The following is a 55,092-nucleotide window of genomic DNA, read 5'->3' on the forward strand; positions in this document are numbered from 1 at the left end:
CCTCATAGGTGAAGCGCATGACCAAACCAGTCCCCGACCCACCCGAAGAAACCTCAACCCCCCTTGAAGCCGCGCTGCGCGCCGACGATCTCGCGAAGAACCGCGAAGCCATCAAGCGTGCCCTCGATTTCTATCTCTGCCCGCCACCCGGCAAACCCCATCCGCCCAGCACGATATTTCTGATCCGGCCCGACATCGACACCGAAAGCCTGCTGGCTCACGCCTGTGAATCCCTTGCTTCAGCCAATACGCTGGCCAGCGATTTCGCCGATCAGCTCGGTCGTCCGCAGCGCAATACAGCGCTGGCGATTCAGCAGATCATCATGCTGGCGGAGCTGGCGGTGAATCGGGCGCTGGATCGGGTTGATCCGCACGCTTGAGATCGCGTTATCGTTCTTCGCGAGCAGGCTCGCTCCCACATTCAAATGCGTTCAACCTGTGGGAGCGAGCCTGCTCGCGAAAGCGGTGGATCATTCACTACAAAACCCGGACACAAAAAAACCGGCAACCATTTACTGATTGCCGGTCTTTCATTCAGCCAAGCTCAAATCACTGCATCAACACTTCAATCGAGCCATCGGCGGTCATGCTGACCTGGCTGGTGCCGGCTTCAACTTCAGGCGTCACCGGCGCGGAATCCATGGCCGCGGCTTTCATCATCATCGGCGCGCGCAGGTACGGTTGTGGATAACCGTTGCTGTTGAGGTTCAGGTTGACGATTTTGTAGCCCTTGCCGCCGAGTGCATCGGTGGCCAGTTGGGCGCGGGTCTTGAAGGCGGTGACCGCTTCTTTGAGCAACTGGTCTTCGCTGGCCTTGCGGGTCGGGTCGGCGATGGCGAAGTCCATGCCGCCCATTTTCAGCTCGGTCAGCAACTCGCCGGTGAGTTTGGACAGGGCGGCGAAGTCGGTGCTTTCCAGGCGCAGTTCGGCGCGTTCGCGCCAGCCAGTGATCTTCTGGCCTTTGGTGTCGTAGATCGGATAGCTGTTGCGGCTGCCCGTGCGCAAGGTGATGTCTTTGACTTGTTTGGCCTGGGCGGTGGCCTTGTTCATGGTGGTGCTGATGGCGGCGGCGAGTTTGGCCGGGTCGGTGTTCTGCTCTTCGGTATAGAGCGTCACGATCATCTGGTCGCGGGCCACTTCCTGGCTGACTTCGGCGCGCAGGGAAATCTGGTTGTAGTGCAGCTCATCGGCGGCGAGGGCCGGGAGGCTGGCGACGCTGCCGACGGTCAGGGCGAGGAGGGCGGCGCTGCGGCGAAATGTGTGCATGAAGGCTCCTTGAATGAGGCGCAGAGGGCGCTGCGTGAACCATCAGACTCTATAAAGCAGCTGCAAGTTGCAAGCTTCAAGCTGCAAGTAAAGGCAAGAGCAAGAACTGCGGCGCTTTTGATCTTGCTTGCCGCTTGAAGCTTGCAACTTGCAGCTGCCTTCCTTTCAAGCTTCAGCATCAAGCTGCAAGCTACATCAAAAGCGCCGCAGCTCTTGCTCTTGCTTTTGATCTTGCTTGCCGCTTGAAGCTTGCAACTTGCAGCTGCCTTCCTTTCAAGCTTCAGCATCAAGCTGCAAGCTACATCAAAAGCGCCGCAGCTCTTGCTCTTGCTTTTGATCTTGCTTGCCGCTTGAAGCTTGCAACTTGCAGCTGCTCTCCTGTGGTCGTTTGCCGCACTTTCGCCTCTCATGCCCGCGCCTTGGTTATACTCCGTGCGATCCGCCTGGAGCGCTCATCAGGAGAGCTCATGCTCGCCCCCGTACAACTGACTTCCGCCACTCGCCAGAACCTCTGGCGGCTGACTTTCATCCGCACCCTGGTGCTCGCCGCGCAGGCCGGGTCCGTGGGCCTGGCCTACTGGCTGCAATTGTTGCCGTTGCCGTGGGTGCAATTGGCGATGACCCTGGGCTGCTCGATTCTGCTCTGCGTGTTCACTGCCGTGCGTCTGCGCACATCGTGGCCGGTGACCGAGCTCGAATACGCGCTGCAACTGGCCTGCGATCTGGTGATCCACAGTGCGCTGCTGTATTTCTCCGGCGGTTCGACCAACCCCTTCGTTTCTTATTATCTGGTGCCGCTGACCATCGCGGCGGTGACCTTGCCGTGGCGTTATTCGGTGATTCTGTCCGGTATCGCGCTGGCGCTGTACACGCTGATGCTGACGCGTTTCTATCCGCTGGAAACCCTGCCGGTCGCCCGTGAGAATCTGCAGATCTACGGCATGTGGCTGAGCTTTGCCCTGGCTGCTGCGGTCATCACGTTCTTCGCCGCGCGGATGGCTGAAGAGTTGCGCCGGCAGGAAGAGTTGCGCGCGATTCGCCGGGAGGAGGGGCTGCGTGATCAGCAGTTGCTCGCCGTCGCGACCCAGGCCGCCGGTGCTGCGCATGAATTGGGCACACCGCTGGCGACCATGAGCGTGCTGCTCAAGGAAATGCAGCAGGATCACCCCGATGCGTTGCTGCAGGACGATCTGAAAGTGCTGCAGGATCAGGTCAAGCTGTGCAAGGAAACCTTGCAGCAACTGGTCCGCGCCGCCGAGGCCAACCGGCGTCTGGCGGTGGAGATGCAGGACGTCACCGACTGGCTCGACGAGGCGTTGAACCGTTGGCACCTGATGCGCCCGGAAGCCAGTTACCGCTTCCAGCGTCTCGGCCAGGGTGCGGTGCCGCGCATGGCGCCGCCGCCGGATCTGACCCAGGCTTTGCTGAATCTGCTCAACAACGCAGCCGACGCCTGCCCGGAAAATCTCCAGGTGACGCTGGACTGGGACGCAGAGACTTTGACCATCAGCATTCGCGACCACGGCGCCGGTGTGCCGCTGGCCATCGCCGAGCAGATCGGCAAACCGTTTTTTACCACCAAGGGCAAAGGTTTCGGCCTGGGCCTGTTTTTGAGCAAGGCCAGCGTGACACGCGCCGGCGGCTCAGTGAAACTCTATAGTCATGAGGAAGGCGGCACGCTCACCGAGCTGCGCCTGCCCCACGGCGCCCGAGGAGACCAACATGAGTGACGAAATCCAAGTCGAAGGCGAAGAACTGCCGCATCTGCTGCTGGTCGACGACGACGCGACCTTCACCCGCGTCATGGCCCGCGCCATGGCCCGCCGCGGCTTTCGCGTCAGCACTGCCGGTTCTGCGGAAGAAGGCCTGACCATCGCCCAGGCCGATCTGCCTGATTACGCCGCGCTGGACCTGAAAATGGACGGCGATTCCGGTCTGGTCCTGCTGCCCAAGCTGCTGGAGCTCGATCCGGAAATGCGCGTGGTGATCCTCACCGGTTATTCGAGCATTGCCACAGCGGTGGAGGCGATCAAGCGTGGCGCCTGCAACTACCTGTGCAAACCCGCTGATGCCGACGACGTGCTGGCCGCGCTGCTGTCCGAGCATGCCGACCTCGACAGTCTGGTGCCGGAAAACCCGATGTCGGTCGATCGTCTGCAATGGGAGCACATCCAGCGCGTGCTCACCGAGCACGAAGGCAACATTTCCGCCACGGCCCGCGCGCTGGGCATGCACCGCCGCACCTTGCAGCGCAAATTGCAGAAGCGTCCGGTTCGTCGCTGAACCTGCGCTGAACGACTATCGCCAGCCCTCGCGATAAAACGCGCCGATCATCTATGATCGGCGCGTGTCCGTTCTTTTTACTATCGAGCCTTATCCATGAATCAGAACGCTGAATATTCCGCGGTCAACGATGCTGTGCGCGGGCAGTTTTTTCGCAAAGTCTGGGCGATGACCACGCCTTACTGGCGCAGCGAAGAGAAGGGCAAGGCCTGGACGTTGCTGATTGCCGTGATCGCGCTGACGTTGTTCAGCGTATGGATCGCGGTGTGGCTGAACAGTTGGTACAAGGATTTCTACAACGCCTTGCAGAAAAAGGATGAGGCGGCGTTCTGGCAGTTGATCCTGTACTTCTGCGGTATTGCCGCTGTGGCGATTCTCGGCGCGGTGTATCGCTTGTATCTGACGCAGATGCTGACGATCCGCTGGCGGGCGTGGCTTACCGAAAAGCACTTCAAGCGCTGGCTAGACCACAAGAATTACTATCAGCTGGAGCAGGGCGGTTATACCGATAACCCCGACCAGCGGATTTCCGAAGACCTCAACACTTACACCGCCAACACCCTGAGCCTGGGCCTCGGGCTGCTGCGCACGATTGTCAGTCTGGTGTCGTTCTCGATCATTCTGTGGGGCGTGTCGGGCAGTATCGAAGTGTTCGGCATCGAAATTCCCGGCTACATGTTCTGGTGTGCGCTGTTGTATGCAGCGGTCGGCAGTTGGCTGACGCATTTGATCGGTCGCCGTCTGATCGGTCTGAACAACAAGCAACAACGCTTCGAAGCAGACCTGCGTTTTTCCATGGTCCGCGTGCGTGAGAACGCGGAAAGCATCGCCTTGTACAACGGCGAACCGAATGAGAACCGCCGCCTGAGCAACCGCTTCGGGCTGGTCTGGCACAATTTCTGGGACATCATGCGCGTGTCCAAGCGCCTGACGTTCTTCACCTCCGGTTACGGTCAGATCGCAATCATTTTCCCGTTTGTCGTCGCCGCGCCGCGCTATCTGTCCGGCAAGATCGAACTGGGCGAGCTGATGCAAATCAACTCGGCGTTCGGCAACGTGCAGGAGAATTTCAGCTGGTTCATCACTGCGTATTCGGACTTGGCCGCTTGGCGCGCCACCTGTGATCGTCTGCTGAGTTTCCGTCAGGCCATGAGCGACAACGAACAACGCACCCCGGCCATCGACGTGCAGAATCAGGGCAGCGACTTGCAGGTGCACAACCTCGGCCTGGATCTGGCCGATGGTCGTCACCTGCTGACCGACGCCGACATGACCGTTGAGCCGGGTGAGCGCGTGATGCTCAGCGGCCGTTCCGGCAGCGGCAAGTCAACACTGCTGCGGGCGATGGGGCATTTGTGGCCGGCGGGGCACGGCAATATTCGTTTGCCGGCGGCGCGTTATCTGTTCCTGCCGCAGAAGCCTTATCTGCCGATCGGCACATTGCGTGAAGCGCTGAGTTATCCACAGCCGGGCGATACCTACGCGCCGGAGCGTTATGCACAGGTGCTGGAAACCTGTCGTCTGCCGCACTTGGTTGGGCGGCTGGAGGAAGCCAATCACTGGCAGCGCATGCTTTCACCGGGCGAGCAACAACGCCTGGCCTTCGCCCGCGCGCTCCTTTACGCACCGCAATGGCTGTACATGGACGAGGCTACTTCGGCGATGGATGAAGAAGACGAGGCGACGCTGTATCAGGCGCTGATTGATCAGATTCCGGGGTTGAGCATTGTCAGCGTCGGTCACCGAAGCAGTTTGAAACGATTCCATCCACGGCATGTGCGGATCGATAGCGGTCGTCTGGTCGAACAGGCCATAACTGTCTGAACACTCACCTGTGGGAGCGAGCCTGCTCGCGAAGGGGCCATCTTGGTCGACGAATCTGTCGTCTGAACCACCGCTTTCGCGAGCAGGCTCGCTCCCACAGTGGGGTAATGTGATCTGCCCGGTGATCGTACAACTCGCTTGAGCTATGATGGCGCCAAGCCGAACTTTCGAGACAAGATGCAAACCATGGAAAAGCTGATCGACACCCCGCGCCTCCCCCGCAAGCGCCGCAGCCTCGCCCAGGAATTGGTGACGGTGTTGAGCGAGCAGATCCGTGATGGCCTGCTCAAGCGTGGCGACAAATTGCCCACCGAGTCGGCGATCATGGAAGCCCATGGTGTCAGCCGCACCGTGGTCCGCGAGGCGATTTCCCGTCTGCAGGCCGCCGGTCAGGTGGAAACCCGCCACGGCATTGGCACCTTTGTTCTCGATACGCCAAGCCCGAGCGGTTTCCGTATCGATCCGGCCACCGTGGTCACCCTGCGTGACGTGCTGGCGATTCTCGAATTGCGCATCAGCCTCGAAGTCGAATCCGCCGGCCTCGCCGCGCAGCGCCGCAGCCCCGAGCAACTGGCAACCATGCGCGCCGCCCTCGACGCCTTGAACGAAAGCGCCTCGCATGCCAGCGATGCGGTGTCGTCGGACTTCGCTTTCCACCTGGAAATCGCCCTGTCCACCGGCAACCGCTACTTCACCGACATCATGACGCACCTGGGCACCAGCATCATTCCGCGTACCCGGCTGAACTCGGCGCGTTTGGCTCATGATGACCAGCAGCACTACATGGGCCGCCTGAGCCGCGAGCACGAGGAAATCTACGACGCGATTGCCCGTCAGGATTCCGATGCTGCGCGTGCGGCGATGCGCCTGCACCTGACCAATAGCCGTGAGAGACTGCGCCAGGCCCATGAAGAGGCGCAGGCGCAGGGTTAGCTCATTATTCCAGGATGACGTGCAAATTTATTGGAGGAACCGGGAAGGGACCATCATTTAAGTAACACCAGAATCTTGAGGGCGTGAAGTCGAACTTTTCTTTCTCAATCGGAAAGACGAATTCCTTTTCACGATTTTCTTCAGTCACAAAGATGGAGGAAATCCAAGGGGTTATTTGAAACAGCTCAAAAGTGATCTTATCGCCAACCTTGTATGCAGGATTCCAGGGCACGATGCCGTGGGCAGGGCCTTCGAGCTTGGTAGTGTCAAGGATTAGACTGCTCTCCCCAATGCGATAAGCCTCTCTAAATGTAGGATAGTAAGGGTGTTCTTCCGATTCGGTTGAAGCCATCTCTGAATTCCTTTTTTAAAAAATGATTAAGCCATGACTCGAATCACGGCATAGTTAGGGGACTCATCACCTACGTCACCATTAGGGGCAAGAATTGATCGGCTGACACCTGTAAGAACTACCAGTACGGACGAACGGTCGACCTGCCGCTGGGTTGCGTCTGACCGTCCATGACGTGGCGCGTCAATAGAGTCAGGGTTCAATTCGCATCCTCAGTGGTTGAGAATACGGCTCCATACTCGACTCATCGCGGAACTTGTAACGCAGCTCCACCTCGCGGTTCAGGTACGGTTGAAGCGCCTCTTTCGGCAGTTGCACCTCGATGTCGAACAGCTTCTCCATTTCATCCTCGGCGTCGTCCCAAGCGCCAGCGTCCACCTCATCACCTTCCCATTGGGGTTCTTCTCCATCGCTGCCGAGGATCGCGTAGACGCTCCAGTTCGCCTCGAAATCGCTGGAATCCGGCACCTGCACGGTGAGGATGTCCGGCAATTGCGAGAGCTGAAGTGTCACGCAGCCGTCTTGAGCCGGGGCGGCATGGGTGAGGGTGGGGGCGGCAAAATGCATCGACATAGCGGCTTCCTTTGAGTGGTCCGCCACGATCCTTCGTGGCAGTCGACGTACTTTACGAGCCGCTGGTCCTCTCAGAATTAAACGAATCCAGACCAGATATTTCCGCGAGAAAATGCTTCAAGGACGGGCCTTCCCGCGATTTCCAGAAGCATAGACAGCGATTTTGTCGGACAAAAAAGCCCTGCCAACGATGAAATGCAGTTGACGGTTATTTTTTAAGTTGTACGATGACCTACAACTTCGGCGAAGGCTGAACGGTCCACTCACAATAAAACGTTGCTACCAGGGTGTTCGAATAATGAATCCACAAGAACTGAAGTCCATCCTCTCTGCCGGCCTGCTGTCTTTCCCGGTGACCGATTTCAACGCGCAAGGCGATTTCAATCGCGCGGGCTACATCAAACGCCTGGAATGGCTGGCTCCGTATGGCGCTTCGGCTCTGTTCGCCGCCGGCGGCACCGGTGAGTTCTTCTCCCTGGCCGCCAGCGAATACTCGGAAATCATCAAGACTGCCGTCGACACCTGCGCAACCAGCGTGCCGATCCTCGCCGGCGTCGGTGGTTCGACCCGCCAGGCCATCGAATACGCTCAGGAAGCCGAGCGTCTGGGCGCCAAAGGCCTGCTGCTGCTGCCGCACTACCTGACCGAAGCGAGCCAGGACGGTGTTGCCGCCCACGTTGAGGCCGTGTGCAAATCGGTGAAGATCGGCGTGGTCGTCTACAACCGCAACGTTTGCCGCCTCAACGCGCCGCTGCTGGAACGTCTGGCCGAGCGCTGCCCGAACCTGATCGGCTACAAGGATGGCCTGGGCGATATCGAGTTGATGGTGTCGATCCGTCGCCGCCTCGGTGATCGGTTCAGCTACCTGGGTGGTTTGCCGACCGCCGAAGTCTACGCCGCTGCCTACAAGGCGTTGGGCGTGCCGGTCTACTCCTCGGCGGTGTTCAACTTCATCCCGAAAACCGCGATGGACTTCTACCACGCGATCGCTCGCGAAGATCACGCCACCGTCGGCAAGATCATCGACGACTTCTTCCTGCCGTACCTGGACATCCGCAACCGCAAGGCCGGTTACGCCGTGAGCATCGTCAAGGCAGGTGCAAAAATCGCCGGCTATGACGCAGGTCCGGTGCGTGCGCCGCTGACCGACCTGACCGGCGAAGAGTACGAAATGCTCGCCGCGCTGATCGACAAGCAAGGCGCGCAATAAACGAGAAAAGCGAGGCCGCTGAGCAATCAGCGGCTTTTTGCGTGAAGGCTTTTAGAGTTGAGGGCTGCCCTGTGACAACTGCAAAACGCTACGACAACTACATCAATGGCGAATGGGTCGCCGGTGCCGATTACTCGGCCAACATCAACCCGTCCGAACTCAGCGACACCATCGGCGACTACGCCAAGGCTGACCTGACCCAGGTCAACGCCGCCATCGACGCTGCTCGCGCTGCGTTCCCGGCGTATTCCACTTCGGGCATTCAGGCCCGTCACGATTCGCTGGATAAAGTCGGCACGGAAATTCTCGCCCGTCGCGAAGAGCTCGGCACGCTGTTGGCCCGTGAAGAGGGCAAGACCCTGCCCGAAGCGATCGGTGAAGTGACCCGCGCCGGCAATATTTTCAAGTTCTTCGCCGGCGAATGCCTGCGACTGTCCGGTGACTATGTGCCGTCGGTACGCCCGGGCGTCAACGTCGAAGTCACCCGTGAAGCGCTGGGCGTGGTCGGTCTGATCACCCCGTGGAACTTCCCGATCGCCATCCCGGCGTGGAAAATTGCTCCGGCCTTGGCCTACGGCAACTGCGTTGTGCTCAAACCTGCCGATCTGGTGCCGGGCTGCGCCTGGGCGCTGGCGGAAATCATTTCCCGCGCGGGCTTCCCGGCCGGTGTGTTCAACCTGGTAATGGGCAGCGGTCGCGTGGTTGGCGAGGCGTTGGTCAACAGCCCGAAAGTCGACGGCATCAGCTTCACCGGTTCGGTGGGCGTGGGTCGTCAGATCGCGGTCAACTGCGTTTCGCGCCAGGCCAAGGTGCAGCTGGAAATGGGCGGCAAGAACCCGCAGATCATTCTCGACGACGCCGACCTCAAGCAAGCGGTCGAGCTGTCGGTGCAGAGCGCGTTCTACTCCACCGGCCAGCGCTGCACAGCGTCGAGCCGTCTGATCGTCACCGCCGGCATTCACGACAAGTTCGTTGAAGCGATGGCCGAGCGCATGAAGTCGATCAAGGTCGGCCACGCGCTGAAAGCCGGCACCGACATAGGTCCGGTGGTTTCCCAGGCGCAGCTTGAACAGGACATGAAGTACATCGACATCGGCCAGTCCGAAGGTGCACGTCTGGTCAGCGGCGGTGGTGTGGTGACTTGCGACACCGAGGGCTACTTCCTCGCGCCAACCCTGTTTGCCGACAGCGAAGCGTCGATGCGCATCAGCCGCGAAGAAATTTTCGGCCCGGTGGCCAACATTGTTCGTGTGGCCGATTACGAAGCTGCGCTGGCAATGGCCAACGACACCGAATTCGGCTTGTCGGCCGGCATCGCCACCACCTCGCTGAAGTACGCCAACCACTTCAAGCGCCACTCCCAGGCCGGGATGGTGATGGTCAATCTGCCGACCGCCGGTGTGGATTACCACGTACCGTTCGGCGGGCGTAAAGGCTCGTCCTACGGCTCCCGTGAGCAGGGCCGCTATGCACAAGAGTTCTACACGGTCGTGAAGACCAGTTACATCGGATCGTAACCCCGCTGCACCCGCGCCGGGCCATCGCCTGAGGCCCTGCGCGGCACAAGACCAAAGAATGTTTTACCCGCATAAAAATAATCAGTGGGAGTACATCTGCATGCAATCCTCCAAGCCGACTCACGTCCGCTATTTGATCCTGCTCATGCTGTTTCTGGTGACCACGATCAATTACGCCGACCGTGCCACGATCGCCATTGCCGGCTCCAGCCTGCAAAAGGACCTTGGCATTGACGCCGTCACCCTCGGCTACATCTTCTCCGCATTCGGTTGGGCCTACGTCGCCGGGCAAATTCCCGGTGGCTGGCTGCTCGATCGCTTCGGCTCGAAAAAAGTCTATGCCCTGAGCATTTTCACCTGGTCGCTGTTCACCGTGCTGCAAGGCTTCGTCGGTGAATTCGGCATGTCCACGGCAGTGGTTGCGCTGTTCATGCTGCGTTTCCTCGTGGGCCTGGCGGAAGCGCCATCGTTCCCCGGCAACGCGCGCATCGTGGCGGCGTGGTTTCCGACCGCTGAACGCGGCACCGCTTCGGCGATCTTCAACTCGGCGCAATACTTTGCCACCGTGCTGTTCGCGCCGTTGATGGGCTGGATCGTCTACAGCTTCGGCTGGGAGCACGTGTTCATCGTCATGGGTATCCTCGGTATCGTGTTCTCGCTGGTGTGGCTGAAAGTCATCTACAGCCCGCGCGAACACCCACGGGTCAACGAGGCCGAGTTCAAGCACATCGCTGACAACGGCGGCATGGTCGACATGGATCAGAAGGGCAAGAAGTCCGACGGTCCGAAGTGGGATTACATCCGTCAGCTGCTGACCAACCGCATGATGCTGGGCGTGTATCTGGGCCAGTACTGCATCAACGGCATCACTTATTTCTTCCTGACCTGGTTCCCGGTGTATCTGGTGCAAGAGCGTGGCATGACCATTCTCAAGGCCGGTTTCATCGCTTCGTTGCCGGCCATCTGCGGCTTTATCGGCGGCGTGCTCGGCGGGGTGATTTCCGACTACCTGCTGCGCAAGGGCCATTCGCTGACTTTCGCTCGCAAGGCGCCGATCATCGCCGGTCTGCTGGTGTCGAGCAGCATCGTCGCGTGCAACTATGTTGACGTGGAATGGATGGTGGTGGGCTTCATGGCGCTGGCATTCTTCGGCAAAGGCGTTGGCGCACTGGGCTGGGCGGTGGTTTCCGACACTTCGCCGAAACAGATCGCCGGTCTGAGCGGTGGCCTGTTCAACACCTTCGGCAACATCGCTTCGATCACCACGCCGATCGTGATCGGCTACATCATCAGCTCCACCGGCTCGTTCAAGTGGGCGCTGGTGTTTGTCGGCGCCAACGCACTGGTCGCGGTGTTCAGCTATCTGGTGATCGTCGGCCCGATCAAGCGTGTGGTCCTGAAAGAGCCGCCAGCCAAGGGCGGCAATGAAGCCACCGGCAATTTGTCTCAAGCGCATTCCTGAGGAGCGGCGTCATGCAGTTGATTGAACATTCCGACTCGCCGCGCTACATCCGCCTGCACGAGCGGGACAACGTTGTAGTGGTGGTCAACGATCAGGGCGTACCGGCCGGTACCGAGTTCGCCGACGGCCTGGTCACCCTGGATTTCGTGCCGCAGAGCCACAAGGTCACTCTGGAGGATATTCCCGAAGGCGGCCCGGTGATTCGTTATGGGCAGATCATCGGCTACGCCTTGCAGCCGATCCGTCGCGGCAGTTGGGTCAAGGAAGATCAACTGCGCATGCCCACCGCGCCGCCGCTGGACAGCTTGCCGCTGTCCACCGATGTGCCGGATGCGCAGGCACCGCTGGAAGGCTTCACGTTCGAGGGTTATCGCAACGCCGACGGCACCGTCGGCACGCGCAACATTCTCGGCATCACCACCACCGTGCAGTGCGTCACCGGCGTGCTCGATCACGCGGTCAAGCGCATCAAGGAAGAGCTGCTGCCGAAGTACCCGCACGTCGATGACGTGGTGGCGCTGACCCACAGTTATGGCTGCGGTGTGGCGATTACCGCGACCGATGCCTACATCCCGATTCGTACCGTGCGCAATCTGGCACGCAACCCGAACCTGGGCGGCGAGGCGCTGGTGATCGGTCTGGGCTGCGAGAAATTGCAGGCCGGGCAGGTGATGCACGAGGACGATGCCTCGGTGGATCTCAGCGATCCGTGGCTGTACCGCTTGCAGGATTCCAGTCACGGCTTTACCGAAATGATCGAACAGATCATGGAACTGGCCGAAGTGCGCTTGAAGAAACTCGACCAGCGCCGCCGCGAAACCGTGCCGGCCTCCGAGCTGATTCTCGGTATGCAGTGCGGCGGCAGCGACGCGTTCTCCGGCATCACCGCCAACCCGGCGCTGGGTTATGCCTCGGACTTGCTGTTGCGTGCGGGGGCGACGGTGATGTTTTCCGAAGTCACCGAAGTGCGCGATGCGATCTACCTGCTGACGTCGCGGGCGCAAACGCAAACCGTCGCCGAAGAGCTGGTGCGCGAGATGGACTGGTACGACCGTTACCTGGCCAAGGGCGAAGCCGATCGCAGCGCCAACACCACGCCGGGCAACAAGAAGGGCGGGTTGTCGAACATTGTCGAGAAGTCCCTGGGCTCGATCGTCAAGTCCGGCAGCAGCGCGATCAATGGCGTGCTCGGCCCGGGCGAGCGCTTCAAGCACAAGGGCCTGATTTTCTGCGCGACGCCGGCCAGCGATTTTGTCTGCGGGACGCTGCAACTGGCGGCGGGGATGAACCTGCACGTGTTCACCACCGGTCGCGGCACGCCTTATGGGCTAGCCATGGCGCCGGTGGTCAAGGTATCGACGCGGACTGAACTGGCGCAGCGCTGGCCGGATCTGATCGACATCGATGCCGGACGCATTGCCACCGGGCGCGCGACCATCGAAGAACTGGGCTGGGAGTTGTTTCACTATTACCTGGATGTTGCCAGTGGCAAGCAACAGACCTGGGCGGAGAAGCACAAGCTGCATAACGACATCACCTTGTTCAACCCGGCGCCGATTACCTGAGACCGCGTCATCGTTCTTCGCGAGCAGGCTCGCTCCCACAGGGATATGCATTGCAAATGTGGGAGCGAGCCTGCTCGCGAAAGCGATCTGCCAGACGCCGAAGAACTTGCGGTGCCTGTGATCGTTCCCACGCTCTGCGTGGGAATGCTTCATGTGATGCTCCGCGTCACGCTTTGGGACGCAGAGCGCCCTGGGGCTGCATTCCCACGCAGAGCGTGGGAACGATCAGGGTGAAAGTGGCTTATCATTAGCCCCCTATCGACGCTCACCCAAGGCTCTCCGGCATGCTGGCAATCTTTCTTGAAACCCTGAACATCACCGCGCCGGTGTTTGCCATGCTGTTTCTCGGTGTGCTGCTCAAGCGCATCGACTGGATCAACGACAACTTCATCCACACCGCCTCGTCGCTGGTGTTCAACGTGACCATGCCGGCGCTGCTGTTCCTCGGCATCCTCCACGCCGACCTGCACGCCGCACTGCAACCCTCGCTCCTCATCTACTTTTCCCTCGCGACCCTGGTGAGTTTCGCCGTGGCCTGGGGCTGGGCGATTTTCAAATGTCCGCGGGAAGATCGCGGCATCTACACCCAGGGCGCGTTTCGCGGCAACAACGGCGTGATCGGCCTGGCACTCGCGGCAAGCATGTACGGCGATTACGGCATTTCCCTCGGGGCGATTCTCGCGGCGCTGGTGATCCTGTTCTACAACACGTTGTCGACCATCGTGCTGGCGGTGTACAGCCCGGTGATCAAGTCCGATCCTTGGAGCATCTGCAAAAGCGTGTTCAGCAACCCGCTGATCATCAGCGTGATTTCGGCAGCGCCGTTCGCTTATTTCAAGATCGGTTTGCCGGGTTGGCTCGAAACCTCCGGCCAGTACCTGGCGCAGACCACGCTGCCGCTGGCGCTGATCTGTATCGGCGGCACGCTGTCACTGGCGGCTCTGCGCAAGAGCGGCAAGATGGCGCTCAGCTCCAGCCTGGTGAAGATGGTCGGTCTGCCGTTACTGGCAACCGTGGGCGCGTGGTTGTGGGGCTTTCGCGGGGCGGAGCTGGGGATTCTGTTTCTCTACTTTGGCAGCCCGACGGCGGCGGCAAGTTTCGTCATGGCCCGGGCGGCGCAGGGCAATCATGAGCTGGCAGCGGCGATTATCGTGATGACCACGTTGATGGCGGCGATTACCACCAATGTCGGGATCTTTGTGTTGCAGTGGGGTGGGTGGATCTGATCAAGGATTTGCGGTGTCTGGCAGGGCCTCTTCGCGAGCAGGCTCGCTCCCACAGGGAAACGCATTGCAAATGTGGGAGCGAGCCTGCTCGCGAAGGCGGTCACTGCGGTTTCTGGTAGCTGTCGATCACTTCCTGCGCCGCGCGAAACGCATCGATCGCCGCCGGCACGCCGGCATACACCGCGCAATGCAGCAGCGCTTCGCGGATCTCTTCCACCGTGCAGCCGTTGTTCAGCGCACCGCGCACATGGCCTTTCAACTCCTGCGGACACTTCAACGCGGTCAGTGCGGCGAGGGTGATCAGGCTGCGGGTTTTCAGCGGCAGCCCCTCACGATTCCACACCCCGCCCCAGGCGTGTTCATTGACGAAATCCTGCAACGGCTGGGTGAACTCGGTGGCGTTGCCCAGGGCGCGATCAACGAACGCATCGCCCATGACCTGACGACGGATTTCAACCCCGGACTGCTTCGACTCGCTCATGGCACATCTCTCTTGTGGTGTTGGCGACGCCAGGCGCGGATCGACGTGAACAGCAGAAACGTCAGCAGCGCCGGCAGGACATAAAACAGCATCAAGCGCTCGAGTTTGCCGGCCAGCGGCATGCCGGTGGTGAACGACACCACATGCAGCCCGTAGACCAGATACAAACCGAGCAGCAGCAAGCCTTCGGCCCGGGTCACGCGATAGCCGGAATAGAACACCGGCAAGCACAGCGCCGCAACGCCGAGCATCACCGGCAAGTCGAAATCCAGCGCATTCGGGGAAACGGAAAGCGGCGTCGGTGCGAGTAGGGCGGTCAGGCCGAGCACCCCGAGCAGGTTGAACAGGTTGGCGCCGATCACGTTGCCCACGGCAATGTCGCGCTGCCCGCGCAACGCCGCGATCAGCGAAGTCGCCAGTTCCGGCAGCGAGGTGCCGACCGCGACCACGGTCAGGCCGATGACCCGTTCGGACAGGCCCAGGTCGGTGGCCACGACCACGGCGGCGCCGAGCAGCAAACGCCCGGCGAACACCAGCATGGCCAGGCCAGCGAGAATCATCAGCACACTGATCAGCCAGGATTGCTGCGTTTCGGTGGGTCGCTGTGTATGAGGTCGCGTCGAATGTCGCGACTGACGCAACAGCAAGCCGAGGTACAGCGCCAACGCGCCGAGCAGCAGGACACCGTCGAAACGCCCGAGGTCTTTATTCCAGGCGAGGATGAATACCAGCAGGCTGGCGCCGATCATCAACGGGATATCCAGACGCACCAGTTGCCGCGATACGCGCAGCGGGATGATCAGTGCAGAGAGGCCAAGGGTTACGAGGATGTTGAAGATGCCGCTGCCGACCACGCTGCCGACGGCGATGTCCGGGTTGTCGGTCAGCGCCGCTTGCAGGCTCACGGCCATTTGCGGGGCGCTGCTGCCGAGGGCGACGATGGTCAGGCCGATGATCAGCGGACGCACATGCAGGCGCTCGGCCAGACGCACGGCGGCGCGCACCATCAGCTCGGCGCCGATGAGCAAAAGAACCAGGCCGCTGAGCAATTCGATGACGTTGATCAGCGGCAGATCGGCTAGTCCGAAAATGGTCGGCGCTCCATCAGTCCAGGGCCTGCACGCGAACCCGTGCGGTGCCGCTGCGCAGCATGCCGATTTCATCGGCGGCCTCGCGCGACAGATCGATCAGCCGGCCACGGGTGTGCGGGCCACGGTCATTGATGCGGACCACGACTGATTCATCATTTTTCAGGTTGGTGACCTTCACTCGCGTGCCGAACGGCAGCTGGCGGTGGGCGGCGGTCAGGGAATGCTGGTTGAACGCTTCGCCGCTGGCGGTGCGCTTACCGTGATGTTTGGCTCCATAGTAGGAGGCCACGCCGGTCTGGTCGTAACCGTGCGGGTCGATGGTGTCGGTACTGGCGCAACCGGCCAGCAGAGAGAGCAGGGCGCTGCTCAGCAACAGACGCTTCATTCAAAGGTATCCCGGATCAAATGTAGGAGTGACCTGTGGCGAGGGGATTTATCCCCGTTGGACTGCGCAGCAGTCCCAAAACTGAGAACTCGGTTTATCTGGTGCAAATCAAGCTCAGCAATTGGGGCCGCTTCGCGGCCCAACGGGGATAAATCCCCTCGCCTCAGGTCCCTTCCACAGGGAATGGAGCCAGGCTTTGGATCTGGCTCCATTGGTGGTCAGCCTTCGAGCTTGCTTTTCAGCAGTTCGTTCACCTGCTGCGGGTTGGCCTTGCCTTTCGAGGCTTTCATGGCCTGGCCGACGAAGAAGCCGAACATCTTGCCGCGTTTGGCTTCGTCTGCCGCGCGGTACTGTTCGACCTGTTCGGCGTTGGCCGCGAGCATTTCATCGAGCACGGCGGAGATCGCGCCGGTGTCGGTGACTTGCTTGAGGCCGCGCTTCTCGATGATCTCGTCAGCACTGCCTTCGCCGTTGGCCATCGCTTCGAACACCACCTTGGCGATCTTGCCGGAGATGGTGTTGTCCTTGATGCGCTGCAGCATGCCGCCCAGTTGCTCGGCGGAGACTGGCGAGTCTTCGATGTCCAGGCCCTGCTTGTTGAGCAGGCTGCCCAACTCGACCATCACCCAGTTCGCCGCCAGTTTCGCGTCGCCACCGATGGCCGCGACTTTCTCGAAGTAATCCGCCTGTTCACGGCTGGTGGCCAGCACGTTGGCGTCGTAGGCCGACAGACCGAACTGGCTCTGGAAGCGCTCGCGCTTTTGCGGTGGCAGTTCCGGCAGGGTGGCACGCACTTCACCGAGGAACGACTCTTCGATGACCACCGGCAGCAGGTCCGGATCGGGGAAGTAACGGTAGTCGTTGGCTTCCTCTTTCGAACGCATCGGACGGGTCTCGTCCTTGTTCGGATCGTAGAGGCGGGTCTGCTGGATCACTTTGCCGCCGTCCTCGATCAGTTCGATCTGACGCTGGATCTCGGAGTTGATTGCCTTCTCGATGAAGCGGAACGAGTTGACGTTCTTGATCTCGCAGCGAGTGCCGAACTCGACCTGGCCTTTCGGCCGTACCGAGACGTTGCAGTCGCAACGCAGCGAGCCTTCGGCCATGTTGCCGTCGCAGATGCCCAGGTAGCGCACCAGCGCGTGGATCGCTTTGACGTAAGCCACGGCTTCCTTGGCGCTGCGCATGTCCGGCTCGGAGACGATTTCCAGCAGCGGCGTGCCGGCACGGTTCAGGTCGATGCCGGTGGCACCGTTGAATTCTTCGTGCAGGCTCTTGCCGGCGTCTTCTTCAAGGTGCGCGCGGGTGATGCCGACGCGTTTGACCGTGCCATCCTCGAGGGCGATGTCCAGGTGGCCTTTGCCAACGATCGGCAATTCCATCTGGCTGATCTGGTAGCCCTTCGGCAGATCCGGGTAGAAGTAGTTCTTGCGGGCGAACACGTTGTGCTGGCCGATCTCGGCGTCAATCGCCAGACCGAACATCACCGCCATGCGCACCGCTTCCTGGTTGAGCACCGGCAGCACGCCGGGCATGCCTAGGTCGATCAGGCTGGCCTGGGTGTTCGGCTCGGAACCGAAGGTGGTGGAACTACCGGAAAAGATTTTCGACCTGGTGGTGAGCTGAGTGTGAATCTCCAGCCCGATCACGACTTCCCATTGCATGTGTGTCTCCTCAGAAGCCGGTTGGGGTGCGGGTGTGCCAGTCAGTGTTGAGCTGATACTGGTGCGCAACGTTGAGCAAACGGCCTTCCTGGAAGTACGGCGCGAGCAACTGCACGCCCACCGGTAGACCGTCGACAAAACCGGCCGGCATCGACAGGCCCGGCAGGCCCGCGAGGTTGGCGGTGATGGTGTAGACGTCTTCCAGATAGGCAGCGACCGGGTCGCTGTTCTTCGCGCCGAGTTTCCACGCCGGGTTCGGCGTGGTCGGGCCGAGGATGATGTCGACTTCATTAAAGGCAGCCATGAAATCGTTCTTCACCAGACGACGAATCTTCTGCGCTTTCAGGTAGTAGGCATCGTAGTAACCGGCGGACAGCGCGTAGGCACCGACCATGATCCGGCGCTGCACTTCCGCGCCGAAGCCTTCGCCACGGGAGCGCTTGTACAGGTCGATGAGGTTTTCCGGGTTCTCGCAGCGATGGCCGAAACGCACGCCGTCGAAACGCGACAGGTTGGAAGACGCTTCTGCCGGGGCGATCACGTAGTACGCAGGAATCGCATGCTGCATGTTCGGCAGGCTGATTTCCTTGATCACCGCACCGAGCTTCTGCAACTGCTGGATGCTGTTCTGGATCAGCTCGGCAATGCGCGGGTCAAGACCGGCGCTGAAGTATTCCTTCGGCACGCCGATGCGCAGGCCTTGCAGCGACTCGCCGAGGCTGGCGGAGTAATCCGGAACCGGCTCATCGATGCTGGTGGAATCGTTCGGGTCGAAGCCGGCCATGCCTTGCAGCAGGATCGCGCAGTCTTCGGCCGTGCGCGCCAACGGGCCGCCCTGATCGAGGCTGGAAGCGTAGGCAATCATGCCCCAGCGCGAAACGCGACCGTAGGTCGGCTTCAGGCCGGTGAGGTTGGTGAACGCCGCCGGCTGACGGATCGAACCGCCGGTGTCAGTGGCCGTGGCCGCTGGCAACAAACGAGCGGCAACTGCCGCCGCCGAACCACCGGACGAACCACCCGGTACGTGTTCCAGATTCCACGGATTTTTCACTGCGCCGTACCAGCTCGACTCGTTGGCCGAACCCATGGCGAATTCGTCCATGTTGGTCTTGCCCAGGGTCACGGCGCCGGCAGCGGCCAGTTTCGCAACGACAGTGGCGTCATACGGGGCTTTGAAGTTGTCGAGCATCTTCGAGCCGCAGCTGGTGCGGATGCCCTGGGTGCAGAACAGATCCTTGTGGGCGATCGGCGCGCCGAGCAGGGCGCCGCTCTCACCGTTGGCCCGGCGTGCATCGGCGGCTTTCGCCTGCTCGATGGCCAGATCCTCGGTGAGGCTGATGAAACTGTTGAGCTGCGGATCGAGCTGGGTAATACGCGCCAGCAGGACTTTGGTCAGCTCTTCGGAGGAAAACTTTTTATCGGCGAGACCGCGGGCGATCTCGGCCAGAGTCATTTGATGCATTGCAGGCTCTTTCCCTTTAGTCGATGACTTTTGGAACCAGATACAGGCCGTTTTCGACCGCTGGTGCGATGGACTGGTAGGCCTCGCGATTATTCGTCTCGGTCACCACGTCGGCGCGCAGGCGCTGACTGGCTTCCAGGGGGTGGGCCAGCGGCTCGATACCGTCGGTATCAACGGCCTGCATTTCGTCGACCAGCCCGAGAATGCTGTTGAGGGCGGAAGTAATGTGCGGAAGATCGGCATCGTTGAGGCCAAGGCAGGCCAGATGCGCGATTTTTTCCACGTCGGAGCGTTCTAGCGCCATCGGGATTCTCCAGTGGAAAACAGAACGGACGGCGTCCGTGTGTTAGATTGTCGGAACACTACCGCACTTCTACGGTCATAAGGCCGCGATTGTGGGGCTTGGTGCACAGAAAAGCGGCCAATTTAACATATTGGCGCCTTGCCCAAAATCCCTGTCGTTGTTAGAGTTTGCCGCACTTTTTTACCCACGCGTTGCCTAGGGTCCCTTTCCCATGTTCAAGAAACTGCGTGGCATGTTTTCCAGCGATCTTTCCATTGACCTGGGCACTGCCAACACCCTTATTTACGTGCGCGAGCGCGGTATCGTCCTGAATGAGCCATCGGTTGTGGCCATTCGGACACACGGTAACCAGAAAAGTGTCGTCGCTGTCGGCACCGAGGCCAAGCGCATGCTCGGCCGTACGCCGGGCAACATTGCTGCCATTCGTCCGATGAAGGACGGTGTGATCGCCGACTTCAGCGTCTGCGAAAAGATGCTGCAGTACTTTATCAACAAGGTTCACGAAAACAGTTTCCTGCAGCCCAGCCCTCGTGTGCTGATCTGCGTTCCATGCAAGTCCACCCAGGTTGAGCGTCGCGCCATCCGTGAATCGGCCCTTGGCGCCGGTGCCCGTGAAGTGTTCCTGATCGAAGAGCCGATGGCTGCTGCGATCGGTGCCGGTCTGCCGGTTGAAGAAGCGCGCGGTTCGATGGTCGTGGACATCGGTGGTGGTACCACCGAGATCGCCTTGATCTCCCTGAACGGTGTGGTTTACGCCGAATCCGTACGTGTCGGTGGCGACCGTTTCGACGAAGCGATCATCACCTACGTGCGCCGCAACTACGGCAGCCTGATCGGTGAATCCACCGCTGAGCGCATCAAGCAGGAAATCGGTACGGCCTACCCGGGCGGCGAAGTGCGCGAAGTCGATGTTCGCGGTCGCAACCTGGCCGAAGGCGTTCCACGCGCATTCACCCTGAACTCCAACGAAGTGCTCGAGGCTCTGCAAGAGTCGCTGGCAACCATCGTTCAGGCGGTGAAAAGCGCGCTGGAGCAATCGCCGCCGGAACTGGCTTCCGACATCGCCGAGCGTGGCCTGGTGCTGACCGGTGGTGGCGCGCTGCTGCGTGACCTCGACAAGTTGCTGGCTCAGGAAACCGGTCTGCCGGTGATCGTTGCCGAAGATCCGCTGACTTGCGTTGCTCGCGGCGGTGGCCGTGCGCTGGAAATGATGGATAAGCACACCATGGATCTGCTTTCGAGCGAATAAGCTTCGAATGCAATACGTGGGTGAACGCACAGGCAGCACTTTGCAGTGCTGCCTGTTGGCGTTTATCTTCTGTCAGTCTTCATCCAGGCCGGTTTGATGCCGTATGAATAAACAGAACATTTGCCTGGGAGGAGCGGCTTATTAAACCGCTTTTCACCAAAGGCCCTTCGTTGGGCGTGCGCCTGTTGGTGCTGGCCGTGCTCGCGGTCGCACTGATGGTGGTCGATGCACGTTTCGACCTGCTCAAGCCCGCGCGCAAGCAAGCGTCGCTGGTGCTCATGGATGCCTACTGGATCACTGACCTGCCCGGCCGCTTGTGGGAAGGGGTCGCCAGTCAGTTCGGCAGCCGCACCGAGCTCGTCGCCGAAAACGAAAAACTCAAGACCGAAAACCTGCTGTTGCAGGGGCGCATGCAAAAGCTCGCGGCCCTGACCGAGCAGAACGTTCGGCTGCGCGAGTTGCTCAATTCCTCCGCACTGGTCAATGAAAAGGTCGAAGTGGCCGAGTTGATCGGCATGGACCCCAACCCCTTCACCCATCGCATCATCATCAACAAAGGTGAGCGCGACGGCGTGGTGCTCGGTCAACCGGTGCTTGATGCGCGCGGGCTGATGGGCCAGGTGGTCGAATTGATGCCGTACACCTCGCGCGTTCTGCTGCTGACCGACACCACTCATAGCATTCCGGTGCAGGTGAACCGTAACGGTCTGCGCGCGATTGCCAGCGGCACCGGTAACCCGGAGCGCCTGGAATTGCGTCATGTCGCCGACACAGCCGACATCAAGGAAGGCGATCTGCTGGTCAGCTCCGGTCTCGGCCAGCGATTCCCGGCCGGTTATCCGGTGGCCACGGTAAAAGAGGTCATCCACGACTCCGGCCAACCGTTTGCCATTGTCCGCGCCGTGCCGACTGCCGCCCTGAATCGCAGCCGCTACCTGCTGCTGGTGTTCAGCGACAGCCGCACTGCCGAGGAACGCGCCAATGACGCGGCCCAGGCGCAGGAACAGCTCGATGCCCACGGCGGCGGCCCGATGTTGCCGGCCAGCGTGCCGAAACCGTTGATCATGCCTGCCACGCCGTCGACCGCTACCGCAGCGCCGGCCGCTGAAGCAGCGGCGCCTGCCACCACGCCGGCCAAGCCCGCCGCGAGCAAGCCGCCCGCTGCCGCTCCGGCCGCTGCCAAACCGCCGGCCGCGAGCAAACCACCGGCGAAACCGCCAGCGACTACCGGGGGACGAGAATAATGGTCGGCGCGAAAAAATCCGGAAACGGCTGGATGATCTGGCTGACGTTCTTCGTCGGTATCCTGCTCAGCGTATCGCCGTTGCCGATCTTCATGGAAATCCTTCGCCCGCTGTGGCTGGCCTTGCTCGTGACCTTCTGGGCGCTGTACATGCCGCACACGGTCGGCATGGTGACGGCGTTCTGTCTGGGACTGGCCGAAGATGTCCTGCAGGGCGACCTGCTCGGGCAGAACGCGCTGATCCTGACCCTGATTACTTTCCTCGTGTTGTCGTTGCAGCAGCGTCTGCGCATGTTCCCGATGTGGCAGCAGTGCCTGGTGATCCTGGTGATCTTCGGCCTCGCACAATTGGCGCAACTGTGGCTCAGCGCTCTGACTGGCAACCGTCAGCCAACCCTGGCTTTGGTCTTGCCGGCGCTGGTCAGTGCCTTGCTCTGGCCGTGGGTCAGCTTCGCCCTTCGCGGGATGTGCCGACGCTACAGAATCTATTGAGCCGGTGAAGCAGGGCACTGAACAGGGAGATGTTTTGATGAAACTGCTTTACCTCGCCTCCGGCTCACCGCGTCGCCGTGAATTGCTCACGCAGATCGGCGTGCGGTTCTCCGCCATCAGCGCGGACATCGACGAAACCCCGCTTCCTGAAGAATCCCCTTCGGCCTATGTCGAACGCCTTGCGCGTGGCAAGGCTGAGGCCGGTCGCCGTTCGGTCGTCTCTGATCAGCCGTTCTGCGTGCTTGGCGCCGACACCGCAGTGGTGCTCGACGGCAAAATACTTGGCAAACCGGTGGACGAAGCCGACGCATGCGCCATGCTGATGATGTTGTCCGGCAACGAACACGAAGTGCTGACCGCCATCGCCGTGCTTGAAGGCGAGCGCTGCGAGTCGCGGGTGGTGCGCAGTCGCGTGCGTTTCCGCAGCATCAGCCGCGATGAGGCCGGCGCCTACTGGGCCAGTGGCGAACCGCGCGACAAGGCCGGCGGCTATGGCATTCAGGGCCTGGGCGCGGTGTTTGTCGCCGGGCTCGAAGGCAGCTACTCGGCGGTGGTCGGCTTGCCGTTGTGCGAAACCTGCGAGGTGTTGGGCCATTTCGGCATACCCTGTTGGCAAAACCTGAACACGCCCTGAGCGTCGTACGAATCCAGATGCGGCCACTATCGTGAACATGCCTGAACGAGATCCTGCCATGAGTGAAGAGATTCTGATCAACATCACGCCGATGGAGTCGCGCGTGGCGGTGGTCGAAAACGGTGTGCTGCAAGAAGTCCACGTCGAGCGCACGCAGAAACGCGGGATCGTCGGCAACATCTATAAAGGCAAGATCGTTCGCGTCCTGCCGGGCATGCAGGCGGCATTTGTTGACATCGGCCTCGATCGTGCGGCTTTCATTCACGCCGCCGAAATCTCCCTGCGTGAAGGCCCAGCGGTGGAAAGCATCAGTTCGCTGGTGCACGAAGGCCAAAGTCTGGTGGTGCAAGTCACCAAAGACCCGATCGGCTCCAAAGGCGCACGCCTGACCACACAACTGTCGATTCCTTCGCGCTATCTGGTGTACATGCCGCGCACCGCTCATGTCGGCATTTCCCTGAAGATCGAAGACGAAGCCGAGCGCGAGCGCCTGAAACAGGTGGTCAGTGATTGCGTGGCCAAAGAAGGCATCAAGGAGGCCGGCGGCTTCATTCTGCGCACTGCTGCTGAAGGTGCGGGCGCTGATGAAATCCTCATGGACATCCGTTACCTGCGGCGCCTCTGGGACCAGATCAACGAGCAGATCAAGACCATCGCCGCGCCGAGCGTGATCTACGAAGACCTCGGCTTGGCCCTGCGCACCCTGCGTGACCTGGTCAATCCAAAGATCGAGAAGATCCGCATCGACTCGCGGGAGACCTTCCAGAAAACCACGCAATTCGTCGCCGAACTGATGCCGGAAATCGCCGATCGTCTGGAACACTATCCGGGCGAGCGGCCGATCTTCGATCTGTACGGTGTCGAAGACGAAATCCAGCGCGCGCTGGAGCGCAAGGTGCCGTTGAAGTCTGGCGGCTATCTGGTGATCGATCCGGCGGAAGCCATGACCACCATCGACGTCAACACCGGGGCGTTCGTCGGTCATCGCAACCTCGAAGAAACCATTTTCAAGACCAATCTCGAAGCGGCCACGGCGATTGCCCGGCAAATGCGCCTGCGCAATCTCGGCGGGATCATCATCATCGACTTCATCGACATGGAAGATGAAGAGCACCAGCGTCAGGTCCTGCGCACTCTGGAGAAACAGCTGGAGCGCGATCACGCCAAGACCAACATCATCGGCATCACCGAGTTGGGCCTGGTGCAGATGACCCGCAAGCGCACCCGCGAAAGCCTTGAGCAGGTGTTGTGCGAACCGTGCAGCAGTTGTCAGGGACGCGGCAAACTGAAGACCGCCGAAACCATCTGTTACGAGATCTTCCGCGAGATTCTGCGCGAGGCGCGGGCCTATCAAGCCGAGGGTTATCGGGTACTGGCCAACCAGAAGGTGGTCGATCGTCTGCTTGATGAAGAGTCCGGTAACGTCGCCGAGCTTGAAGGCTTCATCGGTCGCACCATACGCTTCCAGGTGGAAACCATGTATTCCCAGGAACAATATGACGTGGTGCTGCTCTGAAGCCCTGCATCACCACTCATTCAACGCGGCTGGCCTCAGCTTTTCGCAGTATTTTTGCCATGGGAGCCAACTGACATGGAGCGTCTGACACGCATTCTGGCCGCACTCACCCGCTGGGGGCTGGGCCTGTGCGCGTTGGTTCTGGTGTTGATGGCGTTATACGTCAGCCTCGGCCGCGAGCTGACCCCTCTGGTGGCGGAATACCGCGCCGACATCGAAGACAAGGCCAGCGCCGCCCTCGGCATGCCCTTGCAGATCGGTGAGCTGGAAGGCAACTGGAGCGGTTTCGCGCCGATCCTGCTGGCCCACGACGTGATGGTCGGCGACGGTGCCAACGCTCTGCGCCTCGACCGCGTGCGGGTGGTGCCGGATATGTGGGGCAGCGTGCTCGCCCGCGAAGTGCGCCTCGCGCATATCGAACTCAACGGTTTGAAGATCAGCCTCAAGGAAGCCGAAGACGGTACCTGGGCGCTGGAAGGGCTGCCGGTGCAGAAGGATCAGCCGTTCGATCCGGCACAATTGTTCCAGCGCTCGCAGATGATCAGGCAACTGTCGGTGCTCGATAGCCAGGTGACCCTGCAACCGCTCGACCACCCGCCCATGACGCTCACCTATGTCGGTCTGAATCTGCGCACCGGCGCCAGCCGCCAGCGTGTCGACGCGCGTCTGACCTTGCCCGACGGCCAGCCTGTGGCGCTGAGCCTGCGCAGCCAGTTGCGTCCTGATCAGTGGCAGAACAGCGTCATCGAGGGTTATGCCAGCCTGCCGCAAAGCGACTGGTCGAAATGGCTGCCCGAGCGCCTGACCCAGCAATGGAATTTTACCGAGATCAAGGCCGGCGGTGAACTCTGGGGCGATTGGGCCGAAGGCGCGTTGCAAAGCGCCGCGTTGCGCCTGAATGCGCCGCAAGTGACCGGTGCCTACGCCGAGCGCAAGCCGATCCAGATCAACAATCTGGCGCTCAACGCCTATTACCGCAACACCGCCGAGGGCGCAAAGGTCACTCTTGATTCACTGGCGATGAGCTTCGGCGACACCCGTTGGGAATCCCATGTGCAGGTGCAGCAGACTCGCGCCAGCGCCAACGCTGAAGAGCTCTGGCATTTGCAGGCCGATCGCCTCGATCTGACCCCGATCACGCCGCTGCTCAATGCGTTGGGGCCGTTGCCGCAAAGCTTCGCCACTGTGGTCGAGCGTTTGAAGGTAACCGGCGGCCTGCGTAATGTGCTGCTGGACTTCCGCCCGACCGCCACCGACGGCAACAAATTCGGCTTTGCCGCCAACCTCGACAACGTCGGTTTCGATGCCTACCACGGCGCTCCGGCGGCGCGAAATGTCAGCGGCAGCCTCAGCGGCAATCTGGACGGCGGTGAGTTGCGCCTCGACAGCAAGGACTTCGTCCTGCACCTCGATCCGATTTTCGCCAAGCCATGGCAATACCTGCAGGCCAATGCGCGGCTGACCTGGAAGCTCGACAAGGACGGCTTCACCCTGATTGCGCCGTACCTGAAGGTGCTGGGCGAGGAGGGCAAGATTGCCGGCGACTTCCTTATCCGCCTGCACTTCGACCATAGCCAGGAAGACTACATGGACCTGCGCGTCGGCCTGGTCGATGGCGACGGTCGCTATACCGCGAAATACCTGCCGGCGGTGTTGAGCCCGGCGCTTGATGAGTGGCTGCGCACGGCGATCCTCAAAGGCGCGGTGGATCAGGGTTTCTTCCAGTATCAGGGCTCGCTGAGCAAGAATGCCGGCGAGGCTGATCGCAGCATCAGCCTGTTCTTCAAAGTGCATGACGCCGAACTGGCCTTTCAGCCGGGCTGGCCGCACGTGAGCAAGGTCAGCGGTGACGTGTTCATCGAGGACAGCGGCGTGCGCATCTGGGCCAGCAAGGGCCAGTTGCTCGATACGCAAGTCAGCGATGTCTTCGTCAATATTCCTCACGTACCGGCCGGACAGAACAGCCATCTGTTGCTCGATGGCGCGTTTGCCGGTGGCCTGGGCGATGGTTTGAAGATTCTTCAGGACGCGCCGATCGGCACCGGCGAAACCTTTGCCGGTTGGGAGGGCGCCGGTGATCTGAATGGCAAGCTCAAACTGGACATTCCGCTGGCCAAGGGCGAGCAACCGAAAATCCTCGTCGATTTCAAAACTGCCAACGCGCGGCTGAAACTGGCCGAACCGAAACTGGAACTGAGCCAGCTCAAGGGCGATTTCCGCTTCGACAGCAATAAAGGCCTCAGCGGCCAGAACATTTCTGCGCGGGCGTTCGACAAACCGGTCACTGCGCAGATATTCGCGGATGGCAGCCCCAACCAGATCAAGACCCGGGTTGCGGCGTCGGGGCAGGTCGAAGTGAAAAAGCTCACCGACTGGCTGGGCGTGACCCAGCCGCTGCCGGTGTCCGGGACGATTCCTTATCAGTTGCAGCTGAATCTTTCCGGGGCCGACAGCCAGTTGCTGGTCAGCTCCAGCCTCAAAGGCGTGGCAGTGGATCTGCCGGCGCCGTTCGGCATGGCCGCCGATGTCGGACGTGACACGGTATTCCGCATGACCTTGCAAGGCCAGGAGCGGCGGTACTGGGTCAATTACGATCAACTGGCCAATTTCACCTTTGCCGCGCCGCCGAGCAATTTCGCCGATGGCCGTGGCGAACTGTTTCTCGGCGCTGGCGAAGCGGTGTTGCCGGGCGCCAAGGGTCTGCGCATTCGTGGGGTGCTGTCAGAGCTGGACGTCGCGCCGTGGCAGGATCTGGCCAACAAATACGCCGGCGGGGATCCCGGCGGCAGCGCCAAGCAACTGCTCAGCAGCGCTGACATCAAGGTCGGCAAATTGACCGCGCTCGGCACCACACTGGATCAGGCCTCGGTGCAGATCAATCGCAAGCCTGGCGCATGGAATCTCGCTCTCGATAGTCAGCAGGCCAAGGGCACGGCCAGCCTGCCGGACGCCAAAGGCGTGCCGATTGCGGTGAATCTTCAGTACGTGAAACTGCCGGCGCCGGACCCGGCGGTGCAGGCTGACGAGAACGCGCCGGATCCACTGGCGTCGGTCGATCCGACGAAAATTCCGGCGCTGGATATCACCCTCAATCAATTGTTCCTCGGCCCCGATCTGGTCGGTGGCTGGTCGCTGAAAGTGCGGCCGACCGCCAAGGGCATCGCCCTGAACAACCTCGACATGGGCCTCAAGGGCATCCTGCTGCAAGGCAACGGCGGCTGGGAAGGCGCGCCGGGGGCGACCAGCAGTTGGTACAAGGGCCGCATTGGCGGCAAGAATCTGGCCGACGTGCTCAAAGGCTGGGGCTTCGCGCCTAGCGTGACCAGCGAAGAATTCCATATGGACGTCGATGGACGTTGGCCGGGCTCGCCGGCGTGGTTGGCGACCAAGCGCTTCTCCGGCACCCTCGACGCCTCGCTGAACAAGGGCCAGTTCGTTGAAGTGGAAGGTGGTGCTCAGGCGCTGCGGGTGTTCGGCCTGCTCAACTTCAACTCGATCGGCCGGCGTCTGCGTCTGGACTTCTCCGACCTGTTCGGCAAAGGCCTGAGCTACGACCGGGTCAAAGGTTTGCTGGTGGCGACCAACGGTGTCTACGTTACCCGCGAGCCGATTCGCCTGACCGGGCCTTCGAGCAATCTTGAGCTGGACGGCACGCTGGATCTAGTCGGTGACAAGGTCGATGCGAAATTGCTGGTGACCTTGCCGGTGACCAACAACCTGCCGATCGCCGCGCTGCTTGTTGGCGCACCGGCGGTCGGCGGCGCGCTGTTCCTCATCGACAAGCTGATCGGCGACCGCGTGGCGCGCTTCGCCAGCGTCAAGTACACCGTCAAAGGCCCATGGAAAGAGCCGAAAATCACCTTCGACAAGCCTTTTTGAGCGGCCCGGCCTTGAAGCGATGGAGTAGCATGGCCAAATACCTCTATGGGAGTTCGCCATGTCTTTAGCGGTGATTCAAATGGTCAGCCAGAGCGACGTGCTGGCCAATCTGGCCCAGGCCCGACGCCTGCTTGAACAGGCAGCCGCCAGCGGGGCGAAACTCGCGGTGCTGCCGGAAAACTTCGCCGCCATGGGCCGTCGTGACGTCGCCGATATCGGCCGCGCCGAGGCCTTGGGCGAAGGGCCGATCCTGCCCTGGTTGAAACAGACGGCCCGCGACCTCACCTTATGGATAGTCGCCGGTACATTGCCGTTGCCACCGTTGGGTCAACCCACGGCCAAAGCCAATTCCTGCTCGTTGTTGATCAATGAATACGGCGAGGTCGTCGCGCGCTATGACAAGCTGCATCTGTTCGATGTCGATGTCGCCGACAATCGCGGCCAATACCGTGAATCCGATGACTATGCTTATGGCGGTAATGTTGTGGTGGCGGATACGCCGGTGGGGCGCGTCGGTCTGAGCGTGTGTTACGACTTGCGTTTCCCGGAGCTGTACAGTGAATTGCGTGCCGCCGGTGCCGAGTTGATTACCGCACCGTCGGCCTTTACGGCCGTAACCGGCGCCGCGCATTGGGATGTACTGATCCGCGCGCGGGCCATCGAAACACAGTGTTATATCCTCGCGGCCGCACAGGGCGGCAGTCATCCGGGGCCACGCGAGACCTTCGGGCATGCGGCGATTGTCGACCCGTGGGGGCGTGTGCTGGCCCAGCAGGAACAAGGCGAGGCGGTGTTGCTGGCCGCCCGCGACAGTGATGAACAAGCGTCCATCCGGGCGCGCATGCCGGTGACGCGTCATCGGCGGTTTTTCTCGCAGGGCGCCCAGCGGCCTGCTTCAGAACACGAATTTAAGGCGTAAACCTATGAGCGAGTTGTTGTCCTCAGTCAGTGATCACCTGTTGGCACCCGGCGGTGTCACGATCGAGAGCCTGCAAGGCGTGCTCGGCGATCTGGCCGGGCCGGGCATCGATGCCGCCGACCTGTATTTCCAGGGCCAGATTTCCGAGTCATGGGCGCTGGAAGACGGCATCGTCAAGGAAGGCAGCTTCAACCTCGATCAGGGTGTCGGCGTGCGCGCGCAGTCCGGGGAGAAGACCGGTTTTGCCTACAGCAACGCGATCACCCTCGAGGCCCTAGGTGCAGCAGCCCGCGCCGCGCGTTCGATCTCCCGCGCCGGGCAGAACGGCACCGTGCAGGCATTCACCAGCCAGGATGTCGCGCAACTGTACGCGCCCGATAACCCGCTGGAAGTGCTCAGCCGCGCGGAAAAAGTCGAGTTGCTCAAACGCATCGACGTCGCCACCCGCGCACTCGACCCACGGATTCAGCAGGTCAGCGTGAGCATGGCCGGGGTCTGGGAGCGAATCCTTGTCGCGTCCACCGATGGCGGTCTGGCCGCTGATGTGCGACCGCTGGTGCGCTTCAACGTTAGCGTCATCGTTGAACAGAATGGCCGTCGCGAACGTGGCGGACATGGCGGCGGCGGGCGTACCGATTACCGCTACTTCCTCGCCGAAGACCGCGCCATGGGTTATGCCCGCGAAGCGCTGCGCCAGGCGCTGGTGAATCTGGAAGCGATTCCGGCGCCGGCCGGTACCTTGCCGGTGGTGCTGGGTTCCGGCTGGTCCGGGGTGCTGTTGCACGAAGCGGTCGGTCACGGTCTGGAAGGCGACTTCAACCGCAAGGGCAGCTCGGCCTACAGCGGGCGCATGGGTGAAATGGTTGCCTCCAAGCTTTGCACCATCGTCGATGACGGCACCTTGAGCGGCCGTCGCGGTTCGCTGAGCGTCGATGACGAAGGCACCCCGACCGAGTGCACCACGCTGATCGAAAACGGCGTACTCAAGGGCTACATGCAAGACAAGCTCAACGCGCGGCTGATGGGCGTGGCGCGCACCGGTAACGGTCGCCGCGAATCCTATGCGCACCTGCCGATGCCACGCATGACCAACACCTACATGCTCGGTGGCGAAAGCGATCCGGCAGAAATCATCGCCTCGGTGAAGAAGGGCATTTACTGCGCCAACCTCGGTGGCGGTCAGGTCGATATCACCAGCGGCAAGTTCGTGTTCTCCACCAGCGAGGCTTATCTGATCGAGGACGGCAAAATTACTGCCCCGGTCAAAGGCGCGACGTTGATCGGCAACGGTCCCGAGGCGATGAGCCGGGTGTCGATGGTCGGTAACGATCTGGCGCTGGACAGCGGTGTGGGTACGTGCGGCAAGGATGGGCAGTCGGTGCCGGTGGGTGTCGGCCAGCCAACGCTGAAAATCGATGCGATTACCGTGGGTGGCACGGGCGCATAAGAGAGGCGGGGCTTTCGGGTGGCGCGCAGGACGGCCACCCGGTGGCGATTATCAACGCAGGCCGCGTTGAGTCTCGTCCAGCTCCCGAATGTATTTGAAGATCTTGCGGCTCGAAGCAGGTGGTTTGTTTTGCGCAACCTCATGCTGGGCCTGACGGATCAGGGAACGCAATTGCTGGCGATCGGCGTCCGGGTACTCGATGACGAATTTCTCCAGCACGGCGTCATCGCCCGCGATCAGGCGGTCACGCCAGCGTTCCAGATTATGGAAACGCTCGTTGTACTGGCGAGTGGAGGCATCGAGTTGATCGAGCAGAGTCAGAATCGCATCAGTGTCCTGGTCGCGCATCAGTTTGCCGATGAACTGCAAATGCCGTTTACGCGCGATGTTCGCGGTGTGCTTGGGCGCATCGGCCAATGCCCGGCGCAAAGCGTCGGTCAACGGCAGTTTGGCGACCAGATCAGGCTTGAGTGTGGTCAGGCGCTCGCCGAGGTCAACCAGCGCATGCAACTCGCGTTTGACCTGAGATTTGCTTTTTTCTCCCGTATCGAGGGAGTCGTCGTAAGAATCAACCATGGTGGCAGTCCGCAAAGAAACGCCGCCATGATAACCAGTCGGGGGCCGCTTGTCCGGCCCGGTCGCTCGATGACCCCAGCCGAAAGCAGAATTTGAGTGGAGATGAGCATGAGTGCAGTTCAAAGCGTCGGCCCGCAGGCATTGCCGGCACTGCAAGAACAGGTCGAGCAGATCATCGCCGAAGCCAAGCGCCAGGGCGCCAGCGCCTGTGAAGTCGCGGTGTCGCTGGAGCAAGGCCTGTCGACTTCGGTGCGTCAGCGCGAGGTCGAAACCGTTGAATTCAATCGTGATCAGGGATTTGGCATCACCCTGTACGTCGGCCAGCGCAAAGGCTCGGCCAGCACCTCGGCCACCGGGCCGGAGGCGATTCGTGAAACCGTCGCTGCAGCACTGGCCATCGCCAAGCACACTTCCGAAGATGAAGCCTCGGGCCTCGCCGACGCCGCACTGATGGCCAGGGATGTGCAGGATTTCGACCTGTTCCACGAATGGGACATCACCCCGGAGCAGGCCATCGAGAAGGCTTTGCTCTGCGAGGCCGCGGCGTTCGATGCCGATGCGCGGATCAAGAACGCCGACGGCACCACCCTCAGCACCCATCAGGGCTGCCGGGTTTACGGCAACAGCCACGGTTTCATCGGCGGCTACGCGTCGACCCGGCACAGCCTGAGTTGCGTGATGATCGCTGAAGCCGACGGCCAGATGCAGCGCGATTACTGGTATGACGTCAATCGCCAGGGCAGTCTGCTCGCCGATCCGGTGAGCATCGGCCAGCGTGCCGCGCAACGGGCGGCGAGCCGTCTGGGCGCGCGGCCGGTGCCGACATGCGAGGTGCCGGTACTGTTTTCCGCCGAACTGGCGGGTGGTCTGTTCGGCAGTTTCCTCTCGGCCGTGTCGGGCGGCAGCCTGTATCGCAAATCTTCGTTTCTCGAAGGCACCCTCGGGCAAAAGCTGTTCCCGGAATGGCTGACCATTGATGAGCGCCCGCATCTGATGCGTGCCATGGGCAGTGCTTCCTACGACGGTGATGGCCTGGCGACTTACGCGAAACCGTTCGTCGAGAAGGGCGAGTTGGTCTCGTACATCCTCGGCACCTATTCCGGGCGCAAACTGGGCATGCCGAGCACCGCTAACGCGGGCGGGGTGCACAACCTGTTCGTCACCCATGGCGACGAGGATCAGGCAGCGCTGTTGAAGCGCATGGGCCGAGGACTGCTGGTCACCGAATTGATGGGCCACGGCCTGAACATGGTCACCGGCGACTATTCGCGCGGTGCGGCGGGCTTCTGGGTGGAAAACGGCGAGATCCAGTTCGCTGTGCAGGAAGTGACCATCGCCGGCAACATGCGCGACATGTTCAAGCAGATTGTCGCGGTGGGTAATGATCTGGAGCTGCGCAGCAACATCCGCACCGGCTCGGTGTTGATCGAGCGGATGACTGTCGCCGGCAGCTAAGCCGCGAATCCGCCAACAAAAAAAGGCGCGCCATCCGTTCTGGATGGCGCGCCTTTTTTATTCGCTTCGCACAAATCCCCTGTGGGAGCGAGCCTGCTCGCGAAAGCGATGGATCAGTTGTAAATGTGCTGACTGACACAGCGCATTCGCAAGCAGGCTCGCTCCCACAAGTGAGCAGCGCAAACTCGAGTGCTTGTGTTGGTTCTCATTATCATCTAATAATAAATCTCATCTCCGAACGAGTCCCGGATCATGAGTTCTGCCTTGCACGAGCAGCCCTACCTCGAAAGCTGGCGCTGGATGAGCCGCCAGATCCGTTGCGCGCTGGATCCTGACGAACCGCGCCTGATCGAACACTACCTCGCCGAAGGACGCTATCTGTCCTGTTGCACAGCCACTTCGCCCTGGACCGTCGCCGAAACGTCTTTCCGCCTGCTGCTCGATACCGCCACCGACATCGCGTTGCCGTGGCACTGGCGCAGCGTCTGTCTCGATCAAGCCTGGCGTCCCTTGCGTGAAATGGAGCGCCTGTCGCTATGCCAATGCCGTTTGCGGCGCTGGCAACGCTACACCTGGCAGCTCGCCACTTGCGAGTTGCAACCGTCGATTCCTCTCATTGATTTGCTGCAAGGACATTCGCATGACCAAGACACGTATTGAGCGCGACAGCATGGGCGAACTGCAGGTGCCGGTCGATGCGCTCTATGGCGCGCAGACCCAGCGCGCCGTGGACAACTTCCCGATCAGCGGCAAGCCGATGCCGACGCAGTTCATCCGCGCGCTGATCCTCGCCAAAGCCGCCGCTGCCCGGGCCAACGTTGAGCTGAACCAGATCAGCGCGGCCCAGGGCAAAGCCATCAGTGATGCCGCGCAAGGTCTGCTCGAAGGCGATTTCATGCAGCATTTCCCGGTGGATATCTTCCAGACCGGTTCCGGCACCAGCTCGAACATGAACGCCAACGAAGTGATCGCGACGCTGGCCAGTCGCATGCTCGGCGAGCCGGTCAACGCCAACGATCATGTCAACTGCGGGCAAAGCAGCAACGACATCATCCCGACCACCATCCACGTCAGCGCCGCGCTGGCGCTGCATGAACAACTGCTGCCGGCGCTGTTGCATCTGGTCCAGGTGATCGAGCGCAAGGCCGAGCAAGTGCATCACCATGTGAAGACCGGGCGCACCCACCTGATGGACGCGATGCCGGTGCGCATGAGCCAGGTGCTCAACGGTTGGGCGCAGCAGCTCAAGGCCAATATCGGCCATCTGCAGGATTTGCTGCCAAGCCTGCAAGCGCTGGCGCAGGGCGGCACCGCGGTCGGTACCGGGATCAATGCGCATCCGGAGTTCGCCGCGCGATTCAGTCGGCATCTGAGCCAACTGACCGACGTGCAGTTCACCCCGGGCAAGGATCTGTTCGCGCTGATCGGCTCGCAGGACACGGCGGTCTCTGTCTCCGGCCAGCTCAAAGCTACTGCGGTGTCGCTGATGAAAATCGCCAACGACCTGCGCTGGATGAACTCAGGTCCCCTGGCCGGCCTCGGCGAAATTGAACTGCAAGCGCTGCAACCGGGTTCATCGATCATGCCCGGCAAGGTCAACCCGGTGATCCCGGAAGCCACTGCGATGGTCGCTGCGCAAGTGATCGGCAACGACTCGGTGATCACCGTGGCCGGCCAATCCGGCAATTTCGAACTGAACGTGATGCTGCCGATCATCGCGCACAACCTGCTGAGCAGCATCGAACTGCTGGCCAATTCCAGTCGCCTGCTCGGTGACAAGGCAATCGCTACTTTCAAGGTCAACGAATCGCGCTTGCAAGAAGCGTTGTCGCGCAATCCGATTCTGGTCACCGCACTCAACCCCATCATCGGTTACCAGAAAGCCGCCGAAATCGCCAAGCAGGCCTACAAGGAAGGCCGCGCGGTGATCGACGTCGCCCTGGAACACACCGACCTGTCGCGCAGCCAACTGGAAGAGTTGCTCAACCCCGAGAAACTCACCGCCGGCGGCGTGTAAACCCCGCAACCGCTTTGGAGGTTCACCATGGAGCACTGGAAACGCACGATCGAACGGGCCAATCGCTGCTTCATGCTGGGCGAACTGATCGACGCCCGTGAGGCTTACCTGCAAGCCCTGGCCCTGGCGCAAGTGTTGTTCGAACGCTGGGCGGATGCCGACGAAGCGGTGGCGGCCTGCGTCGTCTCTCATCACAACCTCGCCGACCTGCATTTGCGCCTGAACCAACCGGAGGAGAGCGCCGAATACCTGTGCGCTATCCATCAACGTTTGTTGCAGACCATGCAGGACGAACGCCTGCGTCCGGCCCTGCGTGAGGCGGCGTTGCGCCAGAGCAGCAAGACCTACGTCGAACTGTTGAATTTCATCAGCGAGCACGGCGAGTACCCGCGCACCCAGCGCCTGCTGCATCCGGACACCGGCAATGCCCGCCGCGCCTCAAATCCCCATCAGTATGGAGTCCACTGAAATGGCTTTTACCTTGCCTGCCTTGCCTTATGCCTACGATGCCCTTGAGCCGCACATCGATGCGCAGACCATGGAAATCCATTACACCAAGCATCACCAGACCTACATCAACAACCTCAACGCCGCCGTGGAAGGCACCGAATTCGCCGAGTGGCCGGTGGAGAAACTCGTCGCCAGCGTCCAGCAACTGCCGGAAAAACTTCGCGCGGCGGTGATCAATCAGGGCGGCGGCCACGCCAACCATTCGCTGTTCTGGGAAGTGATGGTGCCCAACGGTGGCGGCAAGCCCAACGGCGCTCTGGCCAAGGCCATCGACGAGCAACTGGGCGGACTCGACAGTTTCAAGGAAGCCTTCACCAAGGCCGCGCTGACCCGTTTCGGCAGCGGTTGGGCCTGGCTCAGCGTGACACCGGAGAAAAAACTGGTCGTGGAAAGCAGCGGCAATCAGGACAGCCCGCTGATGACCGGCAACACACCAATCCTTGGTCTCGACGTCTGGGAACACGCCTACTACCTGCGTTACCAGAACCGTCGCCCGGAATACATCAACGCGTTCTACAACGTGATCAAATGGCCGGAAGTTGCTGCGCGCTATCAGGCCGCACTGGTTTAAGCCTTCAATAAAAACAATCCAGGGCTGACTATGGGCACGGAAACACTGGCGATTGGCAGCGGTCGCATGTTTCGTTACGCGGTGGGCTCGCTGTTGCTGTTGGCGGGTATGACTTTGCTGGTCGCCCACGGTTTGCAGTGGCTGAATCTGGAACCGCGGCTGTTGCGCGCCTTGCAGGGCGGTGCCATCTGCGCCTTGGGCACGGCGCTTGGCGCAGTGCCGGTGCTGGTGATCCGGCGCATGCCGCAGGCACTCAGCGATACCTTGCTGGGATTTGGTGCCGGGGTGATGCTGGCGGCGACGGCGTTTTCACTGATCGTGCCGGGCATTGCTGCGGCGGAGAGTCTTGGTCTGACGCCGTGGGCCGCCAGTAGCCTGATCTGCTTCGGCATCCTGCTCGGCGCGTTCGGTCTGTATCTGGTGGATCGGCGCGTTTCCGGTGCCTCGCCGCAGATGCTCGTCGGCACGCTGGAGCATCCGGTGATTCCGCCACGAATCTGGCTGTTCGTGTTCGCCATCATCGCGCACAACATTCCAGAAGGCATGGCGGTTGGCGTATCTGCCGGCGGCGGGATGGCGGACGCCGACAGTCTGGCGATGGGCATTGCGTTGCAGGATGTGCCGGAAGGGCTGGTGATTGCGTTGGTGCTGGCCGGGGCGGGGATGTCACGGTTCAGGGCGTTTCTCATCGGCGCGGCGTCTGGGCTGGTCGAACCGGTATTTGCACTGGTATGCGCGTGGCTGGTGAGTCTGGCTCAAGTGCTGTTGCCGCTGGGACTGGCGTTGGCGGCCGGGGCGATGTTGCTGGTGGTGACCCACGAAGTGATTCCGGAATCGCGTCGTCATGGGCATGACAAGCTGGCCAGTCTGGGCCTGTTGGTCGGGTTTTGTTTGATGATGGTGATAGATACGGCGTTGGGGTGAATGGAGGCGAGGAACAGTGTCCCCGCCTCGCGGATTATTCACCTTCGTCGAAATACCTTTCGATCAGATCGACCAATGCGTCCATGGCTTCCTGAGCCTGTTCGCCTTCGGTGCTCAAATGGATTTTGGTGCCTTTGCCCGCCGCGAGCATCATCATTGCCATGATGCTCTTGCCGTCGACAGTCGTTTCAGGTGTGCGTCCCACTCGGATCGTGCAGTCTGGATACTGACCCGCCACGCCGACAAATTTGGCCGATGCCCGGGCATGCAGACCCAGTTTATTGATGATTTCGATTTCACGAGCAGGCATCGCGGTGTGGATCCTTTAGGTGAGGTCGCGGTGGCGAACCTGGACGTTCTTCAGGGTTTTCTGCAGGGCCTGACCCAAACGTTCGGTCAGGTAGACGGAGCGGTGGTGCCCGCCGGTGCAGCCGATGGCAATGGTCACGTAGGCGCGGTTGCTGGCGGCAAAACGTGGCAGCCACTTGTTCAGGTAGGCGTAGATGTCCTGATACATTTCTTCGACATCCGGCTGCTGCGCCAGATACTCGGCCACAGGGGCATCGAGGCCGGACTGAGCGCGCAGCTCGGGTTTCCAGTACGGATTGGGCAGGCAGCGCACATCGAAGACCAGATCGGCATCGACCGGCATGCCGCGCTTGAAGCCAAATGATTCAACCAGAAACGCCGTGCCGGGCTCAGGCTGATTCAACAGACGCAACTTCAGGGTATCGCGCAGTTGATACAGATTCAGGCTGGTGGTGTTGATTTTCAGGTCAGCCAGATCGGCGATCGGGCCGAGCAGGGCGGTTTCATCGTGAATCGCCTCGGCCAGCGAGCGATTGGCGTTGCTCAGCGGGTGACGACGACGGGTCTCGGAAAAACGCTTGAGCAGGGTTTCTTCATCGGCGTCCAGGTACAGCACATCGCACTTGATATGCTTGGCACGCACGTCTTCGAGCAATTCGGGAAAGCGTGACAGATGGCTGGGCAGGTTGCGTGCATCGATCGACACGGCGACCAGCGGCTGCGCCAGTTCCGTGTGAATCAGCGCCCGCTCGGCCAGTTCCGGCAGCAAACCGGCCGGCAGATTGTCGATGCAGTAGTAGCCGTTGTCCTCAAGGACATTCAGGGCGGTACTTTTACCCGAGCCCGAACGGCCACTGACAATGATCAAACGCATGATTAGTGCCCGTTCTGCTCGTCCAGTACAACCTGGTACAAGGCTTCGTTGCTCGCGGCGCTGCGCAGTTTTTCACGAACTTCCTTGCGGTCGAGCATGCTGGCGATCTGGCGCAACAACTCCAGATGCGCGTCGGTTGCGGCTTCCGGGACCAGCAGCACGAACAACAGGTCCACCGGAGCGCCGTCGATGGCGTCGAAATCGATTGGGGCTTCAAGATGCAGCAGGGCACTGACTGGTGCCGTGCAGCCCTTGAGGCGGCAGTGGGGAATGGCGATGCCGTTGCCAAAACCGGTGGAACCGAGTTTTTCACGGGCGATCAGCGCCTCGAAGACATCCTGCATCGCCAGATCCGGCACTTCGCGGTGGATCAGGTTGGCAATCTGTTCGAGGGCTTTTTTCTTGCTGCCGCCCGGCGCGTTCACTTGGGAACGGCCGGGGGTCAGGATGGTTTCAAGTCGGATCATGGGATAGGGGTGTTAACGACCGGTCGCGCCCTGGAGGAGGCTCTGGGTCTTTTCCTTATGCTTTTTGAGTTGGCGATCCAGCTTGTCGGTAAGTGAGTCGATCGCAGCGTACATGTCGGTATCTTCTGCGTTGGCAACTACTTCTCCGCCGGGTATATGCAGTGTGGCTTCGATCTTCTGCTGCAGTTTTTCGACGCACATCGTGACTTGCACGTTAGTGATTTTGTCGAAATGCCTCTCCAATCGGTCGAGTTTTTCCTCGATGTAGGAACGCAGAGGTTCGGTCACTTCCAGTTGGTGTCCACTGATGTTGACTTGCATACAGCTTCTCCTTCGTTGCCAGTGCATAAAGCGGCAGGCCGAAAAGCCTGCCACTGGAACGCTGTAACGTGGCTTACATCAACCGCTTGCGTTCGCTCGAAGGCGCGATTCCGAGGGATTCGCGGTACTTGGCGACGGTGCGGCGAGCCACCTGAATGCCTTGTGCCTCCAGTAAACCAGCGATCTTGCTGTCACTCAACGGCTTTTTCTGATTTTCCGCGGCGACCAGTTTTTTGATGATCGCGCGGATCGCCGTGGACGAGCATTCGCCGCCTTCGGAGGTGCTGACGTGGCTGGAGAAAAAGTATTTCAGCTCATAAATACCGCGCGGGGTATGCATGAATTTCTGCGTGGTCACCCGGGAAATCGTCGATTCGTGCATGCCGACCGCTTCGGCGATGTCATGCAATACCAATGGCTTCATCGCTTCGTCGCCGTATTCGAGGAAACCGCGCTGATGTTCGACGATCTGCGTGGCCACTTTCATCAGGGTTTCGTTGCGGCTCTGCAGGCTCTTGATGAACCAGCGGGCTTCCTGCAACTGGTTGCGCATGAAAGTGTTGTCGGCGCTGGTGTCGGCACGCTTCACAAAACCGGCGTATTGGGCGTTGACACGCAGGCGTGGCACCGATTCCTGGTTCAGCTCGACCAGCCAGCGCTCGTTGTCCTTGCGCACGATCACATCGGGAATGACGTATTCGGCTTCGGTCGACTCGATCTGCGAGCCCGGACGCGGATTGAGGCTCTGCACCAGTTCGATGACCTGGCGCAGCTCGTCTTCCTTGAGCTTCATGCGGCGCATCAACTGGCTGTAATCGCGACTGCCGAGCAGGTCGATGTAATCGGCGACCAGACGCTTGGCCTCGGTCAGCCACGGCGTCTTCGCGGGCAGCTGGCGCAGTTGCAGGAGCAGGCATTCGCTGAGATTACGGGCGCCGATCCCGGCGGGCTCGAATTGCTGGATGCGATGCAGGACGGCTTCGATCTCGTCGAGCTCGATGTCCAGTTCAGGATCGAACGCTTCAAGAATTTCTTCGAGGGTTTCGTCCAGATAGCCCTGATTGTTGATGCAGTCGATCAGGGTCACGGCGATCAGGCGATCGGTGTCGGACATCGGCGCCAGGTTCAGTTGCCAGAGCAGATGGCTCTGCAGGCTCTCGCCGGCGGACGTGCGGGTGGTGAAATCCCACTCATCGTCATCGCTGCTGGGCAGGCTGCTGGCGCTGGTCTGGTAGACGTCTTCCCAAGCGGTATCCACCGGCAGTTCGTTGGGGATGCGCTCGTTCCACTCGCCATCCTCGAGGTTGTCCACCGTCGGGGCGGTTTCCTGGTAGGAGGGTTCCTGGATTTCGGCGGGCTTCTGTTCGGCGTTGTCGGCCAGAGGATCGGCGTTGTCGAAGTCGTCGCCTTCTTCCTGGCGTTCGAGCATCGGATTGGATTCCAGAGCCTCCTGGATCTCCTGTTGCAGGTCCAGGGTCGACAATTGGAGCAGGCGGATGGCCTGTTGCAGCTGCGGTGTCATCGTCAGCTGCTGGCCCATTCTCAAGACTAGCGATGGTTTCATGGCAGGGGCTTAACACCTTATTCGCCGGCGCTTTGCGCCATCCACTACAGGGCGCCGAAGCGCCAAACTTAAGCAAATTATATGCCTGAAACTGAAGTGTTTGCCTAGAGCGCTGTAACAATTAAAGCGGATAAATGCGCCTTGAATCGATACAGCGCTGTCGCGCTTACAGGCGGAACTCGTGACCCAGATACACTTCCTTGACCAGATCGTTGGCCAGGATGGTCTCGGCATCACCTTCGGCGATCAGTTGACCGTCGTTGACGATGTAAGCGGTTTCGCAGATATCCAGGGTCTCACGCACGTTGTGGTCGGTGATCAGCACGCCGATGCCCTTGGCCTTGAGGTGGTGAATGATCTGCTTGATGTCGCCGACCGAGATCGGGTCGACACCGGCGAACGGTTCGTCGAGCAGGATGAATTTCGGCGCAGTGGCCAGGGCACGAGCGATTTCCACCCGGCGGCGCTCACCACCGGACAGGCTCATGCCGAGGTTGTCGCGGATGTGGCTGATGTGGAATTCCTGCAGCAGGCTTTCCAGCTCCTTGCGCCGACCGGCCTTGTCGAGTTCAGGGCGAGTCTCGAGGATCGCCATGATGTTGTCGGCGACTGACAGTTTGCGGAAGATCGACGCTTCTTGCGGCAGATAGCCGATACCGGCCTTGGCGCGGCCGTGCATCGGCTGGTGGCTGACGTCCAGATCATCGATCAGCACACGGCCCTGATCCGCCTGCACCAGGCCAACGATCATGTAGAAGCACGTGGTCTTGCCGGCGCCGTTCGGGCCGAGCAAGCCGACGATCTGCCCGCTGTCGATCGACAGGCTGACGTCACGCACGACCTGGCGGCTTTTATAGGCCTTGGCCAGGTGCTGAGCTTTCAGAGTTGCCATTACTGGGATTTCTCTTCGGTTTTCTTCTTCGGCTGGATCACCATGTCGATGCGCGGGCGCGATTCGGTGACCTTGCTGCCCGTGGCGCGACCGGCGCTGGCCAGTTTCTTCACGGTGTCGTAGACGATTTTTTCGCCCTGGGTGACGTTGTTATCCTTGTCGATAACCTTGGCCTTGTCGATCAGCACCACCCGATTCTGCTGGGCGTGGTATTGAATCGTCACGCCGTAGCCCTTGACCGGGTTGGCGTCGCCCTGGGTCTGCAACTGCTCGAAATAGGCCAGGTTGCCGACCGAGGTCACCACATCGATGTCGCCATTGGGCGCGCGCGTCATGGTCACGGTGTTGCCTTTAACGATCATCGAGCCTTGGGTAATGATCACGTCACCTTTATAGGTGGCAATGCCATTCTTGTCGTCCAGTTGGGCGTCGTCGGCCTGAATGCGGATAGGCTGCTGCTGATCGTTCGGCAGGGACCAGGCGCTCGCGCTTCCCAGTGCTGCGCCCAGACTGAGCAAAATAGGGAGGGTTTTAACGAGCCTCATACTGTCCTCTTACGTTCGATTGCAGGTGTATCCTGCTGTCCTTCAGGTACGCTTTCATTCCGACGCCAGTCGATACACCGCCAGCGCCCTCGATTCTAACGGGTTGCGCAGTCTGCGCATATTCCTGCTGCGGGAACACGGTCATGCGGGTGCTGGTGATCAGGGTGCCGCGCTGTTTCTCGTCGGTGCGCTGTACGCGTACCGAGTCGATCAATTCCACTTCGGTACCGCCGGAATTCACTTCGCCGCGCTCACTGGTCACGTGCCACGGGAAGTCGGTGCCGCGATACATGTTCAAGTCAGGCTTGGTTACCAGAGTGACATCGGTAGCCTTGACGTGCTCGGCCTTGTCGGAGGTCATCTCGTACTGCACCTTGCCGTCGGGCAGGTACTGAATGGTGTGCGTGTTGGTCGCGTACCAGTCGATCGGATTCTCGGCAGCCGAAACCGGTGGCTTGTCGAGGAAGCGTTCCGGGCTGATGTTCCAATAGCCGACCGCAGCGAAAATCGCCGCGATGCAGCCGAACAGCAGGAAGTTGCGAAACTTTTTGCTAAACATGGTCAGGCTCACAGGTACGCGGCGTTGGCCGCTTCGAGGCGGCCCTGGGCGCGCAGGATCAATTCGCAGAATTCACGGGCGGCACCTTCGCCGCCACGGGCGCGGGTAACGCCGTGGGCGTGTTCGCGGACGAAATCGGCAGCGTTGGCCACCGCCATGCCCAGCCCAACACGGCGGATCACCGGCAAGTCTGGCAGATCGTCACCGAGATAGGCGACTTCTTCATAGCTTAGGCCCAGTTGCGCGAGCAGACCGTCGAGTACCACCAGTTTGTCCTCGCGCCCCTGAAACAGATGCGGGATGCCGAGGTTCTTCGCGCGGCGCTCGACCACCGGGGTCTTGCGACCACTGATGATCGCCGTCTGCACGCCGGCATTCATCAGCATCTTGATGCCTTGGCCGTCGAGGGTGTTGAAGGTCTTGAACTCGCTGCCGTCTTCGAGGAAGTACAGGCGGCCGTCGGTGAGCACACCGTCGACGTCGAATACTGCCAGTTTGATCGCTTTGCCGCGTTGCAGCAGATCGTTGCTCATTACATGACTCCTGCGCGCAGCAGATCGGAGAGGTTGAAGGCGCCGATCGGGCGATCCTCCTCGTCGACGACTACCAGGGCGTTGATTCGATGGTCTTCCATGATTTTCAGGGCTTCGGCGGCGAGCATGTCGGGCCGGGCGGTCTTGCCGTGTGTAGTCATCACCTGGTCGATGGTGGCGCTGCGGATGTCGATGGCGCGATCCAGGGTGCGGCGCAAATCACCGTCAGTGAAGATCCCGGCGAGCTTGCCATCGGCTTCAATAATAGCGGTCATGCCCAGACCTTTACGAGTCATCTCCATCAGCGCGTCCTTGAGCAGGGTACCGCGTTGTACCTGCGGCAGCTCCTGCCCGGCGTGCATGACGTTTTCGACTTTCAGCAGCAGGCGACGGCCAAGGGCGCCACCCGGATGCGAAAAGGCAAAATCTTCAGCGGTGAAACCACGCGCTTCCAGCAAGGCCACGGCCAGAGCGTCGCCCATGACCAGCGCGGCCGTGGTCGAAGAGGTCGGCGCCAGATTCAGCGGGCAGGCTTCGTGCTCGACATGCACATTGAGATTGACCTCCGCAGCCTTCGCCAGTGGCGACTGTGGATTGCCGGTGACGCTGATCAGCTGGATACCCAAGCGTTTGATCAACGGCAGCAGAGTCACGATTTCATTGGTCGAACCAGAGTTCGACAGGGCCAGGATCACGTCGTCGCGGGTGATCATGCCCATGTCGCCATGGCTGGCTTCGGCCGGATGCACGAAAAACGCCGGGGTGCCGGTGCTGGCCAGGGTGGCGGCGATCTTGTTGCCGATATGCCCGGATTTACCCATGCCGACCACGACCACGCGGCCCTTGCTGGCCAGAATCATCTCGCAAGCGCGTACGAAATCGGCGTCGATATGGGCCATCAAGCCTTGGACGGCTTCCACTTCGAGGCGGATGGTGCGTTGTGCCGATTGAATCAGGTCGCGGGTTTTGCTCATGTCAGAATCGTATGGGCCGATGAAAAGGCGGCGATTATAGCGGTTATGTGGCAAAGCCTCACGCAAGTTCGACGTGCTTTGTCATTACTGGTTACCAAAACCCTCTGAAACTCGCTCGGGCCCTCTTCAGTCGGCGATCTTGGCCGGGTTCTCGCTTGGGCGCTCAGCCTTTGCAGTGATATAGTTCGCCGCCAGTTCGGCCTGCCCGGGATGCAGGTGTTTCCGAGGAAAGTCTGGCATCCCAGTGAGAGGCTGCATCGCAAGGAGTTTAGATGAGTGCCGATAACGCCTACGCGGTCGAGCTGAAGGGAGTCTCCTTCAAGCGCGGTGCGCGGAGCATTTTCAATAACGTCGATATCCGCATCCCGCGCGGCAAGGTCACCGGCATCATGGGGCCTTCCGGCTGCGGCAAGACCACGCTGCTGCGCCTGATGGGCGCGCAGTTGCGGCCGTCCGGCGGCGAAGTCTGGGTCAACGGGCAGAACCTGCCGACGCTGTCGCGCAGCGATCTGTTCGATGCGCGCAAGCACATGGGCGTGCTGTTTCAGAGCGGTGCGCTGTTTACCGATCTCGATGTGTTCGAGAACGTGGCCTTTCCGCTGCGGGTGCACACGCAACTGCCGGAAGACATGATTCGCGACATCGTCCTGCTGAAATTACAGGCCGTGGGGCTGCGTGGCGCCATCGAGCTGATGCCGGACGAACTGTCCGGCGGCATGAAGCGCCGTGTAGCATTGGCCCGGGCGATTGCCCTCGACCCGCAGATTCTCATGTACGACGAGCCCTTCGTGGGCCAGGACCCGATCGCCATGGGCGTGTTGGTGCGCCTGATCCGCCTGCTCAACGATGCTCTGGGCATCACCAGCATCGTGGTTTCGCACGATCTGGCGGAAACCGCGAGCATTGCCGACTACATCTATGTAGTGGGCGATGGTCAGGTGCTGGGTCAAGGCACACCGGATGAGCTGATGAATTCCGATGATCCGCGTATCCGCCAGTTCATGACCGGTGATCCCGATGGCCCGGTGCCGTATCACTTTCCAGCGACGGATTACCGCGCAGATCTTCTGGGGAAGCGTTGATGCGCAGAATTTCATTGATGGAACGCCTGCGTCGGTTCGGCGAATCGGCGATCGACGCGGTTGCAGTGTTTGGTCGAGCGACCCTGTTCCTGTTTCACGCCCTGCTGGGCCGTGGCGGTATCAGCGGTGGTTTCGGCCTGCTGGTCAAGCAGCTGCATTCGGTCGGCGTCATGTCGCTGGTGATCATCGTGGTCTCCGGCATTTTCATCGGCATGGTCCTGGCGTTGCAGGGCTTCAGCATTCTTTCCAGCTATGGTTCAGAGCAGGCAGTGGGGCAGATGGTCGCCCTGACGCTGCTGCGTGAACTGGGGCCGGTGGTCACCGCCTTGCTGTTTGCCGGGCGCGCCGGTTCGGCGTTGACCGCCGAGATCGGCAACATGAAATCCACCGAGCAGTTGTCCAGCCTGGAAATGATCGGTGTCGATCCGCTCAAGTACATCATTGCCCCGCGCCTGTGGGCCGGCTTCATTTCCCTGCCGGTGCTGGCGATGATCTTCAGCGTCGTCGGCATCTGGGGCGGTTCGTGGGTGGCAGTCGACTGGCTGGGCGTTTATGAAGGCTCGTACTGGGCGAACATGCAGAACAGCGTGAACTTCACCAGTGACGTGCTCAATGGCGTGATCAAAAGTGTCGTTTTCGCCTTTGTGGTGACCTGGATCGCCGTATTCCAAGGCTATGACTGTGAGCCCACTTCCGAGGGGATCAGTCGTGCCACCACCAAGACCGTGGTGTTTGCCTCGCTGGCAGTGCTCGGCCTGGACTTTATTCTGACCGCTTTGATGTTTGGAGATTTCTGATGCAAAACCGCACCCTGGAAATCGGTGTCGGCCTGTTCCTGCTGGCAGGGATCCTGGCTTTGCTGCTGCTCGCCTTGCGCGTCAGCGGCCTGTCTCCGACTTCGTCCAACGACACTTACAAGTTGTATGCGTATTTCGACAATATCGCCGGTCTGACGGTCAGAGCCAAAGTGACTATGGCCGGTGTGACCATCGGCAAGGTCACCGCTATCGATCTGGATCGCGACAGCTTCACCGGTCGGGTCACGCTGCAAGTGGATAAAAAGGTCGACAACCTGCCGGTCGATTCCACAGCGTCTATCCTGACCGCGGGTCTGCTGGGCGAGAAATACATCGGTATCAGCGTCGGCGGTGAAGACACCCAGTTGAAAGACGGTGGAACCATCCACGACACGCAGTCGTCACTGGTACTGGAAGACCTGATCGGTAAATTCCTGCTCAATACCGTTAGCAAAGACGCCAAATGAGGAGCTTTTGAATGATCTCTATCTTGCGACGTGGCCTGTTGGTGTTGCTCGCGGCCCTGCCGTTGATGGCTAACGCTGCACCGGGGCAATCGGCTCATGACCTGATTCAGGACACCACGAACCGGATGCTTGCCGATTTGCAGGCGAACAAAGAGAAGTACAAGCAGGATCCGCAGGATTTCTATGCGGCGCTGAACAACATTGTCGGTCCGGTGGTGGATGCCGAGGGCATCTCCAAAAGCATCATGACCGTGAAGTATTCGCGCAAGGCCACGCCTGAGCAGATGCAGCGCTTTCAGGAAAACTTCAAGCGCGGTCTGTTCCAGTTCTACGGCAACGCTCTGCTGGAATACAACAACCAGGGCATCACGGTTGACCCGGCCAAAGACGAATCGGGCGAGCGCACCAGTGTCAACATGACCGTCAAGGGCAGCAACGGCGCGATCTATCCGGTGCAGTACACGCTTGAGAAGATCAGCGGCGAGTGGAAACTGCGCAACGTGATCATCAATGGCATCAACATCGGCAAGCTGTTCCGTGACCAGTTCGCCGACGCCATGCAACGCAATGGCAACGATCTGGACAAGACCATCGATGGCTGGGCCGGTGAAGTCGCCAAGGCAAAGGAAGAAACCGACAAAGCCGCCGGGAATCCAGCGCAATGAGTGAGGCGGCAGTTCGCATGAGTGATGTCGACGAACTGGTGCTCAGTGGCGTGCTGGATTACCGCACCGGGCCCGACCTGCGCAAGGAAGGGCAGGCGCTGATCAAGTCGAGCAAGGCGTCCGCGCTGGTCATCGATTGTTCGGCGGTGCAGAAGTCCAGCAGCGTCGGCCTGTCGTTGCTGCTGTGCTTCATGCGTGATGCGCAGGCGGCCGGCAAGGCCGTCAGCATTCGTGCGATGCCTGACGACATGCGTGAAATCGCTCAGGTCAGTGAATTGACCGAGTTGTTGGCGCAACCCTGAACCATCATCTATAAAGAAGCCCCCCGTCAGAGTCCTGCGTTGCGGGGTTCGCAGGCGCGGGGCTTTTTTGTATGATGTCCGACCCGTGCGCACAGGGCGCCGATTGAGGTTGAGCATGCAGGCCGTAGAAGTGAAGAGCTTCCTTGAAGGAAAGCTGCCAGGAACGCTGGTAGAAGTTGAAGGCGAAGGCTGCAACTTCCAGCTGAACGTGATCAGCGATGAACTGGCGGCGTTGAGCCCGGTGAAGCGTCAGCAGCAGGTCTATGCCCATTTGAACCCATGGATCACCGATGGCAGCATCCATGCGGTCACTATGAAATTTTTCAGCCGCGCGGCCTGGGCCGAGCGCACCTGAGCCCTAGGGCGTCGAGATACTAATGGATAAATTGATTATTACCGGTGGCGCTCGTCTTGATGGCGAGATCCGCATTTCCGGCGCGAAGAACTCCGCCCTGCCGATTCTGGCCGCGACCTTGCTGTGCGATGGCCCGGTCACCGTTGGCAACCTGCCGCACCTGCACGACATCACCACCATGATCGAGCTGTTCGGGCGCATGGGCATTGAGCCGGTGATCGACGAGAAGCTCAGCGTCGAAATCGACCCGCGCACCATCAAGACCCTGATCGCCCCGTACGAACTGGTGAAAACCATGCGTGCGTCGATCCTGGTACTGGGCCCGATGGTCGCGCGTTTCGGTGAAGCCGAAGTCGCACTGCCTGGTGGTTGCGCCATCGGTTCGCGTCCGGTCGACCTGCACATCCGCGGTCTGGAAGCCATGGGCGCGGTCATCGACGTCGAAGGCGGCTACATCAAGGCCAAGGCGCCTGAAGGCGGCCTGCGCGGCGCGCACTTCTTCTTCGACACCGTCAGTGTGACCGGTACCGAAAACATCATGATGGCCGCTGCACTGGCCAAGGGCCGCAGCGTGTTGCAGAACGCCGCGCGCGAGCCTGAAGTAGTCGACCTGGCGAACTTCCTCAATGCCATGGGCGCCAAGGTTTCCGGCGCCGGCACCGACACCATCACCATCGATGGCGTCGAGCGCCTGGGTTCGGCTTTCTACAAAGTCATGCCTGACCGTATCGAAACCGGCACCTACCTGGTCGCTGCTGCCGTGACCGGTGGCCGCGTCAAGGTCAAGGACACCGATCCGACCATCCTCGAAGCGGTACTGGAAAAGCTGCGTGAGGCCGGTGCGGAAATCACCTGCGGTGAAGACTGGATCGAGCTGAACATGCACGGCAAGCGCCCGAAAGCGGTCAACGTGCGCACCGCGCCGTACCCGGCGTTCCCGACCGACATGCAGGCCCAGTTCATCTCGCTCAACGCCATTGCCGAAGGCACGGGTGCGGTGATCGAGACGATCTTCGAAAACCGTTTCATGCACGTGTACGAGCTGCACCGCATGGGCGCGCACATCCAGGTTGAAGGCAACACCGCGATCGTCACCGGTATCGAGAAGCTCAAGGGCGCGCCAGTCATGGCCACCGACCTGCGCGCATCGGCCAGTCTGGTGATCTCGGCGCTGGTTGCCGAAGGCGACACGCTGATCGACCGCATCTACCACATCGACCGTGGTTACGAGTGCATCGAAGAAAAACTGCAAATGCTGGGTGCCAAGATCCGCCGCGTTCCGGGCTGATCGCTGCATCGGGACACAGGGACGTGTCCACTGAATTCGTTTCGAGTCGAGGGTGTACGCACCCTCGATGTGTGTCCGGCGCCGATTGCGACCGGACATGAGTACCTTGATAAGGACTGACGTTTCCCATGTTGACCATCGCACTGTCCAAGGGCCGCATCCTTGACGACACCCTGCCGCTTCTCGCTGAAGCGGGCATCGTGCCGACCGAGAATCCGGACAAGAGCCGCAAGCTGATCATTCCCACGACCCAGGACGACGTGCGTCTGCTGATCGTGCGTGCCACCGACGTGCCGACCTATGTCGAGCATGGCGCGGCCGACCTCGGCGTCGCCGGTAAGGACGTGCTGATGGAATACAGCGGCCAGGGCCTGTACGAGCCGCTGGACCTGCAGATCGCCCAATGCAAGCTGATGACCGCCGGCAAGATCGGCGCGGCCGAGCCCAAGGGCCGTCTGCGCGTGGCGACCAAGTTCGTCAACGTTGCCAAGCGTTATTACGCCGAGCAGGGCCGTCAGGTCGACATCATCAAGCTGTACGGCTCAATGGAGCTGGCGCCGCTGATCGGGCTGGCCGACAAGATCATCGACGTGGTCGACACCGGCAACACCTTGCGCGCCAACGGCCTGGAACCCCAGGAACTGATCGCCACGATCAGCTCGCGTCTGGTGGTCAACAAGGCTTCAATGAAAATGCAGCACGCCCGAATCCAGGCGTTGATCGACACCCTGCGCAACGCAGTGGAATCGCGACACCGCGGCTGATCTACCTGCGCGACCCGAGGTCGCGCCGTCTATCCGCCTCATAGCCAGAATTCTCAGGTGCCCAAGCGGATCGAATGCTAGTTTCGGGCGCCTGAGTTATTTGCCATTCCTATGAGGCTCTCGCTATGACCGCAACCACTGCAATTCGCCGACTCAACGCTGCTGACCCGGATTTCGCGCATCATCTGGATCATCTGCTGAGCTGGGAAAGTGTGTCTGACGACTCGGTCAATCAGCGCGTGCTGGACATCATCAAGGCTGTGCGCGAGCGCGGTGACGCGGCGCTGGTCGAATTCACCCAGAAGTTCGACGGTCTTGAAGTCGCCTCGATGGCCGACCTGATCCTGCCGCGCGAGCGTCTCGAACTGGCCCTGACCCGCATCACGGTGCCGCAGCGCGAGGCTCTGGAAAAAGCCGCCGCCCGCGTGCGCAGCTATCACGAAAAACAGAAGCAGGATTCCTGGAGCTACACCGAGGCTGACGGCACCGTGCTTGGTCAGAAAGTCACGCCACTGGATCGCGCAGGCCTTTACGTGCCGGGCGGCAAGGCCTCGTATCCGTCGTCGGTATTGATGAACGCGATTCCGGCCAAGGTCGCCGGCGTGACCGAAGTGGTCATGGTCGTGCCGACCCCGCGCGGTGAAATCAACGAGCTGGTGCTGGCCGCTGCCTGCATCGCCGGTGTCGACCGCGTGTTCACCATCGGCGGCGCGCAAGCAGTTGCCGCACTGGCTTATGGCACCGAAAGCGTGTCGCGTGTCGACAAGGTTGTCGGCCCGGGCAATATCTATGTAGCCACGGCCAAGCGCCATGTGTTCGGCCAGGTCGGCATCGACATGATCGCCGGCCCTTCGGAAATCCTCGTGGTCTGCGACGGCCAGACCGATCCGGACTGGATTGCCATGGACCTGTTCTCCCAGGCCGAGCACGACGAAGACGCGCAAGCGATTCTGGTCAGCCCCGACGCCGAGTTCCTCGACAAGGTGGCCGCGAGCATCGATAAATTGCTGCCGACCATGGACCGCGCGACCATCATCGAAACTTCGATCAATGGCCGTGGTGCGCTGATTCAGGTGAGCGACATGGCCCAAGCCATCGAAGTCGCCAACCGCATCGCCCCGGAACACCTGGAATTGTCGGTCGCCGATCCACAAGCCTGGCTGCCGCAAATTCGCCACGCCGGTGCGATCTTCATGGGCCGCCACACCTCCGAAGCGTTGGGCGATTACTGCGCCGGTCCGAACCACGTGTTGCCGACTTCCGGCACCGCGCGCTTCTCCTCGCCGCTGGGTGTGTACGACTTCCAGAAGCGCTCGTCGATCATCTTCTGCTCCGAGGCCGGCGCTTCCGAGTTGGGCAAAACTGCATCGGTACTGGCCCGTGGCGAATCGCTGAGCGCGCACGCACGCAGCGCCGAATACCGCATCAAAGACCAAGACTTTCTGAAAGGGCAGGGGAACTGAGCGATGAGTAAATTCTGGAGCCCGTTCGTCAAGGATCTGGTGCCCTACGTGCCGGGCGAACAGCCGAAGCTGACCAAACTGGTCAAGCTCAATACCAACGAAAATCCGTATGGCCCGTCGCCAAAAGCACTGGCGGCGATGCAAGCCGAGCTCAACGATAACCTGCGCCTGTACCCGGACCCGAACAGTGATCTGCTGAAAAACGCCGTGGCCGAATACTACGGCGTGCAAACCAGTCAGGTGTTCCTCGGCAACGGTTCGGACGAAGTGCTTGCGCACATCTTCCACGGCTTGCTGCAACACGATCAGCCGCTGCTGTTCCCGGACATCAGCTACAGCTTCTATCCGGTCTACTGCGGTCTGTACGGGATTGAATTCGACGCGGTGCCGCTGGATGCGCAGTTCCAGATCAACCCGGCCGACTACGCCAAACCGAATGGCGGGATCATTTTTCCCAACCCGAACGCCCCGACCGGGTGCCTGCTGGCGCTGGACGCGGTCGAGCAAATCCTCAAGGCCAGTCCTGATTCGGTCGTAGTCGTGGATGAGGCGTACATCGACTTCGGCGGCGAGACGGCGATAAGTCTGGTGGACCGCTATCCGAATCTGCTGGTGACGCAGACGCTGTCCAAGTCACGCTCGCTGGCCGGCCTGCGTGTCGGTCTGGCGGTAGGGCATCCGGACCTGATCGAAGCGCTGGAGCGGATCAAGAACAGCTTCAACTCCTATCCACTGGATCGTCTGGCGATTGTCGGCGCGGCGGCGGCGTTTGCAGATCGCGAGTATTTCGACAAGACCTGTCGTCAGGTGATCGAGAGCCGCGAATGGGTGGTGGCGCAGTTGCAGGCTAAAGGCTTTGAAGTGCTGCCGTCGGCGGCCAACTTCATCTTCGCTCGCCACCCGCAGCATGATGCGTCGGGCCTGGCGGCCAAGCTGCGCGAGCAGGGCGTGATCGTGCGGCACTTCAAGCAGGAACGGATTGCGCAGTTCTTGCGGATATCGGTGGGGACGCCGGAGCAGAATCAAGCGTTGATTGATGGGCTTGGGGATCTCTAAGCGACACTGAAATTGTGGGAGCGAGCCTGCTCGCGAACGCGGTCTTTCATTCAATGCCAGTGCTGAATGTTGTACCTATTCGCGAGCAGGCTTGCTCCCACATTTGCTCATTGTGTTTATTCGTGATGCGGCTCGCCAAGGAATGTCAGCGAACTGAACAACCCACGACTGTCCACATCCGCGCTGTCCCTCACCGGCACCTCGACCTGCGCCGCAATCACATTCAACCCTTCATTACGCACCAGAACCTGCGCACGCCCATCCTTGTCGGTCTCGGTGCTCAGGGTGTTTGGCGCGCTGCGATAGTCGCCATATAACTTCACCCCCGCCGCCGGTTTGCCATCGAGCAGCACCCGCACCGGTAACGATTTACCCGGCCCGACGGTCAGCGGATCGACCTCCGGCAGGATCAGCAGTTTGATCTGCTCCAGTTTCGGCAACTTCGTCCCCGGCTGATAGATCGCCAGGCTGTACTTGAACGTCTGCGTGGCCTCGGTGGCGCCGGGCACTTTGCTGCGTCCTTCGTTGATCCACTTCTTGTCCGCCGTCTGCGACCACATGCCGTTGTTCAGCGCCACGGCCATCAGCGCCGGCGGCTTCAATGGTTTCAAACGGGCATGATCGGCCAGGCGCTCGACGCTGACCGGGATCATTTTGCCGCCTGCGTCATAAGCCCAGGCACCGCTGATTTTCTGCGCCTTGAAGGCGTTGTCTTCGGCGCCGTGACCGTAGACCACTTCGATGTTGCCGCGTCGCTCCTCTGTCCACAGGCCGTGCGCCGACACCTGACCGGTGAATAGCGCAGCGAGGAGCAGAAGGGATTTGCCGTAGTGCATGGTGACGTCCTTTTACAGGTTGAGTGTCAGGCTGACAGTGAAATTGCGTGGCTCGCCGGGGTTGACCCAGTAGTTGCTGTAAGAGCGCTCGTAGTATTTTTCGTCGAAGATGTTGTTCAGGTTCAGGCCGACCGTGACGTTGTCGCTGGCCTTGTAATGCGCGAGCAAGTCGACGGTCTGGTAGGCCGGCAATTCGAAGTCGCTGCCGGATTCGCCCGAACGATCACCGACGTAGGTGAACGCTGCACCGACGTCTGAACCGCGCAGTCGGCCATCCTGAAATTCATAAACACCCAGCAGACTGCCGCTGCGTTTAGCCACGCCGAGGATGCGGCTGCCGGTAGGAATGGTCGCGTCGCCCTTGGTCACCTCGGCGTCGATGTAGGCGAAGGCGCCAATGACCCGCACTGCGTCGGTCACCTGACCGCTCACTTGCCAATCGAAACCCTGACTGCGCGCCTTGCCCATGGCGCGGCTGGTGTCGGTGCCCGGATCGAGGGCGAGAACGTTTTCCTTGTCGATGTGGAAGAAGGCGAGGGTGCTGCTCACGCGCTCATCGAACAGCTCGTTCTTGATCCCCACTTCGTAACCGACGCCTTCTTCCGGATCGAAGGAATTGCCGGAAGCATCCAGGCCGTTGTTCGGTTTGAACGAGGTCGAGGCGTTGGCGAACAGGCCGGTGTTCGGCGTGAGTTGATAGAGCAGGCCAGCGCGTTGAGTCAGTGCGTCGTGGCGCTGCTGGCTTTTGGCGTTGCGGCTGTGATCGTCGATGCGCTGATCGAAATGCTCGAAGCGCGCGCCGACCATGCCGCGCAGCTTGTCGGTGAAGATGATCTGGTCCTGCAGATTCAGCGCATGACTTTCGACGTGTTCGAAGAAGTCGGTGCCCGAGCGTACGCCATTGGGTTTCGGCTGGCCATAAACCGGCTTATAGATGTCGATGGCGTAGGGGCCGCCAGCAATGGTGGTGACGCGTTCGTCCTTGCGGTAATTCTCGTACTCGGTGCCGATCAGCAATTCATGCTGCCACGGCCCGAGGTCGAACAGACCGCGCAGTTCCAGTTGGGTGATGCTGTCGTGCCAACTCGTATCGCGTTCGCGCAAGCGGCGATTGACCGTGTGGCCGTCGGCGTTCAACGGTCGTGCTTCGGAAGCGTCGCCCCAGAGTTTGCCTTCCTTGTAGTGACTGGCCAGGCGCAGCTTCCAGCTGTCGTTCAGATGGTGCTCAAGAGTGGCCTGGAGCAGGTTGTTGTGGTTGTCGATGTTGCCGTCGTTGGGCTCACCCAAGAACGTCGAACGGGACACGCCGCTCCACTTGTTGTTCGGCGCCACCACACCACGATCGAACGTCGAGTTGTGACGGACGATTTCGCTCTCCACCAGCAGCGAGGTGTCCGGGTTCAACTGCCAACTGATTGAGGGTGCGACGAATACCCGCTGGCTGTCGACGTGGTCGCGAAAGCTGTTGTTGTCTTCTACGGCGAGGTTGATGCGCGAGAGCACATTGCCCTGGTCATCAAGGGGCGTGTTGACGTCCAGCGCGGTGCGGTAGCGATCCCAACTGCCGGCGCTGGTCTGCAAAGTGGTGAACGCTTCGGGCTGCGGCTTCTTGGTGACGATGTTCACCGTGCCGCCGGGATCACCCCGGCCGTACAGGCTGGCGGCCGGGCCCTTGAGCACTTCGATGCGTTCTATATTGGCCGCATCTGGCGTACTCGGATAACCGCGATTGGCACTGAAGCCGTCCTTGTAGAACTCCGAGGTGGTGAAGCCGCGCACGCTGTATTCGTACAGGGTCAGGCCGCCGAAGTTGTTCTGCTTCGATACGCCGCCGGCAAAATCCAGCGCGCGTTCAACGCTGGTGCTGCCCAGATCCGAGAGCACACTGGCCGGAACGACGCTGATGGCTTGTGGGATATCGCGAATCGCCGTGTCGGTTTTGGTCGCAC

57 protein-coding genes (1 of these 57 only partly in view) are annotated in these 55,092 nt (G+C 60.8%); 34 read left to right on the forward strand and 23 right to left on the reverse strand.

The features are described from left to right. Window positions 1-17: 17 nt before the first annotated feature. The gene (locus J5M66_RS13205) at window positions 18-380 is read left to right on the forward strand and encodes a DUF6124 family protein (RefSeq protein WP_207808516.1); all 363 of its coding nucleotides are present in this window, start codon (window positions 18-20) and stop codon (window positions 378-380) included. A gap of 169 nt (window positions 381-549) precedes the next feature. Here the strand turns inward: J5M66_RS13205 and J5M66_RS13210 are convergent, their stop codons facing one another. Together J5M66_RS13210 and J5M66_RS13215 are read right to left on the reverse strand one after the other, a co-directional pair. Continuing rightward, entirely contained in the window at window positions 550-1,266 is a 717-nt protein-coding gene (locus J5M66_RS13210) for an SIMPL domain-containing protein (RefSeq protein ID WP_137215511.1), read from the reverse strand. Further along, a complete protein-coding gene (locus tag J5M66_RS13215) occupies window positions 1,227-1,676 on the reverse strand; it encodes a hypothetical protein (protein WP_207817489.1) in 450 nt (149 codons plus the stop codon). Before J5M66_RS13215 ends, J5M66_RS13210 begins: the two co-directional genes overlap by 40 nt. Window positions 1,677-1,733: 57 nt before the next feature. Here J5M66_RS13215 and J5M66_RS13220 point away from each other — a divergent pair, with 57 nt between their 5' ends. The 4 genes from J5M66_RS13220 to J5M66_RS13235 all read left to right on the forward strand — a co-directional run bounded on the left by J5M66_RS13220 (window position 1,734) and on the right by J5M66_RS13235 (window position 6,306). Then, entirely contained in the window at window positions 1,734-2,996 is a 1,263-nt protein-coding gene (locus tag J5M66_RS13220) for an ATP-binding protein (protein WP_016771713.1), read from the forward strand. Next, on the forward strand, window positions 2,989-3,549 hold the full coding sequence (locus tag J5M66_RS13225; RefSeq protein ID WP_003221630.1) for a response regulator transcription factor: 561 nt from the start codon (window positions 2,989-2,991) through the stop codon (window positions 3,547-3,549). Before J5M66_RS13220 ends, J5M66_RS13225 begins: the two co-directional genes overlap by 8 nt. 96 nt (window positions 3,550-3,645) lie before the next feature. Further along, window positions 3,646-5,373, forward strand: coding sequence for an ABC transporter ATP-binding protein/permease (locus tag J5M66_RS13230; RefSeq protein WP_207808512.1), 1,728 nt, complete (start codon window positions 3,646-3,648; stop codon window positions 5,371-5,373). A 186-nt stretch (window positions 5,374-5,559) separates the two neighbouring features. Beyond that, entirely contained in the window at window positions 5,560-6,306 is a 747-nt protein-coding gene (locus J5M66_RS13235; RefSeq protein WP_024011597.1) for a FadR/GntR family transcriptional regulator, read from the forward strand. A 4-nt stretch (window positions 6,307-6,310) separates the two neighbouring features. On the opposite strand, the gene J5M66_RS13240 is transcribed toward J5M66_RS13235, so the two are convergent. After that, window positions 6,311-6,658, reverse strand: coding sequence for a hypothetical protein (locus J5M66_RS13240; protein ID WP_016771710.1), 348 nt, complete (start codon window positions 6,656-6,658; stop codon window positions 6,311-6,313). A 192-nt stretch (window positions 6,659-6,850) separates the two neighbouring features. Next, window positions 6,851-7,231, reverse strand: coding sequence for a hypothetical protein (locus tag J5M66_RS13245; RefSeq protein WP_016771709.1), 381 nt, complete (start codon window positions 7,229-7,231; stop codon window positions 6,851-6,853). Between the two features lie 298 nt (window positions 7,232-7,529). On the opposite strand from J5M66_RS13245, the gene kdgD reads away from it, so the two are divergent. The 5 genes from kdgD to J5M66_RS13270 all read left to right on the forward strand — a co-directional run bounded on the left by kdgD (window position 7,530) and on the right by J5M66_RS13270 (window position 14,211). Then, a complete protein-coding gene (gene kdgD, locus J5M66_RS13250; RefSeq protein ID WP_016771708.1) occupies window positions 7,530-8,441 on the forward strand; it encodes a 5-dehydro-4-deoxyglucarate dehydratase in 912 nt (303 codons plus the stop codon). 71 nt (window positions 8,442-8,512) lie between these two features. Beyond that, entirely contained in the window at window positions 8,513-9,958 is a 1,446-nt protein-coding gene (locus J5M66_RS13255; protein ID WP_016771707.1) for an aldehyde dehydrogenase family protein, read from the forward strand. 100 nt (window positions 9,959-10,058) lie between these two features. After that, entirely contained in the window at window positions 10,059-11,420 is a 1,362-nt protein-coding gene (locus J5M66_RS13260; protein WP_041477964.1) for an MFS transporter, read from the forward strand. A gap of 11 nt (window positions 11,421-11,431) precedes the next feature. After that, window positions 11,432-12,985 (forward strand): galactarate dehydratase, encoded by a 1,554-nt coding sequence (garD, locus tag J5M66_RS13265; protein WP_016771706.1) that lies wholly within the window; start codon window positions 11,432-11,434, stop codon window positions 12,983-12,985. A gap of 284 nt (window positions 12,986-13,269) precedes the next feature. Further along, window positions 13,270-14,211: an AEC family transporter gene (locus J5M66_RS13270; RefSeq protein WP_016770674.1), complete on the forward strand. Its 942-nt coding sequence runs from the start codon at window positions 13,270-13,272 to the stop codon at window positions 14,209-14,211. A gap of 100 nt (window positions 14,212-14,311) precedes the next feature. Here J5M66_RS13270 and J5M66_RS13275 read toward each other — a convergent pair whose 3' ends face one another. From J5M66_RS13275 to gatC, 6 genes are all read right to left on the reverse strand, one after another. Next, complete coding sequence (locus J5M66_RS13275; protein WP_024011602.1) at window positions 14,312-14,692, reverse strand: carboxymuconolactone decarboxylase family protein; 381 nt, start codon at window positions 14,690-14,692, stop codon at window positions 14,312-14,314. Then, window positions 14,689-15,765: a calcium/sodium antiporter gene (locus tag J5M66_RS13280; protein ID WP_207808525.1), complete on the reverse strand. Its 1,077-nt coding sequence runs from the start codon at window positions 15,763-15,765 to the stop codon at window positions 14,689-14,691. The genes J5M66_RS13275 and J5M66_RS13280 overlap by 4 nt, the downstream gene beginning before the upstream one ends. A gap of 31 nt (window positions 15,766-15,796) precedes the next feature. Continuing rightward, the gene (locus tag J5M66_RS13285; RefSeq protein ID WP_024011604.1) at window positions 15,797-16,168 is read right to left on the reverse strand and encodes a septal ring lytic transglycosylase RlpA family protein; all 372 of its coding nucleotides are present in this window, start codon (window positions 16,166-16,168) and stop codon (window positions 15,797-15,799) included. Between the two features lie 218 nt (window positions 16,169-16,386). Next, window positions 16,387-17,832, reverse strand: a complete 1,446-nt coding sequence (gatB, locus tag J5M66_RS13290) for an Asp-tRNA(Asn)/Glu-tRNA(Gln) amidotransferase subunit GatB (protein ID WP_016771702.1) — start codon at window positions 17,830-17,832, stop codon at window positions 16,387-16,389. A gap of 10 nt (window positions 17,833-17,842) precedes the next feature. Continuing rightward, window positions 17,843-19,294: an Asp-tRNA(Asn)/Glu-tRNA(Gln) amidotransferase subunit GatA gene (gatA, locus tag J5M66_RS13295; RefSeq protein WP_024011605.1), complete on the reverse strand. Its 1,452-nt coding sequence runs from the start codon at window positions 19,292-19,294 to the stop codon at window positions 17,843-17,845. Between the two features lie 16 nt (window positions 19,295-19,310). Next, window positions 19,311-19,598, reverse strand: a complete 288-nt coding sequence (gatC, locus tag J5M66_RS13300) for an Asp-tRNA(Asn)/Glu-tRNA(Gln) amidotransferase subunit GatC (protein WP_024011606.1) — start codon at window positions 19,596-19,598, stop codon at window positions 19,311-19,313. A gap of 211 nt (window positions 19,599-19,809) precedes the next feature. On the opposite strand from gatC, the gene mreB reads away from it, so the two are divergent. The 8 genes from mreB (at window position 19,810) to tldD (ending at window position 30,977) form a co-directional block, all read left to right on the forward strand. Beyond that, a complete protein-coding gene (gene mreB, locus J5M66_RS13305) occupies window positions 19,810-20,847 on the forward strand; it encodes a rod shape-determining protein MreB (RefSeq protein ID WP_002555108.1) in 1,038 nt (345 codons plus the stop codon). Between the two features lie 140 nt (window positions 20,848-20,987). Beyond that, the gene (mreC, locus tag J5M66_RS13310; protein WP_076565845.1) at window positions 20,988-22,091 is read left to right on the forward strand and encodes a rod shape-determining protein MreC; all 1,104 of its coding nucleotides are present in this window, start codon (window positions 20,988-20,990) and stop codon (window positions 22,089-22,091) included. Further along, window positions 22,091-22,582, forward strand: a complete 492-nt coding sequence (gene mreD, locus J5M66_RS13315; protein ID WP_024011608.1) for a rod shape-determining protein MreD — start codon at window positions 22,091-22,093, stop codon at window positions 22,580-22,582. Before mreC ends, mreD begins: the two co-directional genes overlap by 1 nt. Before the next feature lie 37 nt (window positions 22,583-22,619). Next, window positions 22,620-23,216 (forward strand): Maf family protein, encoded by a 597-nt coding sequence (locus J5M66_RS13320; protein ID WP_207808510.1) that lies wholly within the window; start codon window positions 22,620-22,622, stop codon window positions 23,214-23,216. 58 nt (window positions 23,217-23,274) lie between these two features. Further along, window positions 23,275-24,732, forward strand: a complete 1,458-nt coding sequence (gene rng / locus J5M66_RS13325; protein WP_016771696.1) for a ribonuclease G — start codon at window positions 23,275-23,277, stop codon at window positions 24,730-24,732. A 75-nt stretch (window positions 24,733-24,807) separates the two neighbouring features. Continuing rightward, the gene (locus J5M66_RS13330; RefSeq protein ID WP_207808508.1) at window positions 24,808-28,611 is read left to right on the forward strand and encodes a YhdP family protein; all 3,804 of its coding nucleotides are present in this window, start codon (window positions 24,808-24,810) and stop codon (window positions 28,609-28,611) included. Between the two features lie 58 nt (window positions 28,612-28,669). After that, a complete protein-coding gene (locus J5M66_RS13335) occupies window positions 28,670-29,530 on the forward strand; it encodes a carbon-nitrogen hydrolase family protein (protein ID WP_207808506.1) in 861 nt (286 codons plus the stop codon). A gap of 4 nt (window positions 29,531-29,534) precedes the next feature. Next, complete coding sequence (gene tldD / locus J5M66_RS13340) at window positions 29,535-30,977, forward strand: metalloprotease TldD (protein ID WP_016771693.1); 1,443 nt, start codon at window positions 29,535-29,537, stop codon at window positions 30,975-30,977. Between the two features lie 51 nt (window positions 30,978-31,028). Here the strand turns inward: tldD and yjgA are convergent, their stop codons facing one another. Then, window positions 31,029-31,553, reverse strand: coding sequence for a ribosome biogenesis factor YjgA (yjgA, locus tag J5M66_RS13345; protein ID WP_016771692.1), 525 nt, complete (start codon window positions 31,551-31,553; stop codon window positions 31,029-31,031). Window positions 31,554-31,655: 102 nt separating this feature from the next. On the opposite strand from yjgA, the gene pmbA reads away from it, so the two are divergent. From pmbA to J5M66_RS13375, 6 genes are all read left to right on the forward strand, one after another. Continuing rightward, a complete protein-coding gene (gene pmbA / locus J5M66_RS13350) occupies window positions 31,656-33,008 on the forward strand; it encodes a metalloprotease PmbA (RefSeq protein WP_172834015.1) in 1,353 nt (450 codons plus the stop codon). A gap of 252 nt (window positions 33,009-33,260) precedes the next feature. Then, entirely contained in the window at window positions 33,261-33,668 is a 408-nt protein-coding gene (locus J5M66_RS13355) for a hypothetical protein (RefSeq protein WP_016771690.1), read from the forward strand. Continuing rightward, a complete protein-coding gene (locus J5M66_RS13360) occupies window positions 33,649-35,025 on the forward strand; it encodes a class II fumarate hydratase (RefSeq protein WP_016771689.1) in 1,377 nt (458 codons plus the stop codon). Before J5M66_RS13355 ends, J5M66_RS13360 begins: the two co-directional genes overlap by 20 nt. Before the next feature lie 27 nt (window positions 35,026-35,052). Next, window positions 35,053-35,493, forward strand: coding sequence for a hypothetical protein (locus J5M66_RS13365; protein ID WP_016771688.1), 441 nt, complete (start codon window positions 35,053-35,055; stop codon window positions 35,491-35,493). 1 nt (window position 35,494) lies between these two features. Further along, on the forward strand, window positions 35,495-36,106 hold the full coding sequence (locus J5M66_RS13370) for a superoxide dismutase (protein WP_207808504.1): 612 nt from the start codon (window positions 35,495-35,497) through the stop codon (window positions 36,104-36,106). A 30-nt stretch (window positions 36,107-36,136) separates the two neighbouring features. After that, window positions 36,137-37,030 carry a ZIP family metal transporter gene (locus J5M66_RS13375; protein WP_207808503.1) on the forward strand — a complete coding sequence of 298 codons (894 nt, stop codon included), beginning with the start codon at window positions 36,137-36,139 and terminating at the stop codon, window positions 37,028-37,030. A 34-nt stretch (window positions 37,031-37,064) separates the two neighbouring features. On the opposite strand, the gene J5M66_RS13380 is transcribed toward J5M66_RS13375, so the two are convergent. From J5M66_RS13380 to J5M66_RS13425, 10 genes are all read right to left on the reverse strand, one after another. Next, on the reverse strand, window positions 37,065-37,340 hold the full coding sequence (locus tag J5M66_RS13380; protein ID WP_016771685.1) for an HPr family phosphocarrier protein: 276 nt from the start codon (window positions 37,338-37,340) through the stop codon (window positions 37,065-37,067). A gap of 15 nt (window positions 37,341-37,355) precedes the next feature. Continuing rightward, window positions 37,356-38,213: an RNase adapter RapZ gene (gene rapZ / locus J5M66_RS13385; RefSeq protein WP_016771684.1), complete on the reverse strand. Its 858-nt coding sequence runs from the start codon at window positions 38,211-38,213 to the stop codon at window positions 37,356-37,358. Between the two features lie 2 nt (window positions 38,214-38,215). After that, on the reverse strand, window positions 38,216-38,680 hold the full coding sequence (gene ptsN, locus J5M66_RS13390; RefSeq protein ID WP_039759380.1) for a PTS IIA-like nitrogen regulatory protein PtsN: 465 nt from the start codon (window positions 38,678-38,680) through the stop codon (window positions 38,216-38,218). A gap of 12 nt (window positions 38,681-38,692) precedes the next feature. Beyond that, window positions 38,693-39,001 carry a ribosome-associated translation inhibitor RaiA gene (raiA, locus tag J5M66_RS13395; RefSeq protein WP_122699932.1) on the reverse strand — a complete coding sequence of 103 codons (309 nt, stop codon included), beginning with the start codon at window positions 38,999-39,001 and terminating at the stop codon, window positions 38,693-38,695. Window positions 39,002-39,074: 73 nt separating this feature from the next. Further along, window positions 39,075-40,565: an RNA polymerase factor sigma-54 gene (locus J5M66_RS13400; protein ID WP_016771682.1), complete on the reverse strand. Its 1,491-nt coding sequence runs from the start codon at window positions 40,563-40,565 to the stop codon at window positions 39,075-39,077. 166 nt (window positions 40,566-40,731) lie between these two features. Beyond that, complete coding sequence (gene lptB / locus J5M66_RS13405; protein WP_024011621.1) at window positions 40,732-41,457, reverse strand: LPS export ABC transporter ATP-binding protein; 726 nt, start codon at window positions 41,455-41,457, stop codon at window positions 40,732-40,734. Then, on the reverse strand, window positions 41,457-42,002 hold the full coding sequence (gene lptA / locus J5M66_RS13410; RefSeq protein WP_016771679.1) for a lipopolysaccharide transport periplasmic protein LptA: 546 nt from the start codon (window positions 42,000-42,002) through the stop codon (window positions 41,457-41,459). The genes lptB and lptA overlap by 1 nt, the downstream gene beginning before the upstream one ends. Beyond that, the gene (gene lptC, locus J5M66_RS13415) at window positions 41,989-42,561 is read right to left on the reverse strand and encodes an LPS export ABC transporter periplasmic protein LptC (protein WP_024011622.1); all 573 of its coding nucleotides are present in this window, start codon (window positions 42,559-42,561) and stop codon (window positions 41,989-41,991) included. The genes lptA and lptC overlap by 14 nt, the downstream gene beginning before the upstream one ends. An 8-nt stretch (window positions 42,562-42,569) precedes the next feature. Next, window positions 42,570-43,094, reverse strand: coding sequence for an HAD family hydrolase (locus tag J5M66_RS13420; protein ID WP_016771677.1), 525 nt, complete (start codon window positions 43,092-43,094; stop codon window positions 42,570-42,572). Beyond that, a complete protein-coding gene (locus J5M66_RS13425) occupies window positions 43,094-44,068 on the reverse strand; it encodes a KpsF/GutQ family sugar-phosphate isomerase (RefSeq protein WP_207808501.1) in 975 nt (324 codons plus the stop codon). Before J5M66_RS13425 ends, J5M66_RS13420 begins: the two co-directional genes overlap by 1 nt. A 272-nt stretch (window positions 44,069-44,340) precedes the next feature. On the opposite strand from J5M66_RS13425, the gene J5M66_RS13430 reads away from it, so the two are divergent. From J5M66_RS13430 to hisC, 10 genes are all read left to right on the forward strand, one after another. Further along, window positions 44,341-45,150 carry an ATP-binding cassette domain-containing protein gene (locus tag J5M66_RS13430; RefSeq protein ID WP_076565862.1) on the forward strand — a complete coding sequence of 270 codons (810 nt, stop codon included), beginning with the start codon at window positions 44,341-44,343 and terminating at the stop codon, window positions 45,148-45,150. After that, window positions 45,150-45,947: a lipid asymmetry maintenance ABC transporter permease subunit MlaE gene (gene mlaE, locus J5M66_RS13435; protein WP_073473777.1), complete on the forward strand. Its 798-nt coding sequence runs from the start codon at window positions 45,150-45,152 to the stop codon at window positions 45,945-45,947. Before J5M66_RS13430 ends, mlaE begins: the two co-directional genes overlap by 1 nt. Then, window positions 45,947-46,414 carry an outer membrane lipid asymmetry maintenance protein MlaD gene (mlaD, locus tag J5M66_RS13440; protein ID WP_207808499.1) on the forward strand — a complete coding sequence of 156 codons (468 nt, stop codon included), beginning with the start codon at window positions 45,947-45,949 and terminating at the stop codon, window positions 46,412-46,414. Before mlaE ends, mlaD begins: the two co-directional genes overlap by 1 nt. A gap of 11 nt (window positions 46,415-46,425) precedes the next feature. Next, window positions 46,426-47,079 carry an ABC transporter substrate-binding protein gene (locus tag J5M66_RS13445; RefSeq protein WP_073473774.1) on the forward strand — a complete coding sequence of 218 codons (654 nt, stop codon included), beginning with the start codon at window positions 46,426-46,428 and terminating at the stop codon, window positions 47,077-47,079. Then, window positions 47,076-47,381 carry an STAS domain-containing protein gene (locus J5M66_RS13450; RefSeq protein WP_016771671.1) on the forward strand — a complete coding sequence of 102 codons (306 nt, stop codon included), beginning with the start codon at window positions 47,076-47,078 and terminating at the stop codon, window positions 47,379-47,381. The genes J5M66_RS13445 and J5M66_RS13450 overlap by 4 nt, the downstream gene beginning before the upstream one ends. Before the next feature lie 115 nt (window positions 47,382-47,496). Next, window positions 47,497-47,736 carry a BolA family protein gene (locus J5M66_RS13455; protein WP_016771670.1) on the forward strand — a complete coding sequence of 80 codons (240 nt, stop codon included), beginning with the start codon at window positions 47,497-47,499 and terminating at the stop codon, window positions 47,734-47,736. A 22-nt stretch (window positions 47,737-47,758) separates the two neighbouring features. Then, window positions 47,759-49,024 (forward strand): UDP-N-acetylglucosamine 1-carboxyvinyltransferase, encoded by a 1,266-nt coding sequence (gene murA, locus J5M66_RS13460; RefSeq protein WP_016771669.1) that lies wholly within the window; start codon window positions 47,759-47,761, stop codon window positions 49,022-49,024. A gap of 128 nt (window positions 49,025-49,152) precedes the next feature. Then, window positions 49,153-49,788: an ATP phosphoribosyltransferase gene (gene hisG, locus J5M66_RS13465; protein WP_016771668.1), complete on the forward strand. Its 636-nt coding sequence runs from the start codon at window positions 49,153-49,155 to the stop codon at window positions 49,786-49,788. Window positions 49,789-49,913: 125 nt separating this feature from the next. After that, complete coding sequence (hisD, locus tag J5M66_RS13470; protein ID WP_207808497.1) at window positions 49,914-51,251, forward strand: histidinol dehydrogenase; 1,338 nt, start codon at window positions 49,914-49,916, stop codon at window positions 51,249-51,251. A gap of 3 nt (window positions 51,252-51,254) precedes the next feature. Next, entirely contained in the window at window positions 51,255-52,307 is a 1,053-nt protein-coding gene (gene hisC, locus J5M66_RS13475; RefSeq protein WP_122881958.1) for a histidinol-phosphate transaminase, read from the forward strand. Between the two features lie 116 nt (window positions 52,308-52,423). Here the strand turns inward: hisC and J5M66_RS13480 are convergent, their stop codons facing one another. Beyond that, window positions 52,424-53,143, reverse strand: coding sequence for a DUF4198 domain-containing protein (locus tag J5M66_RS13480; protein WP_123443396.1), 720 nt, complete (start codon window positions 53,141-53,143; stop codon window positions 52,424-52,426). A 12-nt stretch (window positions 53,144-53,155) separates the two neighbouring features. After that, window positions 53,156-55,092, reverse strand: partial view of a TonB-dependent siderophore receptor gene (locus J5M66_RS13485; RefSeq protein ID WP_123443397.1) — the 3' portion only. Its footprint extends 169 nt past the window's final position; the window shows 1,937 of its 2,106 coding nt (coding positions 170-2,106); its start codon lies off the right edge, out of view; its stop codon occupies window positions 53,156-53,158.

This window comes from Pseudomonas sp. 67(2021), from assembly GCF_017491835.1.
Taxonomy (GTDB): Bacteria; Pseudomonadota; Gammaproteobacteria; order Pseudomonadales; family Pseudomonadaceae; genus Aquipseudomonas; species Aquipseudomonas atacamensis.

Excerpts from the sequence above, each read along its gene's own strand:
- hisC (WP_122881958.1), top strand. The coding sequence starts at position 51,255 with ATGAGTAAATTCTGGAGCCCGTTCGTCAAGGATCTGGTGCCCTACGTG.
- rng (WP_016771696.1), top strand. The coding sequence starts at position 23,275 with ATGAGTGAAGAGATTCTGATCAACATCACGCCGATGGAGTCGCGCGTG.
- J5M66_RS13445 (WP_073473774.1), top strand. The coding sequence starts at position 46,426 with ATGATCTCTATCTTGCGACGTGGCCTGTTGGTGTTGCTCGCGGCCCTG.
- yjgA (WP_016771692.1), bottom strand. The coding sequence starts at position 31,553 with ATGGTTGATTCTTACGACGACTCCCTCGATACGGGAGAAAAAAGCAAA.
- murA (WP_016771669.1), top strand. The coding sequence starts at position 47,759 with ATGGATAAATTGATTATTACCGGTGGCGCTCGTCTTGATGGCGAGATC.
- J5M66_RS13240 (WP_016771710.1), bottom strand. The coding sequence starts at position 6,658 with ATGGCTTCAACCGAATCGGAAGAACACCCTTACTATCCTACATTTAGA.
- J5M66_RS13260 (WP_041477964.1), top strand. The coding sequence starts at position 10,059 with ATGCAATCCTCCAAGCCGACTCACGTCCGCTATTTGATCCTGCTCATG.
- J5M66_RS13225 (WP_003221630.1), top strand. The coding sequence starts at position 2,989 with ATGAGTGACGAAATCCAAGTCGAAGGCGAAGAACTGCCGCATCTGCTG.
- J5M66_RS13215 (WP_207817489.1), bottom strand. The coding sequence starts at position 1,676 with ATGAGAGGCGAAAGTGCGGCAAACGACCACAGGAGAGCAGCTGCAAGT.
- J5M66_RS13210 (WP_137215511.1), bottom strand. The coding sequence starts at position 1,266 with ATGCACACATTTCGCCGCAGCGCCGCCCTCCTCGCCCTGACCGTCGGC.
- raiA (WP_122699932.1), bottom strand. The coding sequence starts at position 39,001 with ATGCAAGTCAACATCAGTGGACACCAACTGGAAGTGACCGAACCTCTG.
- J5M66_RS13370 (WP_207808504.1), top strand. The coding sequence starts at position 35,495 with ATGGCTTTTACCTTGCCTGCCTTGCCTTATGCCTACGATGCCCTTGAG.
- gatB (WP_016771702.1), bottom strand. The coding sequence starts at position 17,832 with ATGCAATGGGAAGTCGTGATCGGGCTGGAGATTCACACTCAGCTCACC.
- lptA (WP_016771679.1), bottom strand. The coding sequence starts at position 42,002 with ATGAGGCTCGTTAAAACCCTCCCTATTTTGCTCAGTCTGGGCGCAGCA.
- J5M66_RS13220 (WP_016771713.1), top strand. The coding sequence starts at position 1,734 with ATGCTCGCCCCCGTACAACTGACTTCCGCCACTCGCCAGAACCTCTGG.
- J5M66_RS13235 (WP_024011597.1), top strand. The coding sequence starts at position 5,560 with ATGGAAAAGCTGATCGACACCCCGCGCCTCCCCCGCAAGCGCCGCAGC.
- J5M66_RS13480 (WP_123443396.1), bottom strand. The coding sequence starts at position 53,143 with ATGCACTACGGCAAATCCCTTCTGCTCCTCGCTGCGCTATTCACCGGT.
- J5M66_RS13270 (WP_016770674.1), top strand. The coding sequence starts at position 13,270 with ATGCTGGCAATCTTTCTTGAAACCCTGAACATCACCGCGCCGGTGTTT.
- pmbA (WP_172834015.1), top strand. The coding sequence starts at position 31,656 with ATGAGCATGAGTGCAGTTCAAAGCGTCGGCCCGCAGGCATTGCCGGCA.
- lptB (WP_024011621.1), bottom strand. The coding sequence starts at position 41,457 with ATGGCAACTCTGAAAGCTCAGCACCTGGCCAAGGCCTATAAAAGCCGC.
- J5M66_RS13330 (WP_207808508.1), top strand. The coding sequence starts at position 24,808 with ATGGAGCGTCTGACACGCATTCTGGCCGCACTCACCCGCTGGGGGCTG.
- J5M66_RS13455 (WP_016771670.1), top strand. The coding sequence starts at position 47,497 with ATGCAGGCCGTAGAAGTGAAGAGCTTCCTTGAAGGAAAGCTGCCAGGA.
- J5M66_RS13400 (WP_016771682.1), bottom strand. The coding sequence starts at position 40,565 with ATGAAACCATCGCTAGTCTTGAGAATGGGCCAGCAGCTGACGATGACA.
- mreD (WP_024011608.1), top strand. The coding sequence starts at position 22,091 with ATGGTCGGCGCGAAAAAATCCGGAAACGGCTGGATGATCTGGCTGACG.
- J5M66_RS13355 (WP_016771690.1), top strand. The coding sequence starts at position 33,261 with ATGAGTTCTGCCTTGCACGAGCAGCCCTACCTCGAAAGCTGGCGCTGG.
- ptsN (WP_039759380.1), bottom strand. The coding sequence starts at position 38,680 with ATGATCCGACTTGAAACCATCCTGACCCCCGGCCGTTCCCAAGTGAAC.
- gatC (WP_024011606.1), bottom strand. The coding sequence starts at position 19,598 with ATGGCGCTAGAACGCTCCGACGTGGAAAAAATCGCGCATCTGGCCTGC.
- J5M66_RS13205 (WP_207808516.1), top strand. The coding sequence starts at position 18 with ATGACCAAACCAGTCCCCGACCCACCCGAAGAAACCTCAACCCCCCTT.
- J5M66_RS13425 (WP_207808501.1), bottom strand. The coding sequence starts at position 44,068 with ATGAGCAAAACCCGCGACCTGATTCAATCGGCACAACGCACCATCCGC.
- J5M66_RS13380 (WP_016771685.1), bottom strand. The coding sequence starts at position 37,340 with ATGCCTGCTCGTGAAATCGAAATCATCAATAAACTGGGTCTGCATGCC.
- J5M66_RS13285 (WP_024011604.1), bottom strand. The coding sequence starts at position 16,168 with ATGAAGCGTCTGTTGCTGAGCAGCGCCCTGCTCTCTCTGCTGGCCGGT.
- mreB (WP_002555108.1), top strand. The coding sequence starts at position 19,810 with ATGTTCAAGAAACTGCGTGGCATGTTTTCCAGCGATCTTTCCATTGAC.
- J5M66_RS13275 (WP_024011602.1), bottom strand. The coding sequence starts at position 14,692 with ATGAGCGAGTCGAAGCAGTCCGGGGTTGAAATCCGTCGTCAGGTCATG.
- J5M66_RS13360 (WP_016771689.1), top strand. The coding sequence starts at position 33,649 with ATGACCAAGACACGTATTGAGCGCGACAGCATGGGCGAACTGCAGGTG.
- J5M66_RS13430 (WP_076565862.1), top strand. The coding sequence starts at position 44,341 with ATGAGTGCCGATAACGCCTACGCGGTCGAGCTGAAGGGAGTCTCCTTC.
- J5M66_RS13335 (WP_207808506.1), top strand. The coding sequence starts at position 28,670 with ATGTCTTTAGCGGTGATTCAAATGGTCAGCCAGAGCGACGTGCTGGCC.
- lptC (WP_024011622.1), bottom strand. The coding sequence starts at position 42,561 with ATGTTTAGCAAAAAGTTTCGCAACTTCCTGCTGTTCGGCTGCATCGCG.
- J5M66_RS13320 (WP_207808510.1), top strand. The coding sequence starts at position 22,620 with ATGAAACTGCTTTACCTCGCCTCCGGCTCACCGCGTCGCCGTGAATTG.
- J5M66_RS13450 (WP_016771671.1), top strand. The coding sequence starts at position 47,076 with ATGAGTGAGGCGGCAGTTCGCATGAGTGATGTCGACGAACTGGTGCTC.
- J5M66_RS13245 (WP_016771709.1), bottom strand. The coding sequence starts at position 7,231 with ATGTCGATGCATTTTGCCGCCCCCACCCTCACCCATGCCGCCCCGGCT.
- rapZ (WP_016771684.1), bottom strand. The coding sequence starts at position 38,213 with ATGCGTTTGATCATTGTCAGTGGCCGTTCGGGCTCGGGTAAAAGTACC.
- J5M66_RS13420 (WP_016771677.1), bottom strand. The coding sequence starts at position 43,094 with ATGAGCAACGATCTGCTGCAACGCGGCAAAGCGATCAAACTGGCAGTA.
- J5M66_RS13375 (WP_207808503.1), top strand. The coding sequence starts at position 36,137 with ATGGGCACGGAAACACTGGCGATTGGCAGCGGTCGCATGTTTCGTTAC.
- J5M66_RS13230 (WP_207808512.1), top strand. The coding sequence starts at position 3,646 with ATGAATCAGAACGCTGAATATTCCGCGGTCAACGATGCTGTGCGCGGG.
- tldD (WP_016771693.1), top strand. The coding sequence starts at position 29,535 with ATGAGCGAGTTGTTGTCCTCAGTCAGTGATCACCTGTTGGCACCCGGC.
- J5M66_RS13365 (WP_016771688.1), top strand. The coding sequence starts at position 35,053 with ATGGAGCACTGGAAACGCACGATCGAACGGGCCAATCGCTGCTTCATG.
- mlaE (WP_073473777.1), top strand. The coding sequence starts at position 45,150 with ATGCGCAGAATTTCATTGATGGAACGCCTGCGTCGGTTCGGCGAATCG.
- garD (WP_016771706.1), top strand. The coding sequence starts at position 11,432 with ATGCAGTTGATTGAACATTCCGACTCGCCGCGCTACATCCGCCTGCAC.
- hisD (WP_207808497.1), top strand. The coding sequence starts at position 49,914 with ATGACCGCAACCACTGCAATTCGCCGACTCAACGCTGCTGACCCGGAT.
- kdgD (WP_016771708.1), top strand. The coding sequence starts at position 7,530 with ATGAATCCACAAGAACTGAAGTCCATCCTCTCTGCCGGCCTGCTGTCT.
- gatA (WP_024011605.1), bottom strand. The coding sequence starts at position 19,294 with ATGCATCAAATGACTCTGGCCGAGATCGCCCGCGGTCTCGCCGATAAA.
- hisG (WP_016771668.1), top strand. The coding sequence starts at position 49,153 with ATGTTGACCATCGCACTGTCCAAGGGCCGCATCCTTGACGACACCCTG.
- mlaD (WP_207808499.1), top strand. The coding sequence starts at position 45,947 with ATGCAAAACCGCACCCTGGAAATCGGTGTCGGCCTGTTCCTGCTGGCA.